This window comes from Pseudoalteromonas piscicida (assembly GCF_002208135.1).
Taxonomy (GTDB): Bacteria; Pseudomonadota; Gammaproteobacteria; order Enterobacterales; family Alteromonadaceae; genus Pseudoalteromonas; species Pseudoalteromonas piscicida_A.
This window is the reverse complement of the sequence record NZ_CP021646.1, coordinates 417,501-475,171: the sequence shown is the minus strand read 5'-3', so window position 1 is coordinate 475,171 and position 57,671 is coordinate 417,501. Positions and strand designations below refer to the sequence as shown.

Below are 57,671 nucleotides of genomic sequence, written 5' to 3'. Positions count from 1 at the left end.
AACCGTGGCACTAGCATCTTTAACACGTCCAAGCACAGCTCTTAGTTCGGATTCTCTAGCGAGTAATGCAAGCTCTATAGATGCGACATCATTGACCTTATTAAGATACACCTTTTGCATCAAAGGATTATCGTATACTTTTTTTGCTTTTTCGCTGAGCGATCGCACTGGAGCAAGCCGAGAATAAGTGACAAATAAAACAGTAAGAGTAAGCAGGGTTTCAGCTAGGTAATTCCAAGGTGATGACAAAGTCGAGACCAGCATGCTTAGAGCATAGAAAACGACGATTATTGCCATCATTTGCGCAGATAAAGACCAAGAGGATCGAGTAAATTTACTTAGTGACACACCGTTATTTAAATCGGCATAGATGCCCTCTGCACGATTAACGACTTCCCGGCTTGGTTTCGTCCTCACTGATTGATATTCAACCGTTTTTCCGGATGAATCTTTGATAGGGGTGACAAAAGCATTGACCCAATAGTGATCGCCATTCTTGCAGCGGTTTTTAACCATTCCCATCCAAGGTTTGCCCGCTTCGATATAGTCCCATAGGTTCTTGAAAGCGGCTTTAGGCATTGTTGGATGCCTGACTATATTATGGGGCTTCCCTTCTAACTCACTAAGTGAAAACCCCGCAACTTCACAAAACTGTGAATTCGCATACTTTATCTGACCTTTTACATTCGTCGTTGAAAGCAGATTGTAAGAACTGGGATAATCATTCTCTTTTCCTGTGTAATCAGCTCTACCTTTTGTCATAGCTCACTCTCGATTAAAAAGGGCAATAGATAATAAATTATTACTTTCTTAAAAATCGTAAGAAATTTCACTGAAAGACTGATTGAGGCCATAGTGAAATATGATTTGATACCAATTTGCTTAATACTTGTTTAATTTAAAGGGGTTAGTATTAAGAAAAATTGATATGAATACTTAACGAACAGCAGAAAGTTAATATAAAAGCTAGCAGAGTTCTGAACTTAAACAACTAAGATACGAAAAATTTAGAAATTCGCCTGATGACGATATAAGATGAATATGAAGAGTAAGTGGCGTCCCCTAGGGGATTCGAACCCCTGTTACCGCCGTGAAAGGGCGGTGTCCTAGGCCTCTAGACGAAGGGGACGCAGAAATTGTTTTGCAAATCACTGATTTGCAATTTCTGTGTTAGATTAGACCGAGCCAGCGAGGCGAATGGCCTTATCAAAAACAGAAAGTTTTCTGTGTCACTAGGACTTTATTTAGCTGTTTATGCTCTTGCTAACCGAGTTTACTTACCAAAGTAAGTGGCGTCCCCTAGGGGATTCGAACCCCTGTTACCGCCGTGAAAGGGCGGTGTCCTAGGCCTCTAGACGAAGGGGACGCAGAAATTGTTTTGCAAATCACTGATTTGCAATTTCTGTGTTAGATTAGACCGAGCCAGCGAGGCGAATGGCCTTATCAAAAACAGAAAGTTTTCTGTGTCACTAGGACTTTATTTAGCTGTTTATGCTCTTGCTAACCGAGCTTACTTACCAAAAGTAAGTGGCGTCCCCTAGGGGATTCGAACCCCTGTTACCGCCGTGAAAGGGCGGTGTCCTAGGCCTCTAGACGAAGGGGACGCAGAAATTGTTTTGCAAATCACTGATTTGCAATTTCTGTGTTAGATTAGACCGAGCCAGCGAGGCGAATGGCCTTATCAAAAACAGAAAGTTTTCTGTGTCACTAGGACTTTATTTAGCTGTTTATGCTCTTGCTAACCGAGTTTACTTACCAAAGTAAGTGGCGTCCCCTAGGGGATTCGAACCCCTGTTACCGCCGTGAAAGGGCGGTGTCCTAGGCCTCTAGACGAAGGGGACGCAGAAATTGTTTTGCAAATCACTGATTTGCAATTTCTGTGTTAGATTAGACCGAGCCAGCGAGGCGAATGGCCTTATCAAAAACAGAAAGTTTTCTGTGTCACTAGGACTTTATTTAGCTGTTTATGCTCTTGCTAACCGAGCTTACTTACCAAAAGTAAGTGGCGTCCCCTAGGGGATTCGAACCCCTGTTACCGCCGTGAAAGGGCGGTGTCCTAGGCCTCTAGACGAAGGGGACGCAGAAATTGTTTTGCAAATCACTGATTTGCAATTTCTGTGTTAGATTAGACCGAGCCAGCGAGGCGTATGGCCTTATCAAAAACAGAAAGTTTTCTGTGTCACTAGGACTTTATTTAGCTGTTTATGCTCTTGCTAACCGAGTTACTTACCAAAGTAAGTGGCGTCCCCTAGGGGATTCGAACCCCTGTTACCGCCGTGAAAGGGCGGTGTCCTAGGCCTCTAGACGAAGGGGACACAATTAAAAACAACTTCGCACTCGAGGCGTTGTCATTTGAATTATGTACTAGGACATATGCACTAACGATAAATTGGTGGAGCTAGACGGGATCGAACCGTCGACCTCTTGCATGCCATGCAAGCGCTCTCCCAGCTGAGCTATAGCCCCATAATAGTCAGACCTGAACTGCTAGCCTGTATCGCTGAGTGCGGGGCGCATTCTATGCAGGAGCAAAAATAAAGTCAACAACTTTTATGAAAGTTTTTTCTAACTGATTCATTTTGAATCAAGAAGCGTAGAATATAACCAAACCACTCCCCTTTGCAAGCCTAACACCTTGAATTGGATTATTTATTACACAATTTAAAACACATCATTAAAACAAAAAACGCATAGTTACCGCATCATTACTTTATTTGGTTCAAACCCAAATAGGCCAAAGTGATTTACGGCTCTTTTCCTTTTCCGCATGTTTTTTCCGCATGTTTTTTCCGCATGGTATCCAACCTTGCTTAATTCCGCGCTATAACATGCAAGCTCAGCAACTTATTTTCCTCAGAATAAGATGATTCTTGGACTAAAAATATAAGACTCCCCACCTCTTCTATAATGAAGAGCTTAAAGCATTGAGCATAAAAACATCACACAGTATAGTTTTTTAAAGTTAAGTGTTGACTCTTTTCAAACTAAACCTATAATACCGCCCCACAACGGCAGACGTTGTAATACAATTTGGGTTGTTAGCTCAGTTGGGAGAGCATCGCCCTTACAAGGCGAGGGTCACTGGTTCAAGTCCAGTACAACCCACCACTTTATTTTTTTGGATAGAGTGGCCGATGCAAAGCATCGCACTAAGCCTGAGCAAGGCAAGGGTCACTGGTTCAAGTCCAGTACAACCCACCATAACTCTATTCAAGAGTATAAATTGAAACACAATTTGGGTTGTTAGCTCAGTTGGGAGAGCATCGCCCTTACAAGGCGAGGGTCACTGGTTCAAGTCCAGTACAACCCACCACTTTATTTTTTTAGATAGAGTGGCCGATGCAAAGCATCGCACTAAGCCTAAGCCTGAGCAAGGCAAGGGTCACTGGTTTAAGTCCAGTACAACCCACCATAACTCTATTCAAGAGTATAAATTGAAACACAATTTGGGTTGTTAGCTCAGTTGGGAGAGCATCGCCCTTACAAGGCGAGGGTCACTGGTTCAAGTCCAGTACAACCCACCACTTTATTTTTAGATAGAGTGGTCGATGCAAAGCATCGCACTAAGCCTGAGCAAGGCAAGGGTCACTGGTTCAAGTCCAGTACAACCCACCATTACTCTATTCAAGAGTATAAATTGAAACACAATTTGGGTTGTTAGCTCAGTTGGGAGAGCATCGCCCTTACAAGGCGAGGGTCACTGGTTCAAGTCCAGTACAACCCACCATAACTCTATTCAAGAGTATAAATTGAAACACAATTTGGGTTGTTAGCTCAGTTGGGAGAGCATCGCCCTTACAAGGCGAGGGTCACTGGTTCAAGTCCAGTACAACCCACCATAACTCTATTCAAGAGTATAAATTGAAACACAATTTGGGTTGTTAGCTCAGTTGGGAGAGCATCGCCCTTACAAGGCGAGGGTCACTGGTTCAAGTCCAGTACAACCCACCACTTTATTTTTAGATAGAGTGGTCGATGCAAAACATCCCAGTAAGTCTAAGCAAGGCTAGAGTCACAGCTTTAAATCCAGTACACCAAACCACTTCACTTTCTGTACAGTCGTTATTACTTTTTACATACTCAAAAATCACATCAAAATGATTAAGCTTGAACCTGCCATTAAGTCCATAGAAACAACCTCGTTTTTCTCATTTATTAACTAATTAGTTACTCTACTAAGTCTCCCAAATTTTTGTTATACCCTTAACTATTTTGCCACTAACCCCAGTAAATAGTTGGGATACGCTAAATAGACTAACCTACTAAAAATGAGTTAATTTTTGTTTTCAAAACTACACCTAAGTACTAGACTAGAAGCAAAGCCATTGTCTAAAAATTGTTTCTATGTCAGCTCCATCTATTCAAAATGCCAAAATGTTAATCGTTGAAGATCAACCATTGGCATTGAGCTATATGAAACAATCTTTGGAACAGTTAGATTTCAGAAATTTAAAATTTGCAGAGAGTGCAGACAGTGCAAAAGAGCTTTGTACTATCAATAAGTTCGATCTCATCGTATGCTCTTTTGGTTTAACAAAAAAGCAAAATGGCTATCAATTCTACGAAGAGTTACGCTACAAACAATTAATTCGCTCAAGTACTGCTTTTATTTTTATTTCTTCTGAAACTAGCCCCGAGTTAGTCCACAGCGTCATCGAACTCCAACCCGATGACTTTTTAGTTAAGCCTTTTTCTATAAAAGAACTACAAAACCGTATAGAACGAGTTTTAAAGCGTAAACAGGCTTTAAGGCATATAAACTTGCTTGTAGACGATAAGAACTACTCTAAGGCCTTGAAAGCATTAGACTCAGAGTTAGACAACAAAGAGCATAACTACACTTCCCTACTCCTAAAGCTAAAAGGAGAACTTTTACTGAGGCTCAATCAATTAGAGGAAGCAAAGTCTTTTTACAAATCAGTTCTAGCTCTGCAAAAGTTTACGTGGGCAAAACTAGGCTTGGTCGAGGCGCTCATTACCAACAATGAAGATGTTATCGCTCAAAAGATGTTGAAAACCTTAATAGAGCGACCAGAAACTCGTCTTCCTGCGCTCGATTTATTGAGCAAACTCGAAATAAAGCTAAATCAATATGAGAATGCTCAGCAATTGTTAGAGCAAGCAATTGAGATGGCACCAAGAAATATAAATAGGCAACAGTCACTTGGTCGAGTTGCGCAAATTAATCACGACTATGAAGCCAGCTATAAAGCACATAAAGATATAGCAAGTTTCGCGCGCTACTCTATCCATGACAAACCAGAAGTGTATTTGAACGCCGCACGAGCAGGAATAGATTTTGCTCTGAGTACCGATCAATCAGACCAAGTCACTCGTCTCACAAGACAAACGCAACAATACCTGAGTGATTTAAAACAACAATTTCCAAACGCACAAACCCAAGCGCAAATCGATGTCCTCAACGCCCGCGTCCATTATCTAAAAGATGAGCATAAAAAAGCGAAACAACTGCTAGAACAGTTAGAAGATGAACCCGTTATTCGCTCGGTAGATTCCACTTTAGACAAAGCAAAAGCACTACATGAGGTGGGATTAAACCACAAAGCTCAGGAGCTATTTAGTCAAGTTATTGCACACTGTGAGCGCCATAACTCAAGTGCAGATCCCGTCACAATGCATTATCTTTATCAGCAGCAGCAAGAGAAAAAAGAGATCACTATGGGCCCAAGGGAGCTCAATAATCATGCAGTCACACAGTTTAATAAAGGACAATATGAAACCGCTTTAGAGGCATTCACTCAAGCATTTAGAATTATGCCTAAAAACTCAGGAATAGCGCTAAATTTACTGCAATGTATGAGTGATAGTTGTGCTAAGTCAGGAAGTACTTTTAATTCCAATTTAGCAAAGCGTTGTACTACCTTGCTAAATCAGTCTGAGTTGGATAGTGAACAGCAGATCCGCTACGGTAAACTCAAAGCTAAACTAAATGAAATGAAACTCGACTTTGAGTAATCACTTGTTTTATCGCAATTGAGTTATTTCTTTTCCATTGCAAGGGCATTAACACAATAACGCAGTCCACTTGGTTCAGGGCCATCAGGGAATACGTGACCTAAGTGGCTATCACACACATTACAAGTGATTTCGACGCGCGTCATTCCATGGCTCTTATCGCCATGATATGCCACAGCTTCCACTGCTGCAGGCTGTGTAAACGAGGGCCAACCAGAGCCACTATCAAACTTTTCTTCGGCATCGAATAACAGCTCGCCACAGCATACACAGTAGTATTTACCAGGTTCAAAAAGCTGACAACTTTGTGAGCTAAACGGGCGTTCAGTCCCCTTTTTCCTGGTGATCATGTAAGTTTCTGGAGCAAGCTCTGATTGCCATTGCTGGTCCGATTTATCAACTCTGCGAGGCGCAACAGGATTACCATTTCTGGCAAAGTTTAGTATATCTAACCACTTTAACATCTCAATTCTCTCTCTTGTTTACTTCTGTCTTTTGCTCTTCAACAGGAAGTGGCCAATCGCCAAAAAAGCAGCTTAGATAGCGACTTTTAATTAAATATAAAAGTACCCAACTCACCAGTACAATTTGTACGGCAATATAAGGAGAAAAACTATAATGGGTTTTCCCAGCTTGCAGGATCAACCACGCCAAATCGAGTACCGCTGTTAATATAAGTGGCAAACGCATATAACGCCAGACGGCAGCGAGCTTTGGAGAGCTTGTTGGACGCCTAAGCGAAAACACAACTGTAGGTATGAGCGCAATACAAGCGATCCCGGTCGCGACGAAAAAGTGAAACTTAGACTCAAAGAATAGCGACATCAAATCCAAGTCGGGGCGTCGTGCAAGTGCAGAAAACCCCCAAATGAGCAACGGGCGAAGCAACACGACCAGCGCTAAATTAAAAGCGATTGGCGTACGATAAACGCCATATTTATCCCAGTATTCAGGGCCGTATCGTATTACAGGTTTCATTTTACTACTCGTATTTGTTTAACAGTGCGATCAGCGCCTCTTCATCGAACACCTCAACACCTAGCTCTTGTGCCTTGGTGAGCTTAGAGCCTGCTTTTTCGCCGGCATAAACCGCATCCGTATTTTTCGACACACTACCCGCGACCTTAGCGCCAAGTGCTTGCAACCTCGATTTAGCATCGTTGCGGTTCAATTGGCTCAAGGTTCCAGTCAACACATAAGTTAGTCCTGCTAAGGGTTGTGTATCCTCTGACGGTGCTGCCACATCTTGCCAAGTTACACCCACTTCAATCAATGCAGTTACCACTTCTTGATTGTGCTGCTCGGCAAAAAAGCTATGAATGTGCTGCGCAACAACCACACCAACATCACTTACTTGCTGTAGAGTATCAATGGAGGCGGCCATCACTTTTTCAAGCGTCAGGAAGTGATTTGCCAAGTTTTGTGCTGTCGCTTCACCAACTTCTCTGATCCCAAGGGAATACAAAAATTTGGCTAACGTTGTTTGCTTTGCTTCCTCAAGCGCCGCAACCAAGTTTTTAGCAGACTTTGGTCCCATACGTTCAAGAGACTCAAAATGCCCTTGTCTTAAGATAAACAGATCGGCAGGCGTCTTGATTAGCTCGCGCTCAACTAACTGCTCAACTATTTTGTCGCCAAGGCCATCTATGTCGAGGGCCTTTCTCGATGCAAAGTGCTTAATTGCTTCTTTACGTTGTGCACGGCACACTAAACCGCCAGTACAACGCGCAACCGCCTCCCCTTCAACTCGTTCAACATGAGAATCACACACCGGACAAGTATCTGGGAACTCAATCTCTTTGGCGTCATCAGGACGCCTATCTAAAACGACCTGAGTTACCTGAGGGATCACATCCCCAGCTCGGCGTACAATAACGGTATCACCAATCTTTACACCTAAACGCGCAATTTCATCACCATTATGAAGCGTGGCATTCGATACCGTAACACCGCCAACAAAAACAGGCTCTAAGCGTGCGACGGGCGTGATCGCACCGGTACGACCGACCTGAAACTCAACATCAAGCAGCTGAGTGATCTCTTCTTGTGCTGGGAACTTAAATGCAATCGCCCAGCGCGGCGCGCGAGCAACAAAGCCAAGCTGCTCTTGTTGCGCTTTATCATTCACTTTGATCACTACGCCGTCAATTTCATAGGGAAGCTCAGCACGGCGCGTCATGATATCTTGATAATAAGCCAAAGCTTGTTGTGCATTATCAACAAGTTTTGTCTCAGGGCTCATTGGCAAGCCCCAACCTTGTAATTGCTGTAGCTGAGCATAATGCTCGTTGGCCAGCTCACCGCCTTCAACCAAGCCCATAGAATATGCATAAAACATCAACGGACGCTTAGCGGTGATTTTCGAGTCTAATTGGCGCAGACTTCCCGCTGCCGCATTTCTTGGGTTTGCAAAAGTCTTATCACCTTTCGCTTGCGCCGTTTCATTTAGCTTAATGAAACCCGCAGTATCCATAAAAACTTCACCACGCACTTCTACTTCATGTGGAATATGATCTCCACGCAGTTTAAGCGGAATGTTACGAATGGTTTTGACGTTCTCCGTAATGTTTTCCCCAACTTGACCGTCTCCCCTTGTCGCCGCTTGAACGAGCACACCATCACGATACAAAATAGACACCGCCAAGCCATCGAGCTTTGGTTCACAGCAAAAAGTAACATCTTTACTTGTCAGTAGGCGCTCTTTCAAACGGCGATTAAATGCCGTAAATTCACTCTCGTCGAAGGCATTATCAAGCGACAACATAGGTACTCTGTGTGTTACTTGCTCAAACTTGCTAAGCGCTTCACCACCCACTTTCTGCGATGGGGAATCAGGACTTTGTAACTCAGGATGCTGCTGCTCAAGCGCCATCAACTGGCGCATTACACGATCATATTCCGCATCAGGCACACTTGGGTTATCTAGAACATAATATTGGTAATTGTAATCTTCGAGTTGCTGCCTAAGAGCTGCAACTTGGCTTTCAATGTTGTCTGACATTTAAACCTCTAAACGTAAAAAGCCACCAGCAGATGCCAGTGGCTTAAAAATGATTCTAAGTAGCGATTAAGCGGCGAATTCACGCACTTTTTCAACATAACCACGCACGGCTTCAACCGTTAACGGTTCGCGGTCTTTATCAAGTACCGTTGCGCCAAACTCTTCAGCTAGTTTTTTCGATGCACTGTGAAGCATATTAAATGCAGCCAAGTTATCGCCTTCACAAGGTAAGGTCATAAATAGGCTAATGCCAGCTGTGCTAAATTGTTCCATGTTATCGATGTCAAACGTACCTGGGTTGTACATGTTTACCAATCTAAATAACACAGGACCGTTTCCGGACGGCTCTAAATGGCGATTGAAGAAGCCCTCATCAGAATATTTAAATCCAAGGCTTAACACGGTTGGTAACAACCTTGAACCTGCCATTTTCAGGCCTTCAGGCATTTCAACATGAAGAATAATAAAGTCTTGTGGCTCTATCGCATTCTCTTCAGGCTCAGCCTCTTCAGATCCACTGCTCTCGGTTTGCACCTCGGTTTCAGGCGCTTCCGTTGCTATAATGCCCTCAGTCGCAGGCTCATCATCCACCGCACTAAAGGTCATCTCTCCAATTTCAGGTTCGTCAGGCTCTTTATCATGATTTGGCGTTTGCTCTTTGAGTTCATTGGGCTCCTTTTTTGACACTTTATCGCTGCTCTTCTTACGAACAGACCAAAGTCCATGTATGAGTAACCCGCCTATGACCAACGCACTGATCACGATTAATGCCCATCTTAACTCTGTGGCCATTGCTCACCTTTTTTGTTGTTATGCCTGTGCCATTTGCACCGCTTGTTCTATATCTACGGCAACCATACGCGACACCCCAGGTTCTGCCATGGTTACCCCCGTCAGTCTACCCGCCATTTCCATAGCGACCTTATTATGACTGATATAAATAAATTGCACTGTTTGCGACATCTCTTCAACCAAACGACAAAATCGCCCTACGTTTGCGTCATCAAGCGGTGCATCTACTTCATCCAGCATACAGAATGGGGCTGGATTAAGCCTGAATATTGAAAACACCAATGATAATGCGGTCAGCGCTTTTTCTCCACCACTTAACAGATGAATTGTCGAGTTTTTCTTACCTGGCGGCCTCGCCATGATAGAAACACCACTTTCGAGTAGGTCATCGCTAGTCAATTCTAGATATGCACTCCCCCCACCAAATACTTTAGGAAACAACTCAGCTAAGTCTTCATTTACTTGATTAAAGGTGGCACTGAAACGGGTTTTGGTCTCTTTATCAATTTTTCTGATCACCGCTTCTAACGTTTCTAACGCATTAGTGAGATCATCTAGCTGTGTATCTAAATAGGTTTTACGTGCCTTCGCCTCTTCAAACTCTTCAATTGCCGCTAAGTTTACAGCCCCTAACTTACCAAGATCATTACTGACTCGACTCAAATTGGCTTGATACTGGCCCAAGTTTGCGTCTTCGGGTAATTGCGCCAGTTCCGCTTTTAGCGTCCGACCAAGCTCCTGCAAGGGTTCAAGTGCCGCTTGCGCCTTTATCATCAAGCTTTGCTCTTCAAGTTTCACTTGTTGCAAAGACGCATTGAGTTTACTCACTTCGCCTTGTGCATCTTTTAATGCAGCTTGTTTTTGGGAGAGGTTTTCCTTGGCTTGGTTGAGCGTATCCAACATCGTTTGCTTTTGCGCCTTGGCTTCTAAATGTTGGGCGAGCAATAATTCAATGTCTTCATGCGCCTCCGCGAGCGGCTCTTCACAAAGTAAAATATCTTCTTGTGTTTGCTCGATGCGCTGATTTATTTCATCGTGACGATGTTGCAAGTGTTCTAACTTAGAATTGCTGAGCTGTAGCTCACTTTCTGCCTGCTGCGACGTAAGTTTAGTCGTATGAACTAATTGCTGCGCTTCTTGTAATGCGGCGCGTCGAGATTGACTATGTTGTTTAAACTCAGTCAACTTAGCCTCGGCCAGTTGTTGTGTTTCTTGTGCTTGCGCTAGTAACTCATCACGTTGTAATTGCTGTTCAGTATAAAGTTCAAGTTGTTCGATGACCTCAGCTCGTTCTTGAGCAATGATATCAAGTTGTTCCTGAATTTTTTGTCCTAGCTCACGCCAAGCGCTCAGATTCTCATCCAGCATTTCAACTTTAGTTTTATGGCTGGCGATTGCTTGTGCCTTTTCGTGAACGCATTGCTGTGTTTTCAACAAGCAAGCTTGCGTGTCCTCAAGGGCAATGCGTTTTTGTGCTACAACCTGCTCGGCCTCTTCAGCGAGTTTTTGCAGGTGAGAAAGCTGAATATGGCATGACTGCAATTGGGCATAGCGTTTTAACGCACCACTCTCTTCATTGCTTTTCGCTTTTGCCTTAAAGTTATCACCCACAATAACACCACTTTTCGTCACACCGAGAAGGAATTGTTCACACGATCTAAAGTCCGTAGGTTCAGCGCATAATTTTATTTTTGATAAAAAACTGGGAAACAGTCCTGAGCTTATTTTTGTCGCGATTGAATCACAGGGAACTTCGAGTTCGATGGGCCATAGCGTATTTATTTCGCTTTGCTCGACGACTAAATGCGTTAACCCAAGCAATGCCGCTTCCACGCATTCTTCATACCCAGACTCGACAACAAGTTGCGATAACATAGTCGTAGCTGAAGTCTCAGACGCTTCGTTTGCCCAGCGTGATAACGCCTTTATTTCAGATTGCACTTCTTGTAACGCCTGAAGCGCTTTTTGAGCATGACTTTCCGCCAGTAAGATTTCCTCTTTATTGGCTTGCTCTTGGCTTTGCAACTTACCAGCTTGGCTTTGTAATTTAGCCATCGCTTGAACTAGCTGATGATGTGCATCCTGAGCTTCAGCCAAGTCATTTTCCAACATAGATGCGCGATGCGCTTCGGCCTGTTCCTGCAGCTCAACCAGACGCTTCTCTATGTGCAGTTTAGCTTGCTGTTGTTGCGCTAATTGGCTTGCCCCTTGCTGTACCTTAGCATGTATTTGTTGGTACTGCTTCTGTGCGCTACTAAACTGCGCTTCTAACTGAGTTTGCTCGGCGTCACTTTGCTCGTTTGTGAGCTGAATTTCTTCCAATTGCAATAGCGCAATCTCAAGTTGTTCAGAAACTTCATCGACTTTTTCAGCACTGCTCGCCACATACTCGGCTTGCTCGTCTTGCGCCTCAATCACTTCTTGCTGTTGCGATTTCAGTATTTGAGACTGCTCAATAAGCTGACGCTTTTTATCTGTTAGATTGACTTTCTGTTGCTCAAGCGTTGCCAACTGGGTTTCAATTCGGTGCACGCTATGTTGTGCTTGCTCATAACCATCATTGAAATGCTTAATTTCATGTTCTAGCGTCGCCAAAATGCTGTCATGGCCACTGTGAGCTTCATTGAAAAATGCTAATTTTTCGTTGAGTTTGGCGATTTCTTTGGCTTTTATTGCCTGCTTTTGCTCAAGGCTTTGCCATTTTAAAATTGCTATCCACGACTTTAAGTCTCGCTCCTGCGACTTTAAAGACTTATATTCGCTCGCCTGTTGTGCTTGAAGTGCCAGTTTATCTAGCTGGCCCTGGAGCTCTTGCCTAACATCGAGCAAACGCTCCATGTTTTCGCGGGTACTTTTGATCCGGGTTTGGGTTTCTCGACGACGCTCTTTATATTTTGAAATTCCAGCGGCTTCTTCTAAAAAAACTCTCAACTCTTGCGGCTTACTTTCAATCAAGCGAGAGATCATCCCTTGCTCAATGATTGCGTAACTACGAGGACCTAAACCGGTACCTAAAAAGATATCCGTGATATCGCGCTTACGGCACTTACTACCATTTAAAAAATAAAGAGACTGGCCGTCTCGCGTCACTAAACGCTTAATGGCAATTTGATTACGATCTGCAAACGTGCCGGGCAACCGGCCTTGGGTATTATCAAAAATCAGTTCTACAGAAGCTTGCGAGATAGGTTTACGTTTGGTTGAACCGTTAAAGATAACATCCGTCATGGCATCGCCACGGAGGTTTTTCGCTGAGCTTTCACCCAGTACCCAGCGAACCGCATCAATAACATTAGACTTACCACAGCCGTTTGGCCCAACCACACATGTCATCTGGTCAGGAAACGGGATCTTGGTTGGCTCTACGAAAGATTTAAAGCCGGCCAGTTTGATGCTGCTCAGTCGCATAGCTTATTATTGTTGTTCGCGGTTACTTTTGAGAATAAGGCAATTCATTAGCAAGATCTACGACTTAGCTATGGCAGCGTTTAATATTATCCAAAATGATCCCAGTAGCCATCGCCACATTCAATGACTCAGCACCGCCAAACGCAGGAATAGTCACCTTTTTATTGATGTGAGCCGCTATGCTATCGCTAATACCATGAGACTCGCTGCCCATTACTAACACGGCGTTACGACTAAATTGGCACTGATGCACACTTTCACCGCCAAGGAATGCACCATAGCACTCGCCTTGATATTGTTGTAAAAAGGCCTCGAGATCGGTTCTCACCACATTAACGCGCACAAATGAGCCCATGGTGGCACTGATCACTTTAGGGTTAAATTGATCCGCGCAGTTTTCGCTCACCACGAGCTGCGTTAATCCATACCAATCGGCAAGGCGAATAATGGTACCGAGATTACCTGGATCTGATACCCCATCTAGTGCCAACACCAACCCAGCAGTATTAATTTCTTCTGTTGGCGGCATTGCAACGACCGCTATCGCCGCATTATTTGACACTAAAGTGCTCACCTTGCTCAGCACTTCCTCTTCTGCTTCTACGCAGGCGATATTGACGAGTTTGGATTTATACTTTGTCATGAACTCACTGGTCGCGAACAACTGTTCAACGGCCAACCCAGCATCAACTAACTCAATCACATTCTTCTCGCCTTGTACTAAATACAGACCATGTTGTTTGCGATATTTTTTTTGCCCTAAAGCACGAAGTAGTTTTTGTTGATTCTTGGAGATCATGTGCACCTCAAAAGTTGGATTCACCATTATACCTGTTCAGTATCAGATAAAAAGCGTTTCAACGAGGCATTAAGCTAAGAAATTATGTTATCTTGTGCCGAAGGACACACTAGGCAAAGAGGTAATCATGTCACCTGAGCTAACGCTTATTTTACTCAACTTTATTCTACTTTTTGTGGCATATGTATTCGTTTACCCCAAATTAAAAGAGAAAAGCCTCGCCAGTATCAGCAAACAAGATTTATTGGTTACTGCGGTTTCTCTAGCCGTGTCTGGGAGTTTGTACTATGGCAAGGATATCGAATTTTCGTTAATGTTTTTTGAGAGTAACTGGGTGGTGTTTACGATTGTCGCATTTAGCGTGATTGAAATCCCATTTCTGCTTTGGTTTAAACGTCGCTATAACGTTAAGTTTGGAGAGTGAGTGTCACACTCCCCAAATTTACTTAATTTGAGGTTTAAGCTAGCTGGTTGAGGTTTAAGCTAGCTGGTTTTTATATCTATTCACAGTCCAATTTTGCTTGAGCTTCGCAACGCATTTGCGCATTAGCCAAATCAGCTCCGCCCAGACAAAAATCAATTCTCATCAACTTTTCTTCCCGACCGAGGTGCTGTGTATCAATAGGAGACCATTGCCAGCTTTTAATAAGTTGTTTAGCGTGCTTAGCCAATGTTTTGGATGGAATGCTAGCAATTTGTTCGATATCTTCAGTTTTTCCATCAGCATCAATCATCACCTTGAGTACGGTACATCCAGCAAGTTTGCGCTTTGCCAATGCAGGTGGATATTTAGGTATGCTGTTACCTTTCTTTTGCCAGATAGAAGCTTCTATAGATGGGCTTAGCTGGGTTGACTTTACATCACCATGTAATGTCTTGGCCTCAGCTTCCCAACAGGTGCCCGCAACCAATACACTGATCAATAATTGAACTTTCATAAATATTCCTTTTTATATTTATCAAATAAAGGTTCCACTCTACTTCTTATTCATTGGAAAGCCAAAGCAATAGTTGCTTTGACTTCCATAGGCAGCTCACTCAGCTCGCTTTTCGCGCCCAAGCAACGCCATTGCGGCTTCTTTCACATCTTTTTGCTCATAAAGTACTTGATAGATCTGCTCGGTGATCGGCATTTCAATACCAGTACGTTTGGCAAGTAGATAAACTTCTTTGGTATTGCGATAGCCTTCGACTACCTGACCTATACTCGACATGGCCTCGTCGACCGATTTTCCCGTGCCAAGTGCAAGACCAAAGCGGCGATTACGCGACTGGTTATCCGTACAAGTAAGGATTAGGTCACCAAGTCCCGCCATACCCATAAAGGTCTCAGAACGCGCACCTAACGCACATCCTAAACGACAAAGTTCAGCGAGTCCTCGGGTGATAAGCGCAGTTCTGGCATTCGCACCAAAACCAAAGCCGTCAGACATGCCCGCACCAATTGCAATAACGTTTTTGACCGCGCCGCCAAGCTGAATACCAATAAAGTCTTCGTTGCTATATACCCTAAACGAGCGGCCGCAATGCAATAGCTCAGCGAGTTCTTCACGGAACTTTGCGCAAATCGAAGACACTGAAATAGCAGTAGGTAATCCCGCGGCCATTTCTTTCGCAAAAGTAGGTCCACTTAGCACCGCCAACGGCACATCATCACCCAACACATCCAGTGCAACCTCTTGCAATAGTCGCCCAGTATTTGGTTCAAGCCCCTTGGTTGCCCAAGCTACTTTTGCATTCTCAAGTAGCATAGGTTTAATCTTCTTCAAGGTGTCTGCAAACGCATGACTTGGCACAACCACCAAAATACACTCGCTAGACTTAACAGCCGTTTCTAAATCGGCCTCAAGTTCAAGCGTGTTTGGAAACTGGATGTCAGGAAGATAACGTTGGTTTTTACGCTCAGCTGCTAGCGCCTCAACGTGTTCGCTATTGCGCCCCCACAATGTCACTTGGTGACCATTTCGGGCAAAACAAATAGCAAGGGCGGTGCCATAAGACCCCGCCCCTAATACAGTTACAGCTGATTTTGCTGTACTCATCAATTATGCATCAGCAGTTTGCTCAGGTTGTGCTTGAGCTGCACGCTGCTGCATATACTGAGCAAATAATGCATCAAAGTTAACTGGCGCAAGGTTTAACTGTGGGAAAGTACCACGGTTAACTAGGCTAGCTACCGCTTCACGCGCATATGGGAATAGGATGTTAGGACAGAATGCACCTAACATGTGTGCCATTTGCATTTCTTCAAGATCTGCAATTGCAAAGATACCAGCTTGTTGGATTTCACATAGGAATGCGGTTTCCTCACCGATAGTTGCCGTTACTGTTAGCGCTAAAACGACTTCAAATACGTTGTCGTCAAGCTTTGCTGAACGTGTGTCCATGTCTAGCTTAACTTCTGGTGTCCACTCTTTTTGGAAGATACCTGGTGAGTTTGGCGTTTCAAACGATACGTCTTTGGTGTAGATACGTTGAATGTTGAACTGAGCGCCTTCTTGTTGTTGTTCTGCTGCTGCTTGGTTTTGTTCTGCCATGATAATTTCCTAAATTCTGTTGTGATCCTGCTAGTTCCTAGCAGTCATTATAAAAAGTAAGCTGAGCCAAAGCTCAATCAATCTTATGCTTGTAATAACTTGTCGAGTTCGCCCTGCGCTTCAAGCGCCATCATATCGTCGCAACCACCAATATGGCGCTCAGCGATAAAAATTTGTGGAACAGTATATCCACCGTTGGCTTTTTCGATCATCTCGTCACGAAGCTCAGGTTGTGCACCAATATCATACTCAGTGTATGTGACACCTTTTGCATCTAATAGTGCTTTTGCACGATGACAAAATGGACAATAGTCTTTGGTGTAAATTACGACTTGGCTCATCATAGACCTCAGTTATTTTCCGTTAGAGATTGGTAAACCCGCACTTTGCCATGCGCCAATACCACCTGATAATACGTACACTTGCTCGAATCCAGCTTTGTGCATGTTATCAGCAACAGCAGATGCCGTCATACCTGTGTTACAGACCAATATAATGGGCTTAGATTTATGTTTTTCAAGACCAGCAAAATCTTTTTGCTTGAGTTTTTCCGCATTCACCTGCTCAGAACCTGCAATGTGACCTTGGTTAAACTCTTTTGCTGCACGCATATCGAGTACCTGACCATCTTGGCGGTTAACCAGCATAGTCAACTGCTGGGGATTAATTTGTCTAATTTTAGAAAACTGACTCTTAAACCAACTACTCACTAACATCGCGGCTAACACAACCCAAATGATGCTAAGTACCGGATGGTTACCTAAAAACGCAACGTATTGTTCCATTAATTTATCAACCAAAAAATTATTAAACGATAAAGTGGCAGCAAGTATACCTGCTTTATTCTCGACAAAACAGACTTGTTCAACATGAGCAAATATCAATCTCAAAGTCGATAATTCATCACTGTGGGGCTGAATATTCATACAAAAACAGGTATTCTACTTGTCAGCAACCAGAGCAAGCTTATGGAGGCGCTGCACCCAAGTTAGTGAACCTAACATTGTAGCGTTTGCTGTAAGACATCAACATCGTGCCTAATTCAGGATTTCAGGAGCGCAAATGACAGCTAAGAAAAAGCCATTGGTATTAATGATTTTAGACGGTTGGGGCTATCGCGAGGAAAGCGAGAGCAATGCTATTTTAGCAGCCAATACCCCAGTATTAGATGAACTATGGCGCTCTGCTCCGCACACCTTGATTTCAGGTTCAGGCCTTGATGTTGGTCTACCTGATGGGCAAATGGGAAATTCCGAAGTTGGCCACGTTAACCTAGGTGCAGGACGTGTGGTTTATCAAGACTTCACGCGGATCACTAAAGCGATTGACGATGGTGAGTTTGAGCACAATCCTGCTCTGGTTGAGAATATCGACAAAGCAGTGGCAAAGGGCAAAGCCGTTCACCTGATGGGATTATTGAGCCCAGGTGGCGTTCACAGCCATGAAGACCACATTGTTGCAGCAATTAAATTAGCAGCTGAGCGCGGTGCAACCGTTTATTTGCACGCATTTTTGGATGGCCGCGATACACCACCTCGTAGCGCACAAGCGTCAATTGAGAAAATGGAAGCCTTGATGCAGTCACTCAATTGTGGCCGCCTAGCGTCTATTATTGGTCGCTACTATGCTATGGACCGTGACAATCGTTGGGACCGCGTCGAGTCGGCTTATAACTTGATGGTAAGTGGTGACGCTGATTTTACTTATAGTAATGGCGTTGAAGCGCTACAAGCAGCTTACGCTCGTGATGAAAATGATGAGTTTGTTAAAGCATCAGTGATCACCGCAGAAGGACAATCAGCAGCAACTATCAATGATGGTGATACGGTTATCTTTATGAACTTCCGTGCAGACCGAGCGCGCCAAATGACCCGTGCTTTTGTCGATGCTGACTTTGACGGCTTCGAAAAACGCAAAGCACCGGACCTAAGTGCGTTTGTTATGATGACTGAGTACGCCGCCGACATCAAAGCCCCTATCGCTTTCGCGCCTGAAGCACTTGTCAATGTGCTAGGTGAATGGCTAGCTAAGCACAACAAAACTCAGCTGCGTATTTCAGAAACAGAAAAATATGCTCATGTCACTTTCTTCTTTAGCGGCGGTCGCGAAGATCTCTTTGAAGGTGAGAAGCGTGAACTTATTCCTTCTCCACAAGTTGCCACTTACGACTTACAGCCAGAGATGAACTCAGAAATGCTAACTGATAAGTTAGTTGAAGCCATTCATAGCGGTGAATTTGACGTCATTATCTGTAACTACCCGAATGGTGACATGGTTGGACACTCGGGCGTATTTGAAGCTGCGGTGAAAGCATGTGAAGCCGTTGATAAGTGTATCGGTCATGTGGTTGCAGCGTTAAAAGAAAGCGGTGGCGAAGCACTTATTACCGCTGATCACGGTAATGCTGAGCAAATGCAAAACCCTAAAACAGGTCAAGCTCATACCGCTCACACTAGTGAGCCTGTACCATTTATTTATGTGGGTCGTGATGCCGAGCCACAAGCAGGAAAAGCACTAAGCGATGTTGCACCAACAATGCTGCATTTACTTGGTATGGAGCAGCCTAGAGAGATGACTGGCACTCCAATTATGCGTTTAAAATAACGGTCTGCCTGTATGCCGTTAAAAACGACATTTCACTATGCCGCACTTCTCGGTGCGGCGTTACTCATGGCAACAGCGCCCGCTGTTGCCAACGAATCTAGAACCAAACAAGACTTAAGCGAAGTTCAACAACAACTCAAAGCCAGTCAACAAGCATTAAAAAAACAGCGCGGTGAAATTAATAGTCACGAAGCAAAGCTCAAAGCCTTCGAACTTGATATTGCCAAAAGTGCCAAAGCTATCTCACTCACAGAAGTTGGAATTAAAGAAAACCAAATCGAACAGGCTGAACTTAAAAAGCAAGAAAGTTCGCTGCTAAACGACAAGAAAAAATTTGAAAAGATCCTTGCGGCTCAGCTAAAAAGTGCCTATATGACGGGCTCTCATGATTATTCCAGAATGTTACTTAATCAAGAGCATGCATCAAAGCTAGAGCGCACCATAGCCTATTATGATTACTTAAATAAAGCACGGATTAAACAGCTCGAACAGCTGAAATCTATCGGCCAAGAATTGGCGCAGACTCAAGCAGAATTAGCACGAACACAAGCACGCTTAGAAGCACTACAAAACCATCAGAATGAACGATTAGAAGCGCTCAAACAAGCGCAGCAAGAACGCCAAAACCAACTCGAGAATCTAAACAATAAACTCAGTGAAACACGCTCTGCTATCGCGTATTTAAAAGAGAATGAGCAAACCTTAATCCAAACCTTAGAAGAGCTTGCCAAGGCGCAAAAAGAAGCCGAAGTACGTTTAGATGGGTTAGCCAAACTCAAAGGCAAAATGAGTTTACCGACCAAAGGTCGCATTAAACATAAATTTGGCCAAAGCAAACATGCAGGCATGAATTGGAAAGGCGTCCTGATTGGTGCAAATGAAGGCGCTGAAATAGCGAGTGTCGCCCCCGGTCAAGTTGTGTATGCAGATTGGTTGAACGGCTTTGGCTGGGTTATTGTGCTCGATCATGGTCATGGCTTTATGAGCCTATACGGCCACGCTCAAACGCTACTTCGCGATGTTGGCGATCAAGTTCGCAGTGGTGAAGTGATCGCTTTGGTAGGACAAAGCGGCGGACAAAGAGATCCTGGTCTATACTTTGAGATACGGCATAAGGGAAGCGCTGTAGATCCGATAAAATGGTGCAGATCCAGTTAACTGAATAACCCGTGCTGCACCTTGATGAGGAGCAGCACATGAATAGACAAACCCGTTTTTACGCGCTTGCAGCGCGCTATGTTGCATTATTAAGCTTCCTACTTTTGTTAAGTTTTAGCGCTTTTAGTCACGCGTCTACACAAAAGTTTTCGGCTCAAGAAATCGATGAAATCCTGTATCATATCCACACCTATTATGTTGAGGACTTGCCTCTCAGTCGCTATAACGCAGGCAACTTATCGAGCCTCTTTGATAATTTAGATCCCTACTCTAAATACCTCAACGAGGAAGACTTGGAATCCATCTTCAGTGCAGCAAATGGGCGCTACACGGGGCTTGGTATTGAAGTCAAAGAGCAAGATAATTACGTGATTATCTTGGATACCCTGCCCAACTCACCTGCAGCTCAAGCAGGAATAGAGAGCGGTGATAAACTCCACGCAATCAATGGCGCTAATGTCGCGGGCAAATCGATAGAAGAAGTGTCTGCCCTACTCAAAGCCGCAAATAAAAACCTCATCAATTTAGTGGTATTAAGACAAGACGAACTGGTTGCACTTGAGCTTAAACGTCAAGAGATAGTTATTGAAAGTGTCGCCAGTAAACTACTAAACGACGGTACCGGTTTTTTAAGCGTCAACAGTTTTAATCATCACACTTATCACGATGTTGCAAGACACATAAATCGGCTACAAGTACAGTTAGGCAGCCCGTTGAAAAAATTAGTTATTGATTTACGTGACAACCCCGGCGGCACACTTAATAGCGCAGTGGCAATCTCAGATCTTTTTCTAGATAGTGGCACAATCGTCACTACCAAAGGCCGCTTCTATGACGCCAATCAGGCTTACATTGCAAAGCGGGGAGATATTTTAAATGGTGCGCCTATTTTGGTGTTAATCAACAATAATTCCGCTTCAGCGGCCGAGATTTTAGCCGCCGCACTCAAGGATAATAAACGTGCCTTAGTCGTTGGCTTACGTTCCTATGGTAAAGGCTCGGTTCAATCCTTGATCCCGATTGGCAATGGTACTACTGCATTAAAGTTAACGACAGCGAGATACTACACACCAGCAGGTACATCAATTGAAGGTAAAGGCATAGAGCCAGATGTATATTTTACCAAACAAGCGCTTTCCCTGTTGGATAAAAGCGCTATAATCACTGGTGAAGAATCAATCAAAACAACAGGTATTGAACAGCTAGCATCGCATTGGCCTAAGGCGCTAGCGTTAGTTCAATCACAGTAAATAATAACGGCCCTGTAGGGCGGTAAACTATAATAATAATTTGTGTGCTAAAAAAAATAATCGGGATAATACTGGCCTGCATGACCTTTGCAGTGCCAGCAAAACAGTTTGCCATTGTTATTGACGATATTGGCAATCATCAACGTGACTTAGAGTTGCTGTCATTACCGGGTGGGATCACCTTTTCGATCCTGCCTCATACGCCTTTTTCTCAACAATTTGCTTTTGCAGCCAGCCGCCAACAACGAGAGCTTTTATTACATGTGCCAATGCAAGCACAGGACTCAGAAAAAGCTCTTGGTCCGGGCGCATTAACGACCGATATGGAGAAGTGGCAGTTGCAAATGACACTTGGCAATGCGCTATCGACACTGCCTCAGGTTAAAGGCGTAAACAATCACATGGGCTCAGCATTAACTGAACAAATAGAGCCAATGAAATGGACTATGGAAATATTAAAAAAGCGCGGATTATACTTTTTGGATAGCCGTACTACGAGCCACAGTCAAGCCCAGTATGCAGCCAACCTCTATGGCGTAAAAAACGTTGCTCGGCAGGTTTTTCTAGACAATGACACATCACCTGAAGCACTAAATAGGCAATGGCAACATATGCTTAAACTACTTGCTAATCATGAGCATGTTATTATTATTGCGCACCCATATAAGGAAACCGCAGCCTTTCTTGCAGACAAGTTAGCTGAGCTTGAAAGTATTGATGCCAAGCTTGTTCCCGTGTCTCAACTGGTTGAACAAAAATATGTACGACTTGCAGAAATTGCTGAACAACACGCTATTTCCGGGCAATTACGACTCCAAGAATAAAGATTAACAATGATTATCATCAGAAAGTTTCAAAGCGGCGAAGAAGCCGTGTTACGCAAGCTTATGTTTGACACAATACGCTCGATAAATATACAGCATTACTCCAATAGCCAAGTTAATGCATGGGCACATAGCGACGTTGCCGATAAAAGCTGGCAAGACCGGTTAAGGAGTAATCAGCCCCTTGTCGCCGTGCTAAATGGTAAAATTGTTGGCTTTGCCGATATCCAAGCTGGTGGCCTTATTGATCACTTTTTTTGCCATGCTGAACATCAAGGCCAAGGCATAGGTAAAGCACTTATGCTCGCTCTCTTAGAACAAAGCAAAAAAATCAACACAACACACTTATTTTCCCATGTTAGTAAAACGGCTAAACCTTTCTTTGAACATTTTGGTTTCCAAGTGGTGAAGGAACAACAAGTGAATGTTCGTGGCGAAGTGTTAACCAATTATCTGATGGAAAAGGATATGCCCGCCCGCTAGCAGGCATACAGGCAACTTTCCTAGTCAATGGGCGCAAAGTGCGTTGGTAAGGCACTAAATTGCAAGGATGGATTTTGCTTCATCCACTTTTTCTTATTAGGGATTTGGATCTTCAACTCATCATCTGTCACAAACTTTTGAGTTTTACCTTTTGCATCTACAAACTGAATTGATGCGGGTTCGGTAAAAGTAAACTCGAGTTCATCAAAGCTTGGAGCAAGCCAAGATAAGCCGCCAGCCATGAGATCAACAAAAGCATCCATATCCTCTAGAAGAATAAACAAATCGCGATACATAACTTGCTGCTTAGTCAACGACGCTATATCCGTATTGACCAGAATCGCAACGGCATCTTTTTCTTGATTGATCACTAAATTAACTTTATCAGCACGTGACTGCGGGAGAATAGGTAGATCAATATTGCCGTCTTTATCTATGATACCATTGGCAATGACCTTACCATCTTGCTCCAGCCAAAGTTTAACATCCTCTAGCGCGATATCAGGCTGCTTCACTTCCACAGTAAATTTAGACAAGATATATTGCGACTGCGCTTTGTTGGCGATTAAATCTAGAATTTGATTAATCTCACCATACTCAACACTTCGCTCAGCGGCGAAAACCGAATTGCAAAGTAAGCTCGCAACAGCACCTAACATCAGTAACTTTTTCATTGGGTTATCCTTTCTTATTGTTGTATTCATAAGAGGAGTACTTCGAGAAATAGTTCAAAACTTGATCTCAATTCCACATATGCCAAATAGATCAGGCTAAACTCAACATAGGCTTATGGAGTGAAAAGGAGTAACAGATGACCCAAACCGTAGCTGATTTAATGACCGCAGATCCTTTCGCAGTGATTGCTGAAAATACCTTGCAAGATGCGCATAATTTAATGAAAGAAAAAAATGTCCGTCACATTCCAGTGATTGACGAGGCTGGATCCTTGGTTGGTATGCTCACGCAAAAAATTATGATCGCCAAGGTAATGGGAATAATGGCAACCTATGGCGCAAATGCACTTGCAAGAAAAGAGAAGCAAACAAAAGTACAAGATATTATGGCGACCGATTTTGCGAGCGTGCGCCCAGGTCAATCACTACAAGATGTAGTGCGCTTTTTTGTCGATAATCGCCATGGCTGTATGCCTGTGGTAGACGAGCAAAACAAGTTGGTTGGTATACTAACATCATCAGACTTTGTGCGACTCGCCGCAGCACTATTGTCTTAAACCTAGTATTGAGCAGGGTGTATTCCACTGACTCGCGGAATACACCCTGCTATCAGCATGATTAGGCTTTTTCTTGCAGCGTTCTCGCTACGGTTCTCATACCTAACGTCGTCGCACCTGCGGCCCATTGGCCACCAGCGCTATTTTGGAAAGAAGCTGCAAGGTCGATATGCACCCAACCTTGACCTTCATTTGGTACAAAGCGAGACAGGAAACCCGCTGCATTCGATGCACCACCAAAGCCGCCACCTTTTTGCGCTCGGCTGTTAGCAGTATCCGCATAAGGCGATGGACAGTTATTTTGGTGCCACTTTTCTAGAGGTAATGGCCACGCGGCTTCAAATTCGTCACTCGCGAACTGCTGTACATCACCGACAAGCGCTTTGTCTAAACCAAATAGCGCATTGTACTCTTGGCCTACAGCAACGAGCGCAGCACCCGTTAACGTCGCGGCATCAATGATAAGCTCAGCGCCTGTTTCACTGGCAGCCATCAAGCCATCAGCCAATACCAAACGTCCTTCAGCATCGGTATTCACGATTTCAACTGTGGTGCCATTTTTGTAGGTAAGAATATCACCTAACTTATAGGCATGGCCTGAGATAAGGTTCTCAGCACAACATAGGAACAACTTAACACGACGGTCAAAGCCACGTTGAATAGCTAGTGCTAAACCAGCCGTTACGGTTGCCGCACCGCCCATATCACACTTCATCGTAAGCATGCCTTCACTTGGCTTAATCGAGTAGCCGCCTGAGTCAAACGTGATCCCCTTACCCACAAGTGCCGCGCTAACTGGTGCGTCATCGTTACCGGTTGGGTTGTAGTCAAGCTCAAGCAACACTGGAGGACGCTCACTGCCGCGTCCTACTTCATGGATACCAATCCATTGCTGCTCCAACAGCGCATCGCCTTTAATGATTTGATAGCTAACATGCTCAGGTGCTAATGACTGAATAAATTCAGCCGCTTTTCCAGCAAGGCTTTCAGGATAAATGTCTTCAGCCGTACCGTTGATCATCTGACGCATCCATGTTGCCGACGCTTTTAATGCATCAAGCTCTTTAAGACTTGACTGGTCGTTGTCAACGAACACCACACCATCTAATGCTTTTGGTGACACAAACCCTTGATAAAAAGCCCATTGAGATTCAGTACACCACAAGTCACCTTCTAGATGAACTTGCTTAATCCCTTGTTGTGCGATGCTACGAGCCGCTTTTTGAATATTCTTTAGCGTTTCGTCTTGTTGTAAATGGATAAAAGCACCGTCCTTTTCAAACGACAATGCAGCACCAGTAGATAAATACTCTGGTTTTGCGTCTTCACTCAGTCGTACAATAAATTTCTCTGACATTCTCTTTTCACTCTTGTGCTTGTAAGTGTGGTTAAGTGTACACTAGCCACTAAATACACCCAACCTAAAGCGACCAATGAAGTTTTCTAGGCAATTACAGCAAGCAACCTTGCTCAAACGATATAAACGCTTTCTTGTCGACTTACGCGCCTCAAGTGGTGACGAATTCACCGTACACTGCGCCAATACTGGTAGAATGACCAATTGTGCAGACCCAGGATTTACAGCCTATTATTCGACCAGCGATAATCCTAAACGAAAGTACATTCATTCGTTGGAGTTGACGCAAGATAATGATGGTCATTTTATTTGTGTAAATACAGCGGTGGCCAATAAAGTGTCTGTTGAGGCCATTGAGCAAGGAAGAATAACGCAACTGCAAGGCTACAAAACACTTCAAACAGAAGTGAAATACGGGGCTGAAAATAGCCGAATTGATATTTTGTTGAGCAACCTCGAAAATGGACAATCGTCGCAATTCTGCTACGTTGAAGTAAAGTCGGTGACTTTGCTTGAGCAACAGCAAGGTTTTTTCCCTGATGCAGAAACCTTAAGAGGTCAAAAGCATCTTAGAGAATTAATCCACATTAAACAGCAAGGTCATCGTGCGGTGTTACTCTTTGCCGCGCTCCATACAGGGATCAATTGTGTCAAACCAGCCAGTCATATCGATCAAAAATATGCAGTGTTAGTAAAAGAAGCAATTTCTCAGGGAGTAGAAATCATTGCTTACCGAGCACATATTGACGATAACCAAGTACAATTAATTGAAGAAATTCCTTTTGATTACGCTTGACTTTTTTCATGCTGCCCACATATAGCCGTGATAGTTTTCTTCCCCCAATTGGTTAAACTTTGAAAAAAGTGGCTGACATTTGCAGTAAAAAGTGTTTGCTAAGGGGTAAAGATTTTGCTATTTATACCCGCCGGCGAAAGCTGGGGTTATGTATTAAGGATTTAGGAGAATGGTATGCCAGACCAGAAAAAACTAGGGTTATTGGCTCAAGCCGGTGTAGAACCTTATCAAGAAAAGCCAGGCGAAGAATACATGAATGAAGCACAACGTGCTCATTTCAAAGCGATATTAGAAGCATGGCGTGCCGATCTACGTAATGAAGTAGATCGTACTAAGACACACATGCAAGACGAAGCGGCAAACTTTCCTGATCCTGTGGACCGTGCAGCGCAAGAAGAAGAGTTTTCTCTTGAACTGCGTACTCGCGACCGCGAGCGTAAGCTAATCAAGAAAATTGAGAAAACACTTCAACTTATCGAAGATGATGACTTCGGCTTTTGTGAGTCGTGCGGTATTGAAATCGGCATTCGCCGTTTAGAAGCGCGTCCAACAGCTGATCTTTGTGTTGATTGTAAATCTCTCGCAGAAATCAAAGAAAAACAACAAGGCAGAGGATAATCTCAGCCCTGTGTCCCCAAGCTTAAAGCAAACTGGGAGCTATCGCGGTCGATTTGCTCCCTCGCCCTCTGGACCGCTTCATTTCGGCTCTCTTGTTGCCGCACTGAGTAGCTATTTAGATGCAAAAGTCAATCAAGGTAAATGGCTCGTTCGCATCGAAGACATAGACACACCGCGTGTAGTGGCGGGTGCTGCCGACAATATATTAACCACACTTGAAGCATATGGCCTTTACTGGGATGAAGACGTTATCTATCAATCACAGCGCCATGCTCTATACCAAGCTTATTTGACGACACTAAAATCAGACTCCCTTGTATATGCGTGTCAATGTACCAGAAAGCAAATTAAAGCAATGGGTGGGTTTTACAACAATCATTGCCGAACCTTAGCGCTAAGTTGGCAAGATAACGCTTTGCGCCTACAGCAGCGCTGCCCAGTTACTGAATTTAATGACGCAATACAAGGCACGGTTGCCATTCCCTCTGCAATTGCGCATGAAGATTACATCGTTAAACGCCGCGACGGCTTATTTGCTTATCAATTGGTGGTGGTGGTTGACGACATAGAGCAAAAGATTAGTCATATCGTGCGTGGTGCCGACCTGCTAGCGCCCACAGCGAGGCAAATTAGTTTATTTCGGCAACTCAATCAGCCATCACCTGAGTACGCTCACGTACCACTGGCTGTCGCAGAGCCCGGATTTAAGTTGTCTAAGCAGAATCATGCTCCAGCTATTGATAACAGCAACCCGTTACCAACCCTTTATGCCGCGCTGCGTTATTTGCATGTGTCGGTTGATTCTCTTCATAATTATCAAGATGTTGAGGCATTACTCACTCACGCTATTGATATTTTTAGTCTTGATAGCGTTCCTAAAGTGCAGGAAATTCAACTAGACTCTCTAGAAAATGGCGATTTCGCTTTTCGTCCACTCTTTTCAAGTACTTCAATTTAGTCTCATTTGAGTATATGATAGCGAGCCTTAAATGCGACCTGCTTTAAGACAAAAGCAGTGGTTCACAACGACTAGAATAGAAAACTTGATTGCTCAGGAGACGAGTTATTATTTCCAAGCTTGTAAACTTTTGCCGCCAGTTTGTAACTGGAAAAGGCGATGAGACGGTGAAAATGGCCAGCCCGACACCTGCGATAATTCCTCGCAGCGAGCATGGTATATCTCGTAAACAATTTAGCCCTAATGCTATCAAAGTGCTCTATCGCTTAAAAGATGGTGGCTTTGATGCCTATCTAGTTGGTGGTTGTATCCGCGATATCATGCTAGGAATTGAGCCTAAAGACTTTGATGTCGTTACCAATGCCACGCCTGAACAAATCAAAAAGCTGTTCCGCAATTGTCGCTTAATAGGCCGTCGCTTCCGCCTTGCGCACATTGTTTTTGGACGGGAAATTATTGAAGTCGCCACCATGCGCGGCCACCATCAAAGTGATGATTCTTGTGCCACGACAAGTCAAGCCAGCGAACACGGACAACTATTACGCGACAATGTCTACGGTAGTATTGAAGAAGATGCCGAGCGCCGCGACTTCACTATCAACGCGCTATACTATTCTATTAATGACTTTACCCTACGCGACTTTGCCGGTGGTGTTGCTGACATTAAAGCGCGTAAAATTGAGCTGATTGGCGATCCTGAAACTCGCTATCGCGAAGATCCGGTACGTATGCTCAGAGCTATCCGCTTTGCAACCAAACTGGATATGGAGATTGCTACGCCGACCCGAACTCCGATTAAAGCACTAGCGCCGTTGCTTGGACATATCCCCGCTGCACGCTTGTTCGAAGAAACGCTAAAGCTATTTTTAAATGGTAAAGCAGAAGAAAACTTTCTTCAGATGCGTGAATACGGCTTGTTTGCACAATTATTCCCGGCGTTAGATAAAATCCTAGCACAACCTGACAATGACTTTGAGCGTCGCTTTATTCAGCAAATGTTTGCCAATACGGATAGCCGTATCAACGCGGATAAAAAAGTAACCCCTGCATTTATCTATGCAGCACTTTTATGGTTCCCTATTTTAGCTAAAAGCGAAGCGCTAGCAGCCGAAGGTATGAATGAATATGATGCCTTTATGCAAGCCATCAATCACGTTCTTGCTGAGAATGCTAAACACGTTGCTGTGCCTAAACGCTTTACTTTAGGCGCCCGAGATATCTGGCATATTCAACAGCGCCTAGATAAACGCTCAGGTCAGCGTGCATATCGCCTAAGCTTACAGCCGAGATTTAAAGCCGCATATGATTTCCTATTGTTGCGTGTCGAAAGTGGCGAGCAAGAGCAAGAAGAACTCGCAGCTTGGTGGACTGACTACCTCAAGAATGACGTCACCGGCCAAAAAGACATGGTGCGCAACTTAGGTAACCAAAGCAAACCTAAGCGTCGATATAATAGACGTAAGCCAAAAAGAAAACCGAAAGAAGATTAAATGAATATTGCGTACATTGGATTGGGTGCAAACCTATCTGAACCGATGGCACAAATACAGCGAGCACTCGATGTGCTCGCCGCCCATCCAGACCTCTCGCTTGTCCAGCACTCTAGCCTGTATGGCTCAAAACCTATGGGCCCTCAAGATCAACCTGATTATGTGAATGCCGTAGCAAAACTGGCGACATCATTAACAGCAGAGTCTTTACTCGATGTGTTGCAACAAATAGAGCTTGAACATGGTCGTGTACGCAAAGCTGAGCGCTGGGGACCGCGCACGCTCGATTTAGATATTCTGCTTTTTAATACCGACACCATTAACAGTGATAGACTTACGGTGCCACATTACGGCTTGAAAGAAAGAGAATTTGTCGTCTATCCACTATTAGAGATAACGCCAGAACTCAAATTACCTGATGGCACTGAGCTTAACTCTTTAACACAAAAGCTACCACTTAACGGATTAGCAATCCTCAAATAAACCAATCCAAGGGGTTTACTATGGCAAAAATTTCCGTCTCAACACTTGCCAAAATGAAGCGTGAAGGAACAAAAATAACAGCCCTCACCGCTTACGATGCAAGTTTTGCAAAATTATTTCACGACAATGGCGTAGACGTCATCTTAGTGGGTGATTCTCTGGGTATGGTTTTACAAGGTGGTGAAGATACTTTAGCCGTGACCACGGACGACATTGCCTATCATACCCGTTGTGTAAGAGCTGGTAGTAAAGCACTATTCGTTATTGCCGATATGCCTTTTATGAGCTATTCAGATCCGCAGTCGGCCTGCCAAAATGCGGCTACCTTAATGCGTTCAGGTGCTAACATGGTTAAGCTGGAAGGCGGTGAATGGCTTTACGACAGCATTGCGCTACTTACTCAACAAGGGATCCCAGTTTGCGGCCATTTAGGCTTAACACCACAATCTGTACATGTATTCGGAGGCTTTAAGATACAAGGTCGTGAGGAAGTACAAGCTCAAAAGATGATAGCCGATGCACAAGCGTTAGAGCGTGCTGGTGCACAAATGATTGTGATTGAATGCGTGCCTTCAGCACTGGCTAAACGAATTACCGAAGCCGTGACAATCCCGGTCATTGGTATTGGCGCGGGTAAAGAAACCGATGGCCAAATTCTGGTCATGCATGACTTGGTTGGTATTTCTGCAGGCTATATCCCCAAGTTCTCGAAGAACTTTCTACTCGAAACAGGCAACATGCAAGATGCCGTGAAGAAGTTTTGTGCCGACGTGCAATCAGGTGACTTTCCGGGGCCCGAACACGAGTTTAATTAAATTTGCGGTGAGCGATGCTTATCGCTGAGTCTGGTTCAAGCATTTTGTTTGGATCGGTATTGTTATTATTGAGTTAGAGTACAACATGCAATCAGTTACTGAGATTAAATCGTTACGAAGCCAGATTAAAGCTTGGCGCCAACAGGGGTTGAGCATTGCCTTCGTACCAACGATGGGCAACCTTCACCGTGGTCATTTTTCCTTAGTAGAAAAAGCAAAAACCCTAGCAGATAAAGTCGTTGTCAGTATCTTTGTAAACCCAATGCAATTTGGTGCGAACGAAGACCTCGACAGCTACCCACGTACGCTTGAGCAAGACAAGCAAGGCCTTGCAGAACTAGAAACCGATATTGTGTTTACGCCTACCGTTGAGACCATATATCCTAACGGCCTAAATGCACAAAGTTTTGTTGATGTTCCAGGAGTATCTGAAGGACACTGTGGTTGCACACGTCCGGGGCACTTTCGTGGCGTTGCAACAGTTGTCACTAAACTGTTTAACTTAGTACAACCTGATTTTGCCTGCTTTGGTGAAAAAGACTTTCAACAATTACAGGTCATCAAAACAATGGTGAAAGACCTATCTATTCCTGTCGAAGTGATTGGTGTTGCGACTCAAAGAGAAGTTTCTGGACTGGCGATGAGCTCACGTAATGGTTACCTCTCTGAATCTGAAAAAAATACTGCTAAAGTACTCTTTCAAGCGCTAAAAGCAGCAGCTGGCGCTTTAGAAAATGGCGAAAAAGATTTTTCGAAGGTAACAAAAAATGCAACAGAAATGCTGCATAATGCTGGTTTAAAGTTGGATTATTTTAACATTTGTCAAAAAGATAGTTTGCAACCTGCTACACTCGAAGATAATCAACTCGTGATTCTTGCCGCTGCTTTTCTCGGTAAAGTCAGACTGATTGATAATATTCAAGTCACTGTCTAAGGAATAATAATGAAAACTGCGTTCGCCTTGTTAGTACTTTCTACCACCCTATTGGGGTGCAGTAATTCTATCTCACCTGAGCTTAATCAATGTGCACAACAGAATTATCAATGTGAACGCAGCTGTGAGATGCAAAACACACCAGAGACAATGTCTTTACAGATATGCACTGATAAATGTATTGAGCAGTATAATGCCTGCAAGATACAGGCTGAAAAAATTACCGAGAGCAAACGATAGTTTGCTCTTTTTTGCTATAAACCCTCTTCTAACTCAACCTAATATTCTTTTAAATACAAACGCTTCCCAAATCCCACTATTATTTTTTATTCACCTTTTTAGAATATTTTGCGATACAATAAACTGGTCTGATGAGGTAGACACACAACACCAACTTAACTTGGCTCAAGACTTGATTTATCAAACAATCCGAGCAGTGAACACTAACTTTGCTTAGTAACTTGTTATTTCTGGTTTTTATTCTAATCTCTAAGACAAAAGTAACACAACGTTGGTGCTCAGTATCAGCACTTTTAATGAGTGTTACCTACACGACTCTTTGCAAAGAAAATGGGAATCAATATGAAAAAGTCTGCAATTGCATTAGCGATAGCGCTTGGGACAGCTAGTTTTCACAGCGCTGCTGAAATCAGAATTAATGGTTTTGCTTCCATTATTGGTGGTCAAACGCTAGATAGTGATGACACATTATATGGCTATGACAATGATTTTGATATGGAGAATCGTAGCTTATTCGCCTTACAGCTATCCGCCGATCTACAAGAAAGTCTAGCTGCCACAGCACAGATCGTAGGTCGTGGTCAGAATGACTTTGATGCCGAGTTTGAATGGGCATACTTAACTTATACGATTTCAGACTCTTCACAGATAAGCGCAGGTAAAATGCGTCTTCCATTCTATCGCTATTCTGACTTTTTAGATGTGGGCTATGCATATCGCTGGGTTAAACCACCTCAATCGGTGTATAACCTAAGCTTTAGCACTTATAATGGATTGAGTTATATCCATAACTCGACATTAGGGAAGTGGGAGAGCACGGTACAGTTGGCTTTAGGTAGCGTAGATGACGACATTGTTGCTATCACCTACTCAGATGAAGCGGAGTTAAACAATACAGTAGGTATTAACTGGACACTGAGCAGAGATTGGTTCAGTGCGCGTGCGGCATATTTTGCTACCGAAGCGAGCATTAGCACAGCGAACAGCCCTGAACTGACAGGGTTATTGGCAGGATTAACTGGTTATGGGTTAACTCAACAAGCGGACGATATAGCTATAGAGAAAGATGATGCTTACTTTGCCGCGATTGGTATTTCTATCGACTATAACGATATCTTATTCGATGCGGAATACACTCAATTCGACGTGGATAACAGTATACTCGCTAAACAACAACAGTACTATGCTTCTCTCGGTTATCGTATTGATACGTGGACACTCCACCTAACCTATGAGCATAATGAAGGTAAGAATGAGAATGGTGAATTTAATTCTGTACCGCTCACAATCACCGCTCCAAATGGCGTAACTATTCCTGTTACAACCGATCCAACCAATCCAAATGCGCCTTATTTGAGAACACTCGTTAATGATGCGCTTGCAGGCGCACGTGCAGAGTCTGAAACATGGAGTATTGGTGCACGTTATGACTTCCATCCGTCAGCTGCATTCAAAATTGAACTAAACCAATTCGATAACACGTTAACAGATCAAAAAGCTGAGCTGTTGAGCTTCGGTATCGATTTAGTATTCTAACGGAGGCTAATATGATCAAAAAAATAATGACCTTAGGGCTACTGTTAGCCAGCCATGCGGCTTTGGCAGATATTGCTGTTATCGTGAACTCAGCAAATGCATCTGCTGTGGATGATGGCACTATCAAAAAGCTATTCCTAGGCAAAAGCAAATCATTTGCCGATGGTAGTAGTGCTACTCCTGTGAATCAGGATGGTAATGCGGTATTTGACGAGTTTAACGACAAAGTGATTGGCAAATCTAGCTCTCAGCTGAATGCACATTGGTCTAAATTAGTATTCACCGGTAAGGGTACACCTCCGAAGAAGCTAGATAGCGACCAAGCGGTAATAGACTTTGTCTCGAGCAACGCAGATGCCATCGGCTATATTGATGCAAGTAAAGTGACCGATGCCGTCAAAGTGATAGGTAAATACTAGGGCCTGTTGACCTTTGCTGTTTGATTTTTGTTCTCCTGTGTGTGTTTTGGTCGCGAGGTTCGACTTGCCGCCTAGTAATCTAGGCAAAAGTTGAGCAACAATGAACAAAGCGCACTCAGGTGAACCCAAAGGTCAGCGCTTGATTAGCATTTCTACTGTGTTGCCCCACAAGGATGTGGGATAAGGTGACTTTGCAGGAACACAAAGTCTTTATCGCCAGACTCATATAGAATAACGATGCTACCCAGGCTCTACCTTGTATAAATACCAATCAAACTGCTGCAAAAACAAACTTGAAATATTAACTGGCCCTAGTCAGTATTCCTTATCAAATAAAAACAGCCACTTCGTGTGGCTGTTTTTATTTGTCATTTATGATTTCTCTTTGATAAAGTCCTAGACTCTAAATTTTGAGGTTGCATCTTTTAAGTTGTCGGATAACACATGGAGATTTTCAGCAACGTCTTGTACTTCATTTAACGCTTGCATTGTGTCTTGGAAAGACTGGTGCATAGATGTCACATTGTTTACTACCATAGCTGCTACCGAGGTTTGCTCTTCCGTCGCCGCAGCAATTTGACCGTTCATGCTATTAATAGACAAGATTTGTGCTGCTATCTGCTCAATCGACTGCCCAGTTTGCGCTGCTGCGTCAGCGTTATTAATTGCCATACTGCTTGCAGTTGTCATCGCTTTCACTGCTTGATTTGCCGCTTCTGTTAGCACATTTAAAAGTTCTCTTATTTCATTGGTCGACTTTGCAGTTCTCGAGGCTAATTCGCGAACTTCATCGGCAACCACCGCAAAACCTCGACCTTGCTCACCGGCACGAGCGGCCTCAATCGCAGCATTCAAAGCAAGTAAGTTGGTTTGCTCCGCAATAGATGTGATCACATTTAAGATTTGCGTCACATTCTGCGTATCATCAGCTAGCTTATTAATTGTCTCTGCCGCATGATTAATTTCTTCACTTAACGCTTGTGATTCGTTAACCGACACTTGAATTTGACGCTTACTCTGCTCAACTTCTTGTTCGGCCAACTGAGCGGCATCAGAAGCCTGTGACGCCGAGTGAGAGATATCACCAACACTTAAACGCATTTCCTCCATAGATTGGCGTACCACTTCCGCATCATGCGTTTGTTGATTAGTTGCCCCTTCAGCTTTTTCCATCCCTTGAACAAGACGACTTGAGTCTTTCATCAAAGGTTCGACGACACTCATCACCTCTAGAACCGCCCCTTTTAGTAACGCGATAAATTCATTGAAGTTTATGGATACTTGACCGATTTCATCGTGAGAGCGCACATTGAGCGTAGTGGACAAAGAACCCTGCCCTTGCGCCAATAGTTTTAAGTTTTGCGCAGCATCCTTAGCTGAATTACCAATACCTCTAGCAATAACGACCGCTAAGAAGACCAAAACGAGTAAAGAAATAACGGCCACAATCAACATTATCGTTAGCGCGTTTGCTGAACGCGCTTCGGTATTTTGTAGTAACTCGACAAAACGGTCATTCGCGTCCGTTTTCGCCTTGGTAAAATCTGTGACTAGGCCTTCGTAGATTTCTGTTTTCTTTTTGGCATCTTCTTGGATGCGGGAAAAGTCAGCGGTACCATCTATCATTCCCCCTGCAATTTGCTGTGCAATTTTGCCATACTGTGAAAGTTCGTCGCTATTATCTGAAGGCATAAAGCCGCTTTGTACCGACTCAATTTTTTGCAAGTTAGCTTGGATTTGCTGTTGATATTCTTTTGCTTTATCTAGTAATTCAGCATCCCCAAAGGTTACGGCTTGAGTGAATAGCTCATCTAAATTCTGCAGCTTATTTGCATTTTCTGTGGCGAGGTTAAGAATTTTGTATGTCTGCTCCTCTAATTCATTTAATGCCCTTTGATTAGAACTAATAGCGTTGTAATTAACAAACACGATAACCACAAAAGCGACAACCGCAACGAGCGTAATTGCGTGGATCTTTTTGGTGATACTAAGATCAGCAAAAGCAGTACCTAGACTCATATATACACCTTTTGAAGTAAGACGAGTTCATTATCGACTGATTTATTATAAATTTTAACTAAATATAGAATATTTCCAGCTTTTTTGCCGCTTGAGGATGAAGATTTAAACAAATTATTCAATCTGGGAACATAGAAACGTAAAAATCAAAAAATGCCGCTCAATGAGCGGCATCAATAAAAACAAGTAATTAGCGGGTTGAGTAATCGATTAGAGTAGACCTAACTTTTTCAATTCGCGTGTCGCCATTTCGCTAGAAAGGGGAACGTAACCGTCTTTCTCAACAATCTTTTGACCTTCTTTAGACAATACCATCTTCAAGAATTCAGCTTCGATAGGTGCTAATTCTTTATTAGGGTGCTTGTTCACATATAGGTATAGGAAGCGAGACAGTGGATATTTACCCTGTGCCACATTTTCTAATGTTGCATCAACGTAGTTCGTGCCTTTTTTCGCTAGTGGGACTGTACGTACGCCTGACGTTTTATAACCGATACCAGAGTAACCAATCGCATTCACCGAAGACGAGATAGACTGTACTACAGACGCCGAACCTGGCTGCTCGTTAACATTATTGCGGAAGTCGCCTTTACACAGTGCTTTTTTCTTGAAGTAACCATAAGTACCAGATACTGAGTTGCGACCATAAAGCTGAATATCTTTTGCAGCCCAATCACCCGTTAGACCAACATCACTCCAGCGATTTGCCTGTGCTGCTGAACCACACTTACGCGTTGAAGAGAAGATTGAATCAACCTGTTCAATTGTTAAGCCTTCAATTGGATTATCTTTGTGTACAAACACCGCTAGCGCATCAATTGCGACGCGGATTTCTGTTGGCTTATAACCGTAACGCTTTTCAAAAGCTTCGATTTCTTTTGATTTCATCTTACGGCTCATTGGGCCGAAGTTTGCCGTTGCTTCCGTTAGTGCTGGTGGCGCAGTAGAAGAACCCGCAGCTTGAATTTGGATATTAACATTAGGGTAAATTCTTTTATATTCTTCTGCCCAAAACGTCATCATATTGGCAAGCGTATCAGAACCTACAGAAGAGAAGTTTCCTGAGATACCGCTGGTTTTATTATACTCTGGTAACTTTTCGTCTAAAGCAGATACTTGAGTAGAAACTAATGTAGTAATAGCCACACCCATTGCGGCAACTAAGCTTTTAAATTTCATTGGGGTCACTCCAATTGTTGGTCCCAGTTATTTTACGCAGCTCATTGTGCAGCGATAAAATGACAATAAAATTACTCTTAAATTACACTTTTATGACTTTCATTGTTTGTCATAAAAATTCGCTTTTGTTTTGGGAAAGCAAACCAAAAATGAGAGCCTTCACCCACTTTACTTTCAATATGTAAAGTCGAGTCATGACGAGACAACACATGCTTAGTAATTGCTAAACCAAGGCCCGAGCCGCCTGTTTTTCGACTTCGTGCTTTATCCACACGGTAAAAACGTTCAGTTAGGCGGTTAATATGTTCAGGCGCGATACCATCGCCATCATCGACGACACTAAACGTCGGCAAGTCGTTTTCTAAATACCAACGTACATGAATATGTCCACCGGGTTTGGTGTAATGAATAGCATTAAAAATTAAATTTGAGTAGGCACTACGTAGCTCATCCCCAGCCCCTTTGATATCCAAAGTCGGATCAATATCAAAAATGAGCTCATGGCCCTTTTCCTGATTAAGTGACTTCGCTTCGGTATGAATGAGATCAAGCATGGCAGGTATATTCACGGCTTTGTCATTGTCTTGCTTTCTCGCCCCTTCGATTCGAGACAAGGAAAGAAGTTGATTTACCAGACTATCCATCCGTTTACACTGATCTATCATCGTGCCATGTGCTTTAGCCCACATTGCGGGGGGGGCATATTATCGCTATCCATCATCTCTAGGTAGCCAGCCATGACGGTTAGGGGCGTTCTTAGCTCATGAGATACGTTTGCGACAAAGTCTTTGCGCATCTGCTCTAATTGCTTTAGTCGGCTAACATCACGCGCCACTAGCATAAGCTGCTCAGCATAAGGCATGACCCGTATTTCCAACACTTGCTCATGGCCGAGCCCAGTCTCAAGCTCTAAAGCTTCATCAAAACGATGTTCATGCATATATTTTACAAATTTAGGATCTCGAATAAGGTTATCCAATCTTTGACCATGATCTGTAGGCCATTGCAAACCCAGCACTTTCAACGCTAATTGGTTACACCACACAATACTGAGATCTTGTTGTAGTACAACGACCGCGTCGGGGATGGCTTCTGCCCCCTCACGAAAGCGGCGGATCAGTTCAGCGAGCTCATTACGCTTTTTACGATTACGTTGCTGAAGTTGATAGATGCCTTCAAACACTTGTTCCCAAGCGCCCTTACCTTCAGGTGGATTAAAACTACGTTGGTTGAGTAGCCAATCACTCAAACGATAGAGTTGTTTGTAATGCCAAACTAATAAGACGAAAGCACCGATGAAAAGAAACAAAAAAGGTGCACTGACTAAATAGCCAATTAAGGCTAGTGGTAGGAAATACAAAAACAGGCGTCTCGTTAACGCCTGTTTATCAATCACTCGATACATAGACTAAATCCATTTAGGAACCAAATAATTCAGCTCCTCTTGGAATACTAATTACAGTTTACTCGAAAAGCGGTAACCTGCACCACGTACGGTTTGCACTAAGCGATCGTGGCCAAGCGGTGCGATAGCTTTACGTAAGCGACGAATATGAACGTCTACAGTGCGATCTTCAACGTACACATTAGTGCCCCACACGTGGTCTAACAGCTGTTCACGGCTATAAACACGTTCAGGGTGTGTCATGAAGAAATGTAATAAACGAAACTCTGTCGGCCCCATATCTAACTCAGTGCCCGCAGATGTCACTCGGTGAGAAATAGGGTCTAAACGTAATCCGTGAACTTCTATCGCTTCTTCTAGCGACGTCGGTGAAACTCGACGCATTACCGCTTTAATACGAGCCATGAGCTCTTTAGGAGAGAAAGGCTTTGTCACATAATCATCCGCACCAACCTCTAATCCTTTAACTTTGTCTTCCTCTTCACCTCTTGCCGTTAGCATGATGATTGGGATCTGACGGGTATATTCACTTTGCTTAAACTTTTTAGCAATTTGAATACCACTGCCTCCTGGCAGCATCCAGTCTAGTAGCACCATATCTGGATAAGGCTCTACCATAGCAGCAACTGCTGAATCATAGTCTTCCGCTTCAATTGCTTGAAAACCATTTTGCTCTAGTACGAACACCAACATTTCTCTGATAGGTGCTTCATCATCAACTACAAGTACTTTACGTGACATTCCCAATGTTCTCTCGTTACCGACGTTGTTGATGTCATTATTATGACTAACTGTGACATTTTTATGAAAGTGTAACGTGTAAACGCAAAACAAGCCAAAAAAATCTCTTTTTTGGCTACAAAGGGAATACCTTATTTATTTATAATCACCTGTTTTTATAGTACTTTATACTAAAACGTTGGTTTCAAAATAGTGTTTTTGAAATATGGACTAAGACCTCCAAGCTATACTTCAAAAGCGACGCTGCAATTCACAACCAACACGCCTTTTGTAAGTAGCCTTACTCCTTGTAAATTAGAAGTCATATCTCAATGTGACCGCCATCGTGTTGTGATCTTCGTTGTTATCCAAAGAAAATTTCGAATACCAAAGATACATACGAGCTTGTTTACTTAAACTTTTTTCCACACCCACAGAGGCTGCATTGCCAGAGTCCTTCAGCTTACCTGCTGCCCCATCCGAATCTTGATATTGAGCCAGTAAGGTATATGACTCAATTTGGTAGGCAGCACTCACCATAAAACTGTCTACTTCCTCGTCACTATCTATCGCTTCATTTTGTTGATACATACCGCCGAGTTTAAAGTCCCCTAGTTTTCCTTGTACCGTCACGCGGTTAATGTCTTGCCCCGCAACTTTATTATCATGGGCAACAGCAACATATACATTGGTTTTCTTGAGTTTGCTATCACCGTAACTTGCCGACAAAGATAAGCCATCTTCGCCGTTTTGTTTGCTGTTGTCTTCGGCAATATAACTCACCGTAAACTGCAAATGATTGATCGCTGGAGTCGTATATTGCACGGTGTCACCAAGGCGATTTTCACCAACAAAGAACGAATTAATATCACCAGAAAAGTCATTCATTAAGTCCACTTTGCCTTGCGACTTTTTCATCGGTGTATCATCACGGCCGATCAGGAGCTGACCATAGCTCCCTTTAACCCCAAGATACTGAGAGCGTGCGGTAAGGTTATCACCTGATTTACCATCTTTGTCTTGATCCGTGATCTCAACTTGGAATTCATATTTATAAAAAATCTCAAGTCCTTCTTGCAGCTTTGCAGCTCCCTTTAATCCCATGCGAGAGTTATAACTTTCAATTGAAGTATCGCTGTCACCATCTTTATCAGAATTTTGTACACCGACATGAGCTCTACCGTATAGAGATACAGCTTCGTTTGCATAACTACAAACACTCATAGAGCAAAGGCTTAGAGCAACAAATGGTAGGTATTTCATTTTCATCTTTGATCACCTTGGATAGTATTTGGGCGCAGTACAACAAGGTTTGAGATGCCGAAGCCAGACACAGAGGAGGTAGCGAACAGATCTCGTATTTTTAAAGTTAGACACTTTTAGCTGGAGATCAAGAAACTGACTCCGGGATCAGTATTTTATTAACTGCTGGGGATCATCCACTGTCAGGATCAGATTTTTACTAACAAGATCGTCTCCAAGATCATTTTCTTACTAACCTCTTACTACTTCACGCTCGATCAAGTTGGTATAAAAATGATCTAAGCGAAGCTAACTTATTGATCTGAGGTTTTGAAATATATCCACTTAGTCAAACAATGATCTTTGTTAGTAAAGATCTGATCCCTATTTACCTCGCTAGTAAAATGGCGATCCAAGTATATTTTCATCCAGCAAACCCTATTAAGCATAGGTTTCCAATCAAGGATCAGATACAAAAAAGCCTCTATTTCAGAGGCTTTTTGAAGTATCAAAGTGCGATGCACAATTTTACTTAGTCAAATTTTGATCCGATAAAGTTATTTCACTTTAGGATCTAACTCACCTGTTAGATATCTCATGTGCATATCATCAAGTGAAATTGGCTTAATCTTAGCTGCTTGACCAGCTGTACCGAACGCTTCGTAGCGCGCAACACAGATCTCAGTCATCGCTTTCGTCGCTTCCGCTAAGAATTTGCGTGGATCGAAGTTGCTTGGGTTTTGCGCAAGGTGACGACGAATAGCACCTGTTGATGCCAAACGTAGATCGGTATCGATATTGACTTTACGAACACCGAATTTAATACCTTCAACAATTTGCTCAACTGGTACACCGTATGTCTCAGGGATTTCTCCACCAAACTCATTGATGATTGCTAACCAGTCCTGCGGGACTGAAGACGAACCATGCATTACTAAGTGGGTATCAGGAATACGAGCGTGGATTTCTTTGATGCGGTTAATTGCTAAGATATCGCCTGTTGGTGGACGAGTAAATTTATAAGCACCATGTGATGTACCACATGCAATAGCAAGCGCATCTACATTGGTTTTCTTGACGAAGTCAGCAGCTTCTTCCGGATCTGTCAGTAGCTGATCTTCTGTTAACTTACCTTCAGCTCCAATACCGTCTTCTTCACCAGCTTCACCGGTTTCAAGAGAACCAAGTACACCTAGCTCACCCTCAACAGACACGCCACACGCGTGCGCCATTTCAACGGTACGGCGAGTAACGTCCACATTATACTCGTAGCTTGAAGGCGTTTTACCGTCTTCCATTAGAGAGCCGTCCATCATGACTGATGAGAAACCAAGTTGAATAGAACGTTGACATACAGCAGGTGAAGTACCATGATCTTGGTGCATTACAACTGGAATATGAGGCCATTCTTCTACAGCCGCTAAAATCATGTGGCGGATAAATGGTGCACCAGCATATTTGCGTGCACCAGCAGAACCTTGCACGATAACCGGACTATTTGTCTTGTCCGCAGCTTCCATGATCGCACGCATTTGCTCTTGGTTATTCACGTTAAATGCCGGAACACCATAACCATGCTCAGCTGCATGATCGAGAAGTTGACGCATACTGATTAAAGCCATATTGCTTTTCTCCAATTGTTGATAGCCACCGCTATCGGTTTGAACGGATAATATGTTTACACCAGCCAACGCTGATGAGGTTAACCACTTTATTTGTTGGCTAACCGGACGCTACGCGTCGTCAAGCAAACATCAAGTATGTGAGAGAATGATGTTTACCTGATATTAGGAGGCAGCTTAACGCTACCTCAATCAATTTTAGTCTCTAGCGCGCTGCTCAAGCATAGCGACCGCAGGAAGTGTTTTACCTTCTAAGAATTCAAGGAAAGCACCACCACCTGTAGAAATATAAGAGATATCTTGCTCAACACCATACTTGTCGATAGCAGCTAACGTATCGCCACCACCAGCAATTGAGAATGCTGACGACTTAGCAATGGCATTAGCAATCGCTTCAGTACCATTCCCGAATTGATCAAATTCAAATACACCCACTGGGCCATTCCAAACCACAGTTCCGGCATTTGCAATGATCTCGGCAAGTTGAGTTGCAGTATCAGGACCAATGTCGAAGATCATGTCTTCGTCTGAAACTTCGCTCACATCTTTAATAGTCGCAACCGCAGATTCTGAGAACTCATTCCCTACAACCACATCAGTCGGAACCGGAATATCACCGTCATTCGCTCTAGCAGCAGCCACTAGCTTGTTCGCTTCAGGGATCAAATCCGCTTCGTACAGTGACTTACCAACAGGGTTACCCGCTGCAGCAATGAAAGTATTTGCAATACCGCCACCAGTAACGAGTTGATCAACAACCTTAGACAATGAATCAAGCACGGTTAGTTTGGTTGATACTTTAGAGCCGCCAACGATGGCCACCAAAGGACGAGCTGGATTATCTAGTGCTTTGCCAAGCGCGTCGAGTTCAGCCGCAAGCAATGGACCTGCACAAGCCACCTCAGCATACAAACCAACACCATGTGTTGAAGCTTGTGCGCGGTGCGCAGTACCAAAGGCATCCATCACGTAGACATCACAAAGCGCTGCTAGTTTTTTCGCAAGTACTTCATCGTCTTTCTTCTCGCCAACGTTAAAACGCACGTTTTCGAATACGATAACTTCATTGTCTTGTACATCCACGCCGTCAAGATAGTCAGTCACTAAACGTACATCTTGAGATAACGCATCATTAAGATAATCCACAACTGGCTGCATAGAGTATTGCGCATCATACTCTCCCTCGGTTGGACGACCAAGGTGAGACATCACCATCACTTTAGCGCCTTTTTCTAGCGCTAATTTGATACTTGGTAGTGCAGCACGAATACGCGCGTCCGACGCGACTTTGCCATCTTTAATTGGCACATTTAGGTCTTCGCGGATCAACACACGCTTGCCGTTTAAATCTAAATCCGCCATCTTAATGACTGACATTGGACATCTCCTTAAAGAACGATACATTTTGTTATCTACAAAGCAGCAACCGTTTGCCACCTTGGTTTGAATTAGTGTTTCAATTTTGTCAGACAATTTGATTATAACAGCGTCTGAAACAAATGATTAGCCACGCATCATCACGCAAGCGGTATCAAGCATACGATTAGCAAAACCCCACTCGTTATCACACCAAACCAGCAACTTAACTAAGCGCTTGTGACTAACTCGAGTTTGCGTGCCATCAATAATACAAGAATGTGGATCATGGTTAAAATCAACCGACACTAACGGCTCTTCAGTGTAGCTCAGCACCCCTTCTAACCGACCACCAGCGGCCTGTTGAAGCACCGAGTTTACCGCATCAATGGTGACATTTTCATTGAGCGTAACGCTAAGATCCATCGCAGTTACATTGATTGTTGGAACTCGTACCGCGATCGCCTCAAAACGACCTTGGAACTTAGGTAGAATACGCTCAATGCCGCGAGCAAGCTTAGTATCGACAGGAATGATGGATTGACTTGCCGCACGCGTACGACGTAAATCACTGTGATAAGCATCAATCACTTGTTGATCGTGCATAGAGGCATGAATAGTTGTAATAGCGCCGGACTCGACACCAAACTTATCGTCTAGCACTTTAATTACCGGAACAATACAGTTTGTTGTACACGAACCGTTAGACACAATCGTGTACTCGGGTAACAGTACCTCTTCGTTGATACCGAAGATCACCGTTGCATCAACATCTGCATCAGCGGGGTGTGAAAATAATACTTTCTTTGCCCCAGCCTGAATATGTGCCAGTGCGTGCTGGCGAGAATGATACACGCCAGTGCAATCGAGCACGACATCAACATCCAGTGCGCGCCAAGGTAGGTGAGTTGGATCTGGCTCTGAAAATAGCTGGATCTTATCCTCAGCTACTTCCAAAAAAGATTCTGTTAACGAGACTGGAAAAGCAAAGCGCCCATGTGAGGTATCGTATTTTAGAAGATGTGCGATCCCTTTAGGATCCGCCAACTCATTGATGGCGACAATTTGTATTTCGTGGTGACGACCCGACTCATAGAGTGCTCTTACGATATTACGCCCTATTCGACCAAAGCCATTAATTGCAAGCTTGATTGTCATTAAATTGAAAATCCATGAAGTCGCAAGTACGAAAGTTCCCCTTCGTTTTGATGGCGCTATTGTAATCGACCTGAGTGAAATGTGTAAGGGGCTAGGACAATTTTTTAACTCAGGTTAAATCCGCAATTTTACATTTACCACCAGCACAAATGGCCTGAGATTGCGCCAACAGCAGTTCAGCTGTTGCTAAAGCATCGCTAAGCGCATCATGTAATTGATGCGGAGGTAAACCATAACGCATTCTACAAGCGTTCAGTGTTAATGCGTCTTGCGCCAACGGGTAGCCTTGCTTCAAAACTCGACGCTTATCTATCTGCATGGTATCTAGCAGCAATGCAGGCTTGACGTTTAGCTCAAAGCGCTGGAATGCCGCCTTAAGAAACGCCCAATCCATCTGTACGTTATGGCACACCAACACTTTACCGTGGAGCGCATGCTGAAGCGCCAGCAACAATGTTTGTAGAGACTCACCTTCAGCTAATCGGCTACTATCAATTCCATGAAAAACAGGACTTTGTGCAAGCGTTCGCACCTCACGGTTCAAATGATACTGCGCATCTTTCACTTGGATCCGCATATTTTTAATCGCCAGCCAACCAGCTGACACAATTTCATGACGTTTAGGATCAAGCCCGGTGAGCTCGAGATCTAGCACGACTAACTCGGCTTGCGAAAACGGCAAATGCTTATAGCGCCATTTAGCAACTGAGTGAGAAAACCAGTTCATTTCTTACAAACTCCCTCGAGCAAACTTAAACGCACTCGCCTGCTGTGCTTGTTTTACTAAATAAAATGCTTCTTTGAGTTGATGTCGTTCAAGAGAAGAGAGGTTTTCTGGGTTAATACAATTTCCTGGTAATCCTTCACGGTTGATTTGGGTCTTTAACCGCAATTGTGTTAAGAATCGCCAACAGTCTTTTAGATTGTCGATATCCGACTTTGCAAGTAATGAGCTTTTAGTCAGTGCCTCTAGGCGCTCTAAAGTATTGGCTCTTACAATACCCACTTTTAGCGCATACAACCTAACCACATCGTTGATAATTGCAACCCCACGCTTTTTGAGATCTAAATACTTATGCTTGCTTTTGTCTTTTTCTAACTTAAATTGTTGAAAGATCCCGATCGGTACCGAATTGGCATTGATGTCTGTCGCCATTGCCGCATAAAACAGCTCGTTTCGACTGATCTGATCCAAAGATTGGCGAAGTGTCGCATAGAGCTCGCTGGCGCCATCAATAAAACGCATATCAAAGTAGATCTTGCAATTGAGCATTGCCTTTGGCGTAGGAGACAAGATCCACTTGCTAAACCTTTCAGTCCATTGGGCAACCGTACCACGACAATCTGCATTACTGGCCATGATATTCCCCGGGCAAGATTGAATACCACACTCGTTGAGTTGCTCACAGACAAACGCACCTAAAGCAGCAAAATAGCAGCGATCATTGTCGCTGATATTATCTGGTAGCAATAAGCCATTGTCTTGATCTGAATGTAAGGTCTGCTCCTCCCGTGCCTGAGAGCCAAAACAGATCCACGCAAAACGACATGGCGCGGCGCCATGCTGCTGTTGATATAGGTAGATTAATCTTGATGTGAGTGCATCAGTGAGGCCGCTTAGTAGCTTGCCAATCAGTGAAATATCTTCGATATGGTAGGAAAATTGGCGCAACAGATCTGGGATCTCCTGAGCGCAGTTTTTAATAGCCAGAAGGTTTTGTGCTTTATAGATCCTGCCAATAAGTTGCACCGGATCGCTTTTTTGCTGTCTGAGCAGGTCAGTGCTGGTCAGCATGCCTAGTGGTTTGTATGCTTCATTTAACACAGGCAAATGATGAATATTATGCTTAAGCATTAAATGCAGAGCCGAAAACACACGATTGTTTTCAAAGATATGTTTTGGCTTTTCCGTCATGATCTCAGCAAGCGGGGCATGGGGATCTTTGTCTAGTGCTAGGACTCGATTGCGCAGATCTCTATCCGTCACAACGCCAACTAAACGATCTTGTTCCGTGACCATAATTGATGAAACACGATGCAGACTCATCAATTTGGCGGCGTCACGAATACTCGCAGTCGGTGCGATAGTAATCGCATCTTTAGTCATTAGCTCAGATATTTTCCGCTCTGACCAAGTTTCGCTTTGCTGTTTATAACGAGAAGAAAGTAATCGATTAGCATGTGCTCTAACAAAATATTGCTCAAAAGCTTTGTATTCTCGGCGCAGAAAATCAAAGTTTTGCTCATTGAGAATGTAAACCAGCCCATCTTTTTGAACTTCGATGCGATTTTGAATGGCATCACCCGTTAATAAAGAGGGATAACCAAAGTAATCCCCCTCACTCATGCGGCCAATAACTTCATCCTTAGCCGAGATAAGATCAATCACACCAGAGCGCAGTAGATATAAATTTGGCTTGCCATCTTGAAGCCAATCCTGTTGATTCGTTTGGCTAAGATAAACAATTTCAATATGTTTTGAAAAGTAGCTGGCAGCCGCCTCGGGCAACTCAGAAAACGGGGCTTGTTTATAAACAAACTGAAAGACATCTTGAATTTCTGGCGTCATACCTAACTATCCTTCTAATCGTCTACAATCTTGCACTATCAAAAACGAATTTGCCCAGCACGCAGGCTGGGCAAATTCGATTAGCGTTGCTTAGTGTGCGTGAGCAGCGCTAGATCCTTTAGGGTTACGGATCCCTTCGACCATCACTTTGACTTCTTCAGGCGTATCCGCGGTCACTTTCATAACCAGCGCAGCGACAACGAAGTTCACTAGCATACCTACAATACCGATCCCTTCAGGAGAAATCCCAAACAACCAGTTTGCAGGCGCATTTAGCTCAGGGCTGACAAACTTAAAGTAGATAATATAAGCCGCAGTGAAACCTATACCCGTTACCATGCCGGCAATAGCACCTTCTTTATTCATTCGCTTAGAGAATATCCCCATGATAATTGCAGGGAAGAAACTCGCCGCAGCCAACCCGAAGGCAAATGCAACCACCGAGGCAACAAACCCTGGCGGGTTTATACCAAAATACGCTGAGATTGCGATAGCTACCATCGCCGCTAAACGCGCAGCCAGCAGTTCTTGTTTATCGTTGATGTCAGGTTTAATGGTACGCTTTAACAAATCATGTGATACCGATGTTGAAATAACCAGTAGCAAACCAGCGGTTGTTGATAGCGCCGCAGCAATACCACCCGCAGCCACCAATGCAATCACCCACGCAGGTAGATTGGCAATTTCTGGATTCGCCAATACCATAATATCGCGGTCAATCTTCACTTCGTTTGTACTTGCAGGATCATCAATCTTGCCTGCAGAGTACTGCATTTTGCCGTCACCATTCTTATCGTTGAAGACGATAAGGCCCGTTCTTTCCCAATTTTTCACCCACTGTGGTGCTTCTTCATATACCGTACCACTACCATCTTTACCGTTGATAGTGTCGATCATGTTTACGCGAGCGAATGACGCAACAGCAGGTGCAGTTGTATATACGATAGCGATAAACACTAAGGTCCAAGCAGCTGAAATACGAGTGTCTTTTACTCTAGGAACGGTGAAGAAGCGAACGATTACATGTGGTAGACCAGCAGTACCAACCATAAGTGCAGCGGTGATCGCAAAGACATCAACCATACTCTTAGAGCCTTCGGTGTACTGCGCAAAACCGAGCTCTGTACTGAGTCCATCTAGCTTGTCGAGTAGATAGGTGCCCGAGCCATCAGCCAGCGTTGCACCAAAACCAGTTTGTGGTAGCAAATGGCCTGTCATCATCAGGGAGATAAAAATAGCTGGAACCAAGTAAGCGAATACGAGTACACAATATTGAGCGACCTGTGTATAAGTGATCCCTTTCATACCGCCTAGTACCGCGTAGAAGAATACAATCACCATACCGATATAAACCCCCGTCTCAATATCCACTTCGAGGAAACGAGAGAACACCACACCAACACCACGCATTTGACCGGCAATATAGGTAAAGCAGATGAAGATAGCACACAGGATCGCAACCACACGTGCAACCTGAGAATAGTAACGATCACCGATAAAATCCGGTACCGTAAACTTACCAAATTTACGCAAGTAAGGAGCTAAACACAGTGCAAGTAATACATAGCCACCGGTCCACCCCATGAGGTAAACACCGCCGTCGTAGCCCGCGAAGGAAATAATCCCCGCCATTGAAATAAAGGACGCTGCACTCATCCAATCAGCAGCGGTTGCCATACCGTTCGCAACAGGAGGTACGCCGCCACCAGCAACATAGAATTCATTCGTTGACCCAGCTCTCGCCCAGATAGCGATACCGATATAGAGCGCAAAACTAAGGCCGACGATAATAAAAGTTAAAATTTGAACATCCATCGATTAGCTCCTCACTCGTCCACGCCGTATTTTTTGTCTAACGCATTCATTTTTGAAACGTAGACAAAAATTAACGCAACAAAAGTATAAATTGCGCCTTGCTGAGAAAACCAAAATCCGAGTTTAAATCCAAAAAAACGAACTTCGTTGAGCACATCAACTAACAGGATCCCGAATCCAAATGAAACGACAAACCAAATAGCGAGTAGCTTAAACATCAAGGCGAGATTTTCTGACCAATATGCTTTCGCTTGTTCTTCACTTTTAAAAGCCATTTTAAATCTCCTATCACCCGCTCCAACATGGAGCAAGTTGTGTTAATAGACCTTAATGAGAGTAGCAACGGCTTGATAAGTTGAAATTGAGACCTTAGTCGTAACAGCAAGTTAACGTTTACGTAAACTGCAGAATCATAGTATTCATTAGAATTAAAAAGTCTTTATAAACAAAAAGATAAGATAGAATAGGTTGGACGAAGATGTATTTTTAATGAGAGGATTCGACAGTAAGACATTAGTCTAACTTGAATGCTGAATGAAGGTCTTTACTCACCAAAGAAAATTCTAACACTTTGATTTTAAATCATATGTAAAGCTCAAATAAAATTATAGAGTAAACTAGACTATGAGTGCCATTTGTTTGCTAAAGTATGGCGATATAAATAATAAAACCTATAACAAACACTATGACTGCCATTTTACTCCTTGTTGCCGCTGCTTATATTGGTGTACTTTTTTGGCTCGCCAACTGGGGAGATAAAACCACCCCCGCGCACTCAAAATTAGTCATCATCCGTTTGTTTATGCCTTTTCTTTAGGGATTTATTGTACCTCTTGGACTTATTATGGCTCGGTAGGTACTGCGGCCACCAGTAGCTGGCATTATTTCCCTATTCTTTTAGGACCCATTTTACTGTTTTTATTCGGTCAGGGTTTTTTGCGCAAACTCATATTGGTCAGTAAAAAACAGAATATCACCACCATTGCCGACTTCATTTCAGCACGATACGGTAAACGCCAAACTACGGCTGTCATGGTAACGATGATAGCCCTATTGGCAACCATTCCGTATATTGCACTCCAGCTCAAAGCCTTGAGTAGTAGCTTTTTGTTATTACAGCAGGATGAGCAAGTGTCTGGCACTGCGCTTGCATTAGCTGGCACCTTGATCATGGCATTATTTGCGATTTTCTTTGGCACTAGAAAAGTAGATGTGACTGAGTATCGCTCAGGGTTGATGTTGGCCGTTGCTTTTGAATCTATCGTTAAACTACTCGCACTTGGTATTGTTGCCGTGCTTGCATGGCAATCCTTAGCTCAAGTTCCCGACTCATTTGAAGCATTGAGCGAACATTGGCAATCTTTTGACTTCTTTAACTTCAACTTTGTTGGACAAACACTCATGGCAGCGGCTGCCATCGTCTGTTTGCCACGACAATTTCATGTTGTGGTGGTAGATAACCACAACACTTCACACTTAAAAACCGCACGCTGGGCATTTACGCTTTACCTGTTATTAATAGCGGCCATGATCATCCCAATCGCTACCGCCGCTATCCACCCCGATATTGGCTATGATGCTGCACCGGATAGTTTCGTACTCGCTTTGCCTATCATGATGGAGCATCCGATCCTCGCGACGTTTGTCTTTATCGGCGGTTTATCAGCGGCAACGGCCATGATAGTCGTTGCAACACTGACCCTCAGTACGATGTTATCGAACGATGTGGTATTGCCTTTGCTGTTCAAGCGTAAATTTAAGCAGAACATTCTAAACAGCAGTTTTAAGAGTCAAATACTCTTAGTTCGACGCTTTGTTATCGCCGCTATCTTATTACTTTCATATATGTACCAGCAATGGTTTGGCCATGGTGAAGCACTCGCGAATATGGGTTTAGTTGCTTTCTCATTGGTTACTCAGCTATTGCCCGCGATTGTCGGTGGGCTTTATTGGCGCAAAGGCCATGCGTATGGCGTATATGCGGGACTCATCGCTGGTTTTATCTGCTGGATGCTATTTCTTATGTTTCCAATTCTGGAAGCTGGTGGATTACTTGATTATGAAATGCGTCAAACCCTTATTACTCGAGGTACTTTACTTGCACTACTCGCAAACATTAGTTGCTATATTAGCTTTTCTATCGGTGCACAGGAGCGCCTAATCGACCGTATTCAGGCCGCAGCATTCGTAAATCCTAAAGATCAGGCTGCACTATCTAAACGCTTGAATAAACAAGTTCGTGCTACCGTGTATGACTTTAAAGTACTGCTACAAACCTTCTTGGGGGTTCAGCGCAGTCAGCAACTGCTCGGACACTATGCTCAAAATAATATTTTAGAAGATAATGACGCGTACCCAGCTCCTGAGTTCATCTCATTCTGCGAGCGCGCACTCACGGGCGTACTCGGCGCTTCATCAGCCCAAGCTCTGATCCGTACCGTGTCATCGGGTCGCCAAATGGCATTTGAAGAGGTGGTTAACTTTTTTGATGAAACCACACAAGCACTACAGTTCAACCAAAACCTACTTTATACCTCATTAGAAAATTTAAGCCATGGGATTTCGGTTGTTGATAAAGACCTAAAACTCGTTGCGTGGAACAAACGCTATCACGAGATGTTCGCCTATCCAGATGGTTTCTTAGAAGTAGGGCAGCCGATAGAGGAAGTGATCCGCTTTAACGCCGAGCGCGGCGAATGCGGCCCCGGAGAAGTTGATAAACACGTCGATAAACGAGTTCAACATCTGAAAAATGGCACCCCTCACCACTTTATTCGCCACCGTCGTAATGGCCAAGTATTTGAGATGACGGGAAACCCGCTGCCAGAAGGCGGGTTTGTGACAAGTTTTTCAGATATCACCACGCATATTGCGACGCAAAACGCACTGGAAGAAATCAATATGGATCTCGAGAACCGTATTGAAGCCAGAACCCAAGAGATCCGCACCATTAATATGGATCTTAAAGCGGAAATAGCCAATCGTCACGAAACAGAACAGGCACTAATGGCCGCAAAAAAAGAAGCTGAACAAGCAAATGAGAGCAAAACCCGCTTCTTAGCGCTTGCCAGTCATGATATTTTGCAGCCACTCAATGCCGCACGCCTGTACTTAGCAGCGATTGATACCCACAATTTAATAAGTAAAGATCAGGGTAACTTTGAAAAACTCACCGATAGCCTAGACTCTACTGTACACCTAATGAGTGCGCTTTTGGATATTGCAAAACTTGAACAAGGTGCAATGAAGCCCACTCCTAGGCACTTCAACATTGACGATATCTTACTACCACTGGCAAATGAGTATGCCATCATTTCAAAAGAGAAAGGTCTCGAACTTAAGGTGAGAAGCTCTCACAGCATTGTACACAGCGACACCACTTACCTACGCCGGATCATTCAAAATTTGGTTTCCAATGCCGTTAAATATACCGATAGTGGCAAAGTACTTATCGCCTGTCGACGCCGTAAACATAGTTTGAGACTTGAAGTATGGGATACCGGTCCTGGTATTTCAAACCATGAGCAGAATAAGATCTTTAACGATTTTTATCGTATTCAAGCAGGCGATAATAAAGGTATTGGACTTGGGCTTGGTGTTGTAAAACGTCTATGCGATCTATTATCCATCACGATTTCAGTGAACTCGGTTGTCAATCAAGGCAGCCGCTTTGCCATAGACATACCCTATGGCAATGTGGATTTACTCCAGGTAAAAGAAGATATTAGCCAAAAACCGCAAAGTAAAACTCAACTTAATGTCATCGCGGTTGATGACGACCCGAAAAACCTAGAAGCCATGGCGAGCCTGCTAGATAAATGGCATTGCCGCTATCAGCTGTTTTACAAAGTAGAGGATGCGCTTGCTTACGCAAAACATAATCCCGCACCAGATGTTATTTTAATGGATTACCAACTTAACGATAACTGTGATGGGATCTCTTTGATCAAATCGCTACGCACCGTATGGCAAGATACGATTCCAGCTATTTTAATTACCGCCGTGAGGGATGAAGAAGTAAAAGTCGCCGCTAAGAGTGAGCAGATCCATTACCTGTCTAAGCCAGTAAAGCCAGCAAAACTCAAGGCTCTGCTCAACCATGGGCGGTGAGCACACAACCAGTTACTGAATACGATAGCAATCGAAAAGTTTTTTGTTGGTAAGCATTTATCTCACTGCCAATTAGCAGTATTCTGAAAGTTCGCTTGGACGAATTGGAATGAGGAAATGAGTTACATACTAACGACAGAGTGCAAAGATGACATAGGACTGATCGCGAAGATCACGAGCCTTTGCCATGAGCACGACCTAAACATCACGCGTAATAACGAATTTGTAGATAAAGAAGGACAGCGCTTCTTTATGCGTACAGAGATCACAGGCACACCCAGTGATAACTTTCTGACACAACTTCGTCAGTCATTACCAACTGGCGCCAAATTAAACCTATACGGACAAGAACGAACAAAAGTGGTGCTGCTTGCGACGAAGGAAGCGCACTGCTTAGGCGGCGTGTTGCTTAAACAATATGAACAAGCATTCAATATTGAAGTACAAGCAGTTATCGCAAACTATGATACGTTGGAACCCCTTGTTAAAGGCTTTGGTATTCCTTTTCATCTGGTATCACATGAAGGGTTGAGTAGAGCTGAACACGACAGTGCAATGGCCGACTTAATCGAACAATATGATCCTGATATTGTTGGCTTGGCAAAGTATATGCGGATCTTAACACCGGAGTTTGTCTCACGCTTTGACGGGAAAATTATTAATATCCACCACTCATTCTTGCCAGCCTTTATCGGTGCAAAACCCTACCATCAGGCATTTGAGCGTGGCGTGAAAATTATTGGTGCTACCGCTCACTTTGTTAATGATGAATTAGATGAAGGACCTATTATTGCCCAAAATGTCACGCAAGTTAGCCATGCTCAAAATGCTGAAGAGATGGCAAAAATCGGTAGAGACGTTGAAAAAACAGTATTTTGTAACGCGTTACAATTAGCCTGCGAGCATAAGCTTTTCATTAACGGCAATAAAACCGTCGTCTTTTCATAATCAAGTTCAGAATCGCAGTTTAGCAACTTAGGAAATGAACGCATGGAAGCGTGAAGAAGAGACACTCCTACAATGCTGTGTATCTGATGGTGGCAGCGAGTTTATATCCACCAAACAGCATAAAACCCGTTATATTGCTGCAACAAGGTTATGGAATACATGTTTTTTGCTGAAGCTTAATTGCAAGCCATCGGCGGATAAACCACTTCCCACTATATTGCACTGTGCTGATGCTGTGGTAGGAGCGAGTTTACCTCGCGATGTGTTGATTGGCTTGCGAGGTTTTCTATACTCCAAACGCAAAAAAGCCCGACTCTTTCGAATCAGGCTTTCTTTTATTTGGCCCTGGCGATGTTCTACTTTCACATGGGTAATCCACACTATCATCGACGCTGTTTTGTTTCACTTCTGAGTTCGGCATGGGGTCAGGTGGGTCCAAAACGCTATAGTCACCAGGAAAACTGGGTGCAAATGTCTAATGACATCGTGCCTCGCACGAGCATTCCATTTGCGCAAGGTGAACCGATTTCGCGATACCGCTGAGGTTGGTCACCTTGTTTAATTCTTAAATCTGGAAAAAGCTTATTAAATTCTTTTGTCTACTTTAGTCTATTAACTTCTGTCGCTTATAAACCACTTTGGCGTTGTATGGTTAAGCCTCACGGGTAATTAGTACGAGTTAGCTTAATGCCTCACAGCACTTCCACATCTCGCCTATCAACGTTGTAGTCTTCAACGGCCCTTCAGTTGACTCTAAGTCAAAGTGAGAACTCATCTCGAGGCTCGCTTCCCGCTTAGATGCTTTCAGCGGTTATCGATTCCGAACGTAGCTACCGGGCAATGCAATTGGCATCACAACCCGAACACCAGCGGTTCGTCCACTCCGGTCCTCTCGTACTAGGAGCAGCCCCTCTCAATTCTCAAACGCCCACGGCAGATAGGGACCGAACTGTCTCACGACGTTCTAAACCCAGCTCGCGTACCACTTTAAATGGCGAACAGCCATACCCTTGGGACCGACTTCAGCCCCAGGATGTGATGAGCCGACATCGAGGTGCCAAACACCGCCGTCGATATGAACTCTTGGGCGGTATCAGCCTGTTATCCCCGGAGTACCTTTTATCCGTTGAGCGATGGCCCTTCCATTCAGAACCACCGGATCACTATGACCTACTTTCGTACCTGCTCGACGTGTCTGTCTCGCAGTTAAGCTTGCTTCTACCATTACACTAACCGTACGATGTCCGACCGTACTTAGCAAACCTTCGTGCTCCTCCGTTACTCTTTGGGAGGAGACCGCCCCAGTCAAACTACCCACCAGGCACTGTCCTCAACCCGATTCAGGGGCCTAAGTTAGAACATCAACACTACAAGGGTGGTATTTCAAGGTCGGCTCCACACAAACTAGCGTCTGTGCTTCAAAGCCTCCCACCTATCCTACACATGTAGGGTCAATGTTCAGTGCCAAGCTGTAGTAAAGGTTCACGGGGTCTTTCCGTCTAGCCGCGGGTACACAGCATCTTCACTGCGATTTCAATTTCACTGAGTCTCGGGTGGAGACAGCGTGGCCATGGTTACACCATTCGTGCAGGTCGGAACTTACCCGACAAGGAATTTCGCTACCTTAGGACCGTTATAGTTACGGCCGCCGTTTACCGGGGCTTCGATCAAGAGCTTCGCCTAAGCTAACCCCATCAATTAACCTTCCGGCACCGGGCAGGTGTCACACCGTATACGTCATCTTACGATTTTGCACAGTGCTGTGTTTTTAATAAACAGTCCCAGCCACCTGGTCACTGCGGCTCTCGTTTGCTTACAGAGCAAGTCTTTCACAAACAAGAGCGTACCTTCTCCCGAAGTTACGGTACAATTTTGCCTAGTTCCTTCACCCGAGTTCTCTCAAGCGCCTTAGTATTCTCTACCTGACCACCTGTGTCGGTTTAGGGTACGATTCAGTATGAACTGAAGCTTAGAGGCTTTTCCTGGAAGTAGGGCATCAACAACTTCACCACCTTAGTGGCTCGTCTCGACTCTCAGCCTTGGCAACCCGGATTTTCCTAAGTCACCAGCCTACAGCCTTTCACATGGACAACCAACGCCATGCTTGCCTAGCCTGCTCCGTCCCCCATCGCATTCATACCGAGTACGGGAATATTAACCCGTTTCCCATCGACTACGCTCTTCAGCCTCGCCTTAGGGGTCGACTCACCCTACCCTGATTAACATGGGATAGGAACCCTTGGTCTTCCGGCGGAGGAGTTTTTCACTCCTCTTGTCGTTACTCATGTCAGCATTCGCACTTCTGATATGTCCAGCATGCCTCCCGGCACACCTTCAGCCACTTACAGAACGCTCCCCTACCCCGCAGACAAAGTCTGCAGCCGTAGCTTCGGTGGTATGTTTAGCCCCGTTACATCTTCCGCGCAGGCCGACTCGACTAGTGAGCTATTACGCTTTCTTTAAAGGGTGGCTGCTTCTAAGCCAACCTCCTAGCTGTTTTAGCCTTCCCACATCGTTTCCCACTTAACATACACTTTGGGACCTTAGCTGACGGTCTGGGTTGTTTCCCTCTCCACGACGGACGTTAGCACCCGCCGTGTGTCTCCCGGATATTACTTTACGGTATTCGGAGTTTGCAAAGGGTTGGTAAGTCGGGATGACCCCCTAGCCTTAACAGTGCTCTACCCCCGTAAGTATTCGTCCGAGGCTCTACCTAAATAGATTTCGGGGAGAACCAGCTATCTCCCGGTTTGATTAGCCTTTCACTCCTAGCCACAGGTCATCCCCTAACTTTTCAACGTTAGTGGGTTCGGTCCTCCAGTTGATGTTACTCAACCTTCAACCTGCCCATGGCTAGATCACCGGGTTTCGGGTCTATACCCTGCAACTTAAGCGCCCAGTTAAGACTCGCTTTCGCTACGGCTCCCCTAAATGGTTAACCTCGCTACAGAATATAAGTCGCTGACCCATTATACAAAAGGTACGCAGTCACCCAACAAGTAGGCTCCTACTGCTTGTACGTACACGGTTTCAGGTTCTATTTCACTCCCCTCACAGGGGTTCTTTTCGCCTTTCCCTCACGGTACTGGTTCACTATCGGTCAGTTGGGAGTATTTAGCCTTGGAGGATGGTCCCCCATATTCAGTCAAAGTTTCACGTGCTCCGACCTACTCGATTTCACTTTAAATAAGTTGTCGTGTACGGGACTATCACCCTGTTTCGTCATGCTTTCCAGCATATTCCACTAACTACATTAAAGCTTAAGGGCTGCTCCGATTTCGCTCGCCGCTACTTTCGGAATCTCGGTTGATTTCTTTTCCTACGGGTACTTAGATGTTTCAGTTCTCCGCGTTCGCCTCGTTAACCTATGTATTCAGTTAACGATACCTGCAAAGCAGGTGGGTTTCCCCATTCGGAAATCCTAGTCTCAAGCGCCTCTTACTGGCTTGACTAGGCTTATCGCAAGTTAGTACGTCCTTCATCGCCTCCAACTGCCAAGGCATCCACCGTGTACGCTTAGTCACTTAACCATACAACCCAAAATAGTTTTAAGTTGTAAATCAAAGACTGATTTAACTTCGCCAGAAGTTAATATTGAATACTAAAGTAGACGCTAATTAATCATCAAATGATTAATCGGCATTTTCTTTCGAAAACTCGATAAATAACTTTACGTTATCTATCAGAATTTAATTTTTCAGCTTTTCCAAATTTTTAAAGAGCAAGAGAATTACTTCTCAGAGTTAAAAACTCTCAGTTACTTGAACATGAGTAAGAGTGTTTATCTATAAGAAGGAGTAGTAAAGTGGTGGAGCTAAG

Annotated in this window: 44 protein-coding genes, 14 tRNA genes, 2 rRNA genes and 2 pseudogenes (2 of these 62 cut by a window edge); 26 read left to right on the top strand and 36 right to left on the bottom strand. The window is 43.9% G+C overall.

Annotation, left to right across the window (positions count from 1 at the left end; all coding sequences use genetic code 11):
* The 8 genes from B1L02_RS02295 to B1L02_RS02260 form a co-directional block, all read right to left on the bottom strand.
* On the bottom strand, positions 1-762 hold the 5' end (the start) of the coding sequence (locus B1L02_RS02295; protein ID WP_088529753.1) for a PAS domain-containing methyl-accepting chemotaxis protein. 828 nt of this gene lie to the left of the window's left edge; only the first 762 of its 1,590 coding nucleotides appear in the window; its start codon is at positions 760-762; its stop codon lies off the left edge, out of view.
* Between the two features lie 291 nt (positions 763-1,053).
* Positions 1,054-1,129 (bottom strand) — tRNA-Glu (locus B1L02_RS02290).
* 161 nt (positions 1,130-1,290) lie between these two features.
* Positions 1,291-1,366: transfer RNA gene (locus B1L02_RS02285), tRNA-Glu, on the bottom strand.
* Between the two features lie 162 nt (positions 1,367-1,528).
* Positions 1,529-1,604 (bottom strand) — tRNA-Glu (locus tag B1L02_RS02280).
* Between the two features lie 161 nt (positions 1,605-1,765).
* Positions 1,766-1,841: transfer RNA gene (locus B1L02_RS02275), tRNA-Glu, on the bottom strand.
* Positions 1,842-2,003: 162 nt separating this feature from the next.
* A tRNA-Glu gene (locus tag B1L02_RS02270) sits at positions 2,004-2,079 on the bottom strand.
* A 160-nt stretch (positions 2,080-2,239) separates the two neighbouring features.
* Positions 2,240-2,315: transfer RNA gene (locus B1L02_RS02265), tRNA-Glu, on the bottom strand.
* Between the two features lie 75 nt (positions 2,316-2,390).
* Positions 2,391-2,466, bottom strand: a tRNA-Ala gene (locus B1L02_RS02260).
* 566 nt (positions 2,467-3,032) lie between these two features.
* On the opposite strand from B1L02_RS02260, the gene B1L02_RS02255 reads away from it, so the two are divergent.
* From B1L02_RS02255 to B1L02_RS02225, 7 genes are all read left to right on the top strand, one after another.
* Positions 3,033-3,108 (top strand) — tRNA-Val (locus B1L02_RS02255).
* 129 nt (positions 3,109-3,237) lie between these two features.
* Positions 3,238-3,313 (top strand) — tRNA-Val (locus B1L02_RS02250).
* A 135-nt stretch (positions 3,314-3,448) separates the two neighbouring features.
* Positions 3,449-3,524 (top strand) — tRNA-Val (locus B1L02_RS02245).
* Positions 3,525-3,651: 127 nt separating this feature from the next.
* Positions 3,652-3,727 (top strand) — tRNA-Val (locus B1L02_RS02240).
* Between the two features lie 36 nt (positions 3,728-3,763).
* A tRNA-Val gene (locus tag B1L02_RS02235) sits at positions 3,764-3,839 on the top strand.
* A gap of 36 nt (positions 3,840-3,875) precedes the next feature.
* A tRNA-Val gene (locus B1L02_RS02230) sits at positions 3,876-3,951 on the top strand.
* Positions 3,952-4,344: 393 nt separating this feature from the next.
* On the top strand, positions 4,345-5,976 hold the full coding sequence (locus tag B1L02_RS02225; RefSeq protein ID WP_088529752.1) for a response regulator: 1,632 nt from the start codon (positions 4,345-4,347) through the stop codon (positions 5,974-5,976).
* 23 nt (positions 5,977-5,999) lie between these two features.
* On the opposite strand, the gene msrB is transcribed toward B1L02_RS02225, so the two are convergent.
* The 6 genes from msrB to B1L02_RS02195 form a co-directional block, all read right to left on the bottom strand.
* Entirely contained in the window at positions 6,000-6,440 is a 441-nt protein-coding gene (gene msrB, locus B1L02_RS02220; RefSeq protein WP_010378832.1) for a peptide-methionine (R)-S-oxide reductase MsrB, read from the bottom strand.
* A 1-nt stretch (position 6,441) separates the two neighbouring features.
* On the bottom strand, positions 6,442-6,954 hold the full coding sequence (locus B1L02_RS02215; protein WP_088529751.1) for a DUF2919 domain-containing protein: 513 nt from the start codon (positions 6,952-6,954) through the stop codon (positions 6,442-6,444).
* A 4-nt stretch (positions 6,955-6,958) separates the two neighbouring features.
* Entirely contained in the window at positions 6,959-8,977 is a 2,019-nt protein-coding gene (ligA, locus tag B1L02_RS02210; RefSeq protein WP_088529750.1) for an NAD-dependent DNA ligase LigA, read from the bottom strand.
* A 66-nt stretch (positions 8,978-9,043) separates the two neighbouring features.
* A complete protein-coding gene (zipA, locus tag B1L02_RS02205; RefSeq protein WP_088529749.1) occupies positions 9,044-9,769 on the bottom strand; it encodes a cell division protein ZipA in 726 nt (241 codons plus the stop codon).
* Between the two features lie 18 nt (positions 9,770-9,787).
* Positions 9,788-13,177 carry an AAA family ATPase gene (locus B1L02_RS02200; protein ID WP_088529748.1) on the bottom strand — a complete coding sequence of 1,130 codons (3,390 nt, stop codon included), beginning with the start codon at positions 13,175-13,177 and terminating at the stop codon, positions 9,788-9,790.
* 64 nt (positions 13,178-13,241) lie between these two features.
* Entirely contained in the window at positions 13,242-13,976 is a 735-nt protein-coding gene (locus B1L02_RS02195; RefSeq protein ID WP_174694546.1) for a TrmH family RNA methyltransferase, read from the bottom strand.
* A gap of 127 nt (positions 13,977-14,103) precedes the next feature.
* On the opposite strand from B1L02_RS02195, the gene B1L02_RS02190 reads away from it, so the two are divergent.
* On the top strand, positions 14,104-14,400 hold the full coding sequence (locus B1L02_RS02190; RefSeq protein ID WP_088529746.1) for a hypothetical protein: 297 nt from the start codon (positions 14,104-14,106) through the stop codon (positions 14,398-14,400).
* A 76-nt stretch (positions 14,401-14,476) separates the two neighbouring features.
* Here B1L02_RS02190 and B1L02_RS02185 read toward each other — a convergent pair whose 3' ends face one another.
* The 5 genes from B1L02_RS02185 to B1L02_RS02165 all read right to left on the bottom strand — a co-directional run bounded on the left by B1L02_RS02185 (position 14,477) and on the right by B1L02_RS02165 (position 17,298).
* Positions 14,477-14,914: an energy transducer TonB gene (locus tag B1L02_RS02185; protein ID WP_088529745.1), complete on the bottom strand. Its 438-nt coding sequence runs from the start codon at positions 14,912-14,914 to the stop codon at positions 14,477-14,479.
* Positions 14,915-15,010: 96 nt separating this feature from the next.
* Positions 15,011-16,018 (bottom strand): NAD(P)H-dependent glycerol-3-phosphate dehydrogenase, encoded by a 1,008-nt coding sequence (gene gpsA, locus B1L02_RS02180; protein WP_088529744.1) that lies wholly within the window; start codon positions 16,016-16,018, stop codon positions 15,011-15,013.
* A gap of 3 nt (positions 16,019-16,021) precedes the next feature.
* Positions 16,022-16,513, bottom strand: a complete 492-nt coding sequence (gene secB, locus B1L02_RS02175) for a protein-export chaperone SecB (RefSeq protein ID WP_088529743.1) — start codon at positions 16,511-16,513, stop codon at positions 16,022-16,024.
* Between the two features lie 83 nt (positions 16,514-16,596).
* Complete coding sequence (gene grxC / locus B1L02_RS02170; protein WP_010378807.1) at positions 16,597-16,854, bottom strand: glutaredoxin 3; 258 nt, start codon at positions 16,852-16,854, stop codon at positions 16,597-16,599.
* Between the two features lie 12 nt (positions 16,855-16,866).
* The gene (locus B1L02_RS02165; protein ID WP_010378806.1) at positions 16,867-17,298 is read right to left on the bottom strand and encodes a rhodanese-like domain-containing protein; all 432 of its coding nucleotides are present in this window, start codon (positions 17,296-17,298) and stop codon (positions 16,867-16,869) included.
* A gap of 277 nt (positions 17,299-17,575) precedes the next feature.
* Here B1L02_RS02165 and gpmM point away from each other — a divergent pair, with 277 nt between their 5' ends.
* The 5 genes from gpmM to B1L02_RS02140 all read left to right on the top strand — a co-directional run bounded on the left by gpmM (position 17,576) and on the right by B1L02_RS02140 (position 22,832).
* Positions 17,576-19,117 carry a 2,3-bisphosphoglycerate-independent phosphoglycerate mutase gene (gene gpmM, locus B1L02_RS02160; protein WP_088529742.1) on the top strand — a complete coding sequence of 514 codons (1,542 nt, stop codon included), beginning with the start codon at positions 17,576-17,578 and terminating at the stop codon, positions 19,115-19,117.
* Between the two features lie 12 nt (positions 19,118-19,129).
* Entirely contained in the window at positions 19,130-20,275 is a 1,146-nt protein-coding gene (locus B1L02_RS02155) for a murein hydrolase activator EnvC family protein (protein ID WP_088529741.1), read from the top strand.
* A gap of 38 nt (positions 20,276-20,313) precedes the next feature.
* Entirely contained in the window at positions 20,314-21,525 is a 1,212-nt protein-coding gene (locus tag B1L02_RS02150) for a S41 family peptidase (RefSeq protein ID WP_088529740.1), read from the top strand.
* 80 nt (positions 21,526-21,605) lie between these two features.
* Entirely contained in the window at positions 21,606-22,349 is a 744-nt protein-coding gene (locus tag B1L02_RS02145) for a divergent polysaccharide deacetylase family protein (protein WP_088529739.1), read from the top strand.
* Between the two features lie 9 nt (positions 22,350-22,358).
* Positions 22,359-22,832 (top strand): GNAT family N-acetyltransferase, encoded by a 474-nt coding sequence (locus B1L02_RS02140; protein ID WP_088529738.1) that lies wholly within the window; start codon positions 22,359-22,361, stop codon positions 22,830-22,832.
* A 20-nt stretch (positions 22,833-22,852) separates the two neighbouring features.
* Here the strand turns inward: B1L02_RS02140 and B1L02_RS02135 are convergent, their stop codons facing one another.
* Positions 22,853-23,506, bottom strand: coding sequence for a DUF2987 domain-containing protein (locus B1L02_RS02135; RefSeq protein ID WP_088529737.1), 654 nt, complete (start codon positions 23,504-23,506; stop codon positions 22,853-22,855).
* A 137-nt stretch (positions 23,507-23,643) separates the two neighbouring features.
* On the opposite strand from B1L02_RS02135, the gene B1L02_RS02130 reads away from it, so the two are divergent.
* Positions 23,644-24,063, top strand: coding sequence for an HPP family protein (locus B1L02_RS02130; protein ID WP_088529736.1), 420 nt, complete (start codon positions 23,644-23,646; stop codon positions 24,061-24,063).
* 61 nt (positions 24,064-24,124) lie between these two features.
* Here the strand turns inward: B1L02_RS02130 and pepB are convergent, their stop codons facing one another.
* On the bottom strand, positions 24,125-25,420 hold the full coding sequence (pepB, locus tag B1L02_RS02125) for an aminopeptidase PepB (protein ID WP_088529735.1): 1,296 nt from the start codon (positions 25,418-25,420) through the stop codon (positions 24,125-24,127).
* Positions 25,421-25,496: 76 nt separating this feature from the next.
* On the opposite strand from pepB, the gene sfsA reads away from it, so the two are divergent.
* The 10 genes from sfsA (at position 25,497) to B1L02_RS02075 (ending at position 33,709) form a co-directional block, all read left to right on the top strand.
* Positions 25,497-26,216 carry a DNA/RNA nuclease SfsA gene (sfsA, locus tag B1L02_RS02120; protein ID WP_088529734.1) on the top strand — a complete coding sequence of 240 codons (720 nt, stop codon included), beginning with the start codon at positions 25,497-25,499 and terminating at the stop codon, positions 26,214-26,216.
* 174 nt (positions 26,217-26,390) lie between these two features.
* On the top strand, positions 26,391-26,834 hold the full coding sequence (dksA, locus tag B1L02_RS02115) for an RNA polymerase-binding protein DksA (protein ID WP_017216564.1): 444 nt from the start codon (positions 26,391-26,393) through the stop codon (positions 26,832-26,834).
* Between the two features lie 10 nt (positions 26,835-26,844).
* Entirely contained in the window at positions 26,845-27,792 is a 948-nt protein-coding gene (gene gluQRS, locus B1L02_RS02110) for a tRNA glutamyl-Q(34) synthetase GluQRS (RefSeq protein WP_088529733.1), read from the top strand.
* A 173-nt stretch (positions 27,793-27,965) separates the two neighbouring features.
* On the top strand, positions 27,966-29,282 hold the full coding sequence (gene pcnB / locus B1L02_RS02105) for a polynucleotide adenylyltransferase PcnB (RefSeq protein WP_088529732.1): 1,317 nt from the start codon (positions 27,966-27,968) through the stop codon (positions 29,280-29,282).
* A complete protein-coding gene (folK, locus tag B1L02_RS02100) occupies positions 29,283-29,765 on the top strand; it encodes a 2-amino-4-hydroxy-6-hydroxymethyldihydropteridine diphosphokinase (protein WP_088529731.1) in 483 nt (160 codons plus the stop codon).
* Positions 29,766-29,785: 20 nt separating this feature from the next.
* Complete coding sequence (gene panB / locus B1L02_RS02095; protein ID WP_088529730.1) at positions 29,786-30,580, top strand: 3-methyl-2-oxobutanoate hydroxymethyltransferase; 795 nt, start codon at positions 29,786-29,788, stop codon at positions 30,578-30,580.
* An 85-nt stretch (positions 30,581-30,665) separates the two neighbouring features.
* Positions 30,666-31,514, top strand: a complete 849-nt coding sequence (gene panC, locus B1L02_RS02090) for a pantoate--beta-alanine ligase (RefSeq protein WP_088529729.1) — start codon at positions 30,666-30,668, stop codon at positions 31,512-31,514.
* A gap of 9 nt (positions 31,515-31,523) precedes the next feature.
* Positions 31,524-31,754, top strand: coding sequence for a hypothetical protein (locus B1L02_RS02085; protein WP_088529728.1), 231 nt, complete (start codon positions 31,524-31,526; stop codon positions 31,752-31,754).
* Positions 31,755-32,096: 342 nt separating this feature from the next.
* The gene (locus B1L02_RS02080; protein WP_088529727.1) at positions 32,097-33,290 is read left to right on the top strand and encodes a porin; all 1,194 of its coding nucleotides are present in this window, start codon (positions 32,097-32,099) and stop codon (positions 33,288-33,290) included.
* Between the two features lie 11 nt (positions 33,291-33,301).
* Positions 33,302-33,709: a phosphate ABC transporter substrate-binding protein gene (locus tag B1L02_RS02075; RefSeq protein WP_088529726.1), complete on the top strand. Its 408-nt coding sequence runs from the start codon at positions 33,302-33,304 to the stop codon at positions 33,707-33,709.
* Between the two features lie 396 nt (positions 33,710-34,105).
* On the opposite strand, the gene B1L02_RS02065 is transcribed toward B1L02_RS02075, so the two are convergent.
* The 12 genes and pseudogenes from B1L02_RS02065 to B1L02_RS02005 form a co-directional block, all read right to left on the bottom strand.
* Entirely contained in the window at positions 34,106-35,728 is a 1,623-nt protein-coding gene (locus tag B1L02_RS02065) for a methyl-accepting chemotaxis protein (RefSeq protein ID WP_088529725.1), read from the bottom strand.
* Positions 35,729-35,938: 210 nt separating this feature from the next.
* On the bottom strand, positions 35,939-36,907 hold the full coding sequence (locus B1L02_RS02060) for a PstS family phosphate ABC transporter substrate-binding protein (RefSeq protein WP_017216573.1): 969 nt from the start codon (positions 36,905-36,907) through the stop codon (positions 35,939-35,941).
* 77 nt (positions 36,908-36,984) lie between these two features.
* Positions 36,985-38,312 (bottom strand): annotated as a pseudogene (gene phoR / locus B1L02_RS02055) (phosphate regulon sensor histidine kinase PhoR).
* A 51-nt stretch (positions 38,313-38,363) separates the two neighbouring features.
* Positions 38,364-39,053, bottom strand: coding sequence for a phosphate regulon transcriptional regulator PhoB (gene phoB / locus B1L02_RS02050; RefSeq protein WP_010378755.1), 690 nt, complete (start codon positions 39,051-39,053; stop codon positions 38,364-38,366).
* Between the two features lie 294 nt (positions 39,054-39,347).
* Positions 39,348-40,301, bottom strand: coding sequence for a porin (locus B1L02_RS02045; protein ID WP_017216574.1), 954 nt, complete (start codon positions 40,299-40,301; stop codon positions 39,348-39,350).
* Between the two features lie 530 nt (positions 40,302-40,831).
* Positions 40,832-41,896 carry a class II fructose-bisphosphate aldolase gene (gene fba / locus B1L02_RS02035; protein ID WP_088529724.1) on the bottom strand — a complete coding sequence of 355 codons (1,065 nt, stop codon included), beginning with the start codon at positions 41,894-41,896 and terminating at the stop codon, positions 40,832-40,834.
* Between the two features lie 198 nt (positions 41,897-42,094).
* The gene (locus tag B1L02_RS02030; RefSeq protein ID WP_088529723.1) at positions 42,095-43,273 is read right to left on the bottom strand and encodes a phosphoglycerate kinase; all 1,179 of its coding nucleotides are present in this window, start codon (positions 43,271-43,273) and stop codon (positions 42,095-42,097) included.
* 126 nt (positions 43,274-43,399) lie between these two features.
* Positions 43,400-44,410 (bottom strand): erythrose-4-phosphate dehydrogenase, encoded by a 1,011-nt coding sequence (gene epd, locus B1L02_RS02025; protein ID WP_088529722.1) that lies wholly within the window; start codon positions 44,408-44,410, stop codon positions 43,400-43,402.
* A gap of 109 nt (positions 44,411-44,519) precedes the next feature.
* Positions 44,520-45,137 (bottom strand): 3'-5' exonuclease, encoded by a 618-nt coding sequence (locus tag B1L02_RS02020; RefSeq protein ID WP_088529721.1) that lies wholly within the window; start codon positions 45,135-45,137, stop codon positions 44,520-44,522.
* A 3-nt stretch (positions 45,138-45,140) separates the two neighbouring features.
* On the bottom strand, positions 45,141-46,979 hold the full coding sequence (locus B1L02_RS02015; RefSeq protein WP_088529720.1) for a DUF294 nucleotidyltransferase-like domain-containing protein: 1,839 nt from the start codon (positions 46,977-46,979) through the stop codon (positions 45,141-45,143).
* A 90-nt stretch (positions 46,980-47,069) separates the two neighbouring features.
* Positions 47,070-48,794 (bottom strand): sodium:solute symporter family protein, encoded by a 1,725-nt coding sequence (locus tag B1L02_RS02010; protein ID WP_088529719.1) that lies wholly within the window; start codon positions 48,792-48,794, stop codon positions 47,070-47,072.
* Positions 48,795-48,805: 11 nt separating this feature from the next.
* A complete protein-coding gene (locus B1L02_RS02005; protein ID WP_010607553.1) occupies positions 48,806-49,069 on the bottom strand; it encodes a DUF4212 domain-containing protein in 264 nt (87 codons plus the stop codon).
* A gap of 410 nt (positions 49,070-49,479) precedes the next feature.
* Here B1L02_RS02005 and B1L02_RS02000 point away from each other — a divergent pair.
* A pseudogene (locus B1L02_RS02000) lies at positions 49,480-52,904 on the top strand (PAS domain-containing hybrid sensor histidine kinase/response regulator).
* A 117-nt stretch (positions 52,905-53,021) separates the two neighbouring features.
* Positions 53,022-53,852 (top strand): formyltetrahydrofolate deformylase, encoded by an 831-nt coding sequence (gene purU, locus B1L02_RS01995; RefSeq protein ID WP_088529718.1) that lies wholly within the window; start codon positions 53,022-53,024, stop codon positions 53,850-53,852.
* Positions 53,853-54,195: 343 nt separating this feature from the next.
* Here the strand turns inward: purU and rrf are convergent.
* From rrf to B1L02_RS01980, 3 genes are all read right to left on the bottom strand, one after another.
* Positions 54,196-54,309: ribosomal RNA gene (rrf, locus tag B1L02_RS01990) — 5S ribosomal RNA — on the bottom strand.
* Between the two features lie 191 nt (positions 54,310-54,500).
* A 23S ribosomal RNA gene (locus B1L02_RS01985) occupies positions 54,501-57,382 on the bottom strand.
* Between the two features lie 276 nt (positions 57,383-57,658).
* A tRNA-Ala gene (locus B1L02_RS01980) sits at positions 57,659-57,671 on the bottom strand (it continues 63 nt past the right edge of the window).

Coding starts and splice junctions, on each gene's coding strand:
- B1L02_RS02225 (WP_088529752.1), top strand. CDS start 4,345: ATGTCAGCTCCATCTATTCAAAATGCCAAAATGTTAATCGTTGAAGAT.
- msrB (WP_010378832.1), bottom strand. CDS start 6,440: ATGTTAAAGTGGTTAGATATACTAAACTTTGCCAGAAATGGTAATCCT.
- B1L02_RS02215 (WP_088529751.1), bottom strand. CDS start 6,954: ATGAAACCTGTAATACGATACGGCCCTGAATACTGGGATAAATATGGC.
- ligA (WP_088529750.1), bottom strand. CDS start 8,977: ATGTCAGACAACATTGAAAGCCAAGTTGCAGCTCTTAGGCAGCAACTC.
- zipA (WP_088529749.1), bottom strand. CDS start 9,769: ATGGCCACAGAGTTAAGATGGGCATTAATCGTGATCAGTGCGTTGGTC.
- B1L02_RS02200 (WP_088529748.1), bottom strand. CDS start 13,177: ATGCGACTGAGCAGCATCAAACTGGCCGGCTTTAAATCTTTCGTAGAG.
- B1L02_RS02195 (WP_174694546.1), bottom strand. CDS start 13,976: ATGATCTCCAAGAATCAACAAAAACTACTTCGTGCTTTAGGGCAAAAA.
- B1L02_RS02190 (WP_088529746.1), top strand. CDS start 14,104: ATGTCACCTGAGCTAACGCTTATTTTACTCAACTTTATTCTACTTTTT.
- B1L02_RS02185 (WP_088529745.1), bottom strand. CDS start 14,914: ATGAAAGTTCAATTATTGATCAGTGTATTGGTTGCGGGCACCTGTTGG.
- gpsA (WP_088529744.1), bottom strand. CDS start 16,018: ATGAGTACAGCAAAATCAGCTGTAACTGTATTAGGGGCGGGGTCTTAT.
- secB (WP_088529743.1), bottom strand. CDS start 16,513: ATGGCAGAACAAAACCAAGCAGCAGCAGAACAACAACAAGAAGGCGCT.
- grxC (WP_010378807.1), bottom strand. CDS start 16,854: ATGAGCCAAGTCGTAATTTACACCAAAGACTATTGTCCATTTTGTCAT.
- B1L02_RS02165 (WP_010378806.1), bottom strand. CDS start 17,298: ATGGAACAATACGTTGCGTTTTTAGGTAACCATCCGGTACTTAGCATC.
- gpmM (WP_088529742.1), top strand. CDS start 17,576: ATGACAGCTAAGAAAAAGCCATTGGTATTAATGATTTTAGACGGTTGG.
- B1L02_RS02155 (WP_088529741.1), top strand. CDS start 19,130: ATGCCGTTAAAAACGACATTTCACTATGCCGCACTTCTCGGTGCGGCG.
- B1L02_RS02150 (WP_088529740.1), top strand. CDS start 20,314: ATGAATAGACAAACCCGTTTTTACGCGCTTGCAGCGCGCTATGTTGCA.
- B1L02_RS02145 (WP_088529739.1), top strand. CDS start 21,606: ATGACCTTTGCAGTGCCAGCAAAACAGTTTGCCATTGTTATTGACGAT.
- B1L02_RS02140 (WP_088529738.1), top strand. CDS start 22,359: ATGATTATCATCAGAAAGTTTCAAAGCGGCGAAGAAGCCGTGTTACGC.
- B1L02_RS02135 (WP_088529737.1), bottom strand. CDS start 23,506: ATGAAAAAGTTACTGATGTTAGGTGCTGTTGCGAGCTTACTTTGCAAT.
- B1L02_RS02130 (WP_088529736.1), top strand. CDS start 23,644: ATGACCCAAACCGTAGCTGATTTAATGACCGCAGATCCTTTCGCAGTG.
- pepB (WP_088529735.1), bottom strand. CDS start 25,420: ATGTCAGAGAAATTTATTGTACGACTGAGTGAAGACGCAAAACCAGAG.
- sfsA (WP_088529734.1), top strand. CDS start 25,497: ATGAAGTTTTCTAGGCAATTACAGCAAGCAACCTTGCTCAAACGATAT.
- dksA (WP_017216564.1), top strand. CDS start 26,391: ATGCCAGACCAGAAAAAACTAGGGTTATTGGCTCAAGCCGGTGTAGAA.
- pcnB (WP_088529732.1), top strand. CDS start 27,966: ATGGCCAGCCCGACACCTGCGATAATTCCTCGCAGCGAGCATGGTATA.
- folK (WP_088529731.1), top strand. CDS start 29,283: ATGAATATTGCGTACATTGGATTGGGTGCAAACCTATCTGAACCGATG.
- panB (WP_088529730.1), top strand. CDS start 29,786: ATGGCAAAAATTTCCGTCTCAACACTTGCCAAAATGAAGCGTGAAGGA.
- panC (WP_088529729.1), top strand. CDS start 30,666: ATGCAATCAGTTACTGAGATTAAATCGTTACGAAGCCAGATTAAAGCT.
- B1L02_RS02085 (WP_088529728.1), top strand. CDS start 31,524: ATGAAAACTGCGTTCGCCTTGTTAGTACTTTCTACCACCCTATTGGGG.
- B1L02_RS02080 (WP_088529727.1), top strand. CDS start 32,097: ATGAAAAAGTCTGCAATTGCATTAGCGATAGCGCTTGGGACAGCTAGT.
- B1L02_RS02075 (WP_088529726.1), top strand. CDS start 33,302: ATGATCAAAAAAATAATGACCTTAGGGCTACTGTTAGCCAGCCATGCG.
- B1L02_RS02065 (WP_088529725.1), bottom strand. CDS start 35,728: ATGAGTCTAGGTACTGCTTTTGCTGATCTTAGTATCACCAAAAAGATC.
- B1L02_RS02060 (WP_017216573.1), bottom strand. CDS start 36,907: ATGAAATTTAAAAGCTTAGTTGCCGCAATGGGTGTGGCTATTACTACA.
- phoB (WP_010378755.1), bottom strand. CDS start 39,053: ATGTCACGTAAAGTACTTGTAGTTGATGATGAAGCACCTATCAGAGAA.
- B1L02_RS02045 (WP_017216574.1), bottom strand. CDS start 40,301: ATGAAAATGAAATACCTACCATTTGTTGCTCTAAGCCTTTGCTCTATG.
- fba (WP_088529724.1), bottom strand. CDS start 41,896: ATGGCTTTAATCAGTATGCGTCAACTTCTCGATCATGCAGCTGAGCAT.
- B1L02_RS02030 (WP_088529723.1), bottom strand. CDS start 43,273: ATGTCAGTCATTAAGATGGCGGATTTAGATTTAAACGGCAAGCGTGTG.
- epd (WP_088529722.1), bottom strand. CDS start 44,410: ATGACAATCAAGCTTGCAATTAATGGCTTTGGTCGAATAGGGCGTAAT.
- B1L02_RS02020 (WP_088529721.1), bottom strand. CDS start 45,137: ATGAACTGGTTTTCTCACTCAGTTGCTAAATGGCGCTATAAGCATTTG.
- B1L02_RS02015 (WP_088529720.1), bottom strand. CDS start 46,979: ATGACGCCAGAAATTCAAGATGTCTTTCAGTTTGTTTATAAACAAGCC.
- B1L02_RS02010 (WP_088529719.1), bottom strand. CDS start 48,794: ATGGATGTTCAAATTTTAACTTTTATTATCGTCGGCCTTAGTTTTGCG.
- B1L02_RS02005 (WP_010607553.1), bottom strand. CDS start 49,069: ATGGCTTTTAAAAGTGAAGAACAAGCGAAAGCATATTGGTCAGAAAAT.
- purU (WP_088529718.1), top strand. CDS start 53,022: ATGAGTTACATACTAACGACAGAGTGCAAAGATGACATAGGACTGATC.